Source organism: Endozoicomonas sp. Z74, assembly GCF_057680865.1.
On the sequence record NZ_JBLYZI010000045.1, the window covers coordinates 1 to 41,616 of the forward strand.

Genomic DNA, 41,616 nt, shown 5'->3' on the forward strand with positions numbered 1-41,616 from the left:
TGGGATAATGCGGCTATGGAATCGTTTTTTAGTCGACTCAAAGTTGAGTTGGTTTATGCGGAGCGGTTTCAAACACTTGATCAGGCCCGATCCAGTATCTTCGAGTACATCGAAATGTTCTATAACAGAACTCGACGTCACTCAGCACTGGGTTATCTTAGCCCTGCTAAGTTTGAAGAAGTAAATCCACAATAGGTGTCCACTTTTAGTGGGTAACACCACTTTAACCCCTTGGCGGATAGAGTCAAATTGCCAAGCTATCCAAACTACATGGCCATTTTTGGCATGCTGCCCCTTTCCGTGGTTGCTGTAGCAACGGCAGTCTACAGATGGATAAAAAATGAACCGACAGGTAAACCCCTGGATAGCAAAACTGGAAAGCTATTGTGTTATGGCTTTATCGTCCTTCCTATTTTATTTGCCGCAATAGGGTTTTCAGCAAGGGTCTATCTCGGGGTTCAGGTGGATCAGGCCGGGTATGTGAAGTGCGTAAAAGAATCTAGAACATCATCCAAAAGCAGCTGGAGGGTCGATGCGAAATCGCTGGATCTGTGCAAGGACTCATCCGGTATAGCCGGAGGCTAGGAGAAAAAGGGGAACCCCATTTTTCCAGGACGAAGGCCTATCTCCTGTCTCCTGAATTTCTGCCTCAAGCCAGCTTTTGATGGCGGCCAGCTCTGCTCCTTCATCGTTATAGCTCTCGCGGACCACCTTGGTGGTGTACTGGGAAAGGTTGGCAATTTCGTTGCGTTTGCTCTGCAACTGGTTCTTCGTCAGGTGAATCAGGGGGCATAGCATGCTGTTGGTTATTGGTGTTTCCATGATAATCACCTCTTCTTTGAATGTAATTTGACCAGAAATAATGGCAGAGCGGGTCACAAAAATTGTTTTTGATCGGGACACCAGGAGCGGGTGAACAGCATTTTTTGAGCAAGCACGACATCGTTCAAAATTACAGAAATTCAAAGGGAGGTGGGGTAGCAGGACTGAAAGCCCGGTAATCAGGACACGGGAAGCCCTGGTTTAGCGGATGAAACAGCGGGAGGTGGTAGAAAATTGATAAGCCAGGCATCTGGAACTGAGCAGGGGTGCTACCTAAGCGAGTTTGGCAGGGGGGTAATTCAGGCCACAGACCTTTGGAAGCACAGGAGGTAGTGACACTGGTCAGTGTAAAGTAATGTTGGACGATGGTATTATTCTCTGCTGCGCAAACTATATGACTTTAGTCGTATACATCGCAAAGCCTGATGGTTCCTGAAATGGCCGGGATGGGCGGTAGCGTACCTGCAAACAGGGAATGTGAACCCGATAGCCCTAACCTTATGACGTACTATTTGCGCTGACTGCTGATGCAACCAAAACCGTCAGTATTTCTGGTCAAATATAAAATTTTGCGAATAACTCAAGTAAGAAATATTGGCAGCACCGCCTGGCATTAATAGATTTTATTATGAATTACAGCCAGCTATATGCCCTCTGTAAAAAGGGTGATATATCTCAAGTGAGTTCATAAGAAAGGAAATCCGGTAATATCTGGCAAGTGAGGTCAATATCCAATATTACTCGGTTGAATTCTAATAGCTGTTAAGTGGCTTCAGCGGCATTTGTGCGACACATTGATTTTATTATACCATTTTAGTATCATGAACTTCGGCTTATGGGCAGATTTTTAGCTCGCGCTTCGCGAGCAGTGAAAAAATTATCCGACTGGATTGCCCTTATGTTATATATCATTATGTTATGTAAGTTATATAAGTGCGTAAGAGTGCCCATAGGCCTTTTTAAAAATTTGAACTCTAGATGTCCAAACTAAAATATTTAAGAACAATATCGACAAAACCTCAGTTTGCTCGATTATTAGGTGTAGATGCCGCTTTCTTAACTCGTTGCTTATATATAAATAAACCGGAAAATCAGTATCATCAGTTCACCATCGAAAAGAAGTCAGGGGGGGAAAGAACTATTGATGCTCCTTCTGAAGAATTGAAAAGCTTACAAAAGAAACTATCAGACCTACTACTTGATTGTATAGATGAGATTAATTTTGAAAAATTTCCAAAATCTCAGAAAGCACAGCCACAAAAAAGCCTAACCGGTACAAACGACTATGCAGCCGAAGTTTTAAAAATAAAAATACAGACATCCCTGACCAAGCAACCTTCTTTATCCCATGGCTTTACGAGGGATAGATCAATTATTACAAATGCTATGATGCACCTTAGCAAAAAAAATGTACTAAATATTGATTTAGAAAACTTCTTTGGCAGCTTCAATTTTGGTCGAGTCCGTGGTTTTTTTATCAAGAACAATAATTTCAAAATTGATCCGCACATTGCCACTGTTATAGCGAAAATTGCTTGCTATGATAACCGGCTACCTCAAGGAAGCCCGAGTTCACCAGTTATTACAAACTTGATATCTCATAGTTTGGATATCAGATTATCCGGTCTAGCAAAGAAGTATAAATGCACTTATACACGGTATGCAGATGATATAACTTTCTCCACAAGATTGTCTAAATTTCCTGAAGAGATAATGGGTTATGAGTCTGGAAATTATATTCCTAGTGAAAGACTTAACCGAGAGATAGATAGAGCTGGATTCTCAATCAACAAAAAGAAAACTAGAATACAGTACAGAGACTCAAGACAGGACGTAACTGGACTTATAGTAAATAAAAAACCAAATACAAAAAAAGAATATTGGCGCTTAGCAAGAGCTAAATGCAACGCTTTATTTAATACTGGTGAGTTTACAACCATTAAAGATGGTGAAAAAGTAAAAGGTAATCTTAACGAATTAGAAGGTCAGTTGAATTTCATTGATCAAGTTGATCATTATAATCGGTTAAGACAAAAAAAGCCTTTGCAACCAGAATATGCTACAAAGCAAATTGGTCAGGCTACAAAAATACTACTAACTGGAAGAGAGAAGACATTCAGTCAATTTATGTTCTATCGCCTATTTTGTGGAAATGAGAAGCCAACAATTTTATGTGAAGGAAAAACTGACAATATATACTTAAAGTCAGCAATTAGTGAGTTGCAAGCTGACTACGAGCAATTGGCTTCCATTGAAGATGGAAATTATAAGTTAGGAGTTCGCTTTGTGGAATATTCAAAACGAACTAGATTCCTATTAGAGTTATACGGTGGTACAGACTACTTACGGGGCTTTATAGAAACCTACGAGAAAAATATGAGAAGGTACAAAGGTATCACGCCCAAAAATCCAGTAATCATTGTTCTGGATAACGACAAAGATACCAAGGTTCACAACATATTAAAGGACAAAAAACATCTAAGTAAAATCACATTAGAACCTTCTCATTTAAAAAAACCGGATGACATTAGGAAATCCGAGTTCATACATATAACTCGTAATTTATATGTGGTTTATATCCCACTAGGCCCGAGTGGTGAAGAAACAGATATAGAGTATTTCTTTGATGATAAAACTAGGTTACTGAAGCATTTCAATGGCAAATGTTTTAATACTGTTAAGGATAGAGATACAAAAAATGACCTCAGCAAAGAGGCTTTTGCTAGTCACATAATAAAAGAACGAAAGAAATCCATTGATTTTAGTGCATTTAAACCAATTCTGAACTCAATGGTTAAAGTTATTCAGCACCACAAAACTGAATTAAAAAATAAAGGACACCCAAAAACTTGACTGACCGATCATAACGTCTATTTTCTGTTCTGAACCAGCGAAGCTTCCTTGCTTTAAACACTTTCGTCTTGTGAAAGAGCAGGCAACCATGACAACAGCCCGGAAAAACCTGATCGATCCTTCTTGCACGTCCTACTATCACTGCATGGCACGCTGTGTACGAAGAGCTTTTCTTTGTGGCAAGGATGCTTTTTCAGGTAAGAGTTATGAGCACCGGCGACAATGGGTCGCTGATCGCTTGAAAGAGCTGTCTGGTATTTTTTCTCTGGAAATCTGTGCTTATGCTGTTATGTCCAACCACTACCATGTGGTATTGCATATCAACCGGGAGCAAGCTGAAGGGTGGAGCACAGAGGAAGTCCTGAATCGTTGGGCAATGCTATTTAACGGGGCTCCACTGGTGCAACGATTTCTGGCAGGAGGCTCTCTGGATAAGTCAGAGCTACATCGAGTAGATGAGTATGCCGAAGAGTACCGCAAACGTTTGATGGATATCAGCTAGTTTATGCGCTGCGTAAATGAACACCTGGCCAGAGAGGCCAATAAGGAAGACGGATGTAAAGGCCGATTTTATAAAAACCATCCCTGGTTTTTACCCTTCGGGCCAGCTAAAGCTGTTCAAATTTTTTCCTGAAAAATTTGTGGGAAGGCCGCTACAAAAGTCAGGCACTGCTGGATGAAGCTGCGTTATTGACCTGTATGGCCTATGTGGATTTAAACCCGATTCGAGCAAAAATGGCAAAAACGCCGGAAGCTTCGAAACACACCTCTATAAAAGACAGAGCCCAGTCTTATACGCGCGGAACGAGCCAAAAACAGCCTGGCCACCTGAAGCCGTTGAAAGCTCCTGGGCAAAATCCGAATAAGGCGCTCCCCTACACCCTTGGTAGTTATTTTGAACTGGTGGATTGGGCAGGTCGGATTATTCGCAAGGAAAAACGTGGCCGTATTGACGGAGATATTCCGGCCATCCTGGATCGTTTGGGAATTGCCCCAGATGAATGGGTGAAAACCATGTGTTGGAACAATCGTTTTCGCCGCGCGGTTGGCAAACTGGCAGCCCTTAAAGCTTATGCAGAAAGTTCTGGTAAACGATGGGTTCATGGTATTTCTGTAAGTGTTTGCCTTTATCCTTGTAGATAATAATCGGGGCTAGATCAAAAAAATACGACTGCACTCCGATAACTTCATAGTATTGAAACTCTCTTGATAGATGTTTTAAGTCGATGAAATAATTTAAATCAACCACCCTTGCTCTCTCTTTTTTGATTTAAATAAAAATTCTGCTTATACCATTAACTGTTTTATATAAAATGGGTGTCCTTTTTATTTTATTCTTCTTCTTTTTTCTTTTTATTTTATATCCAATATTACTCAGTTGAGATCTAATAGCTGTTAGGCGCATGCATAATAATTAAACTAGCAATAAAAATTATCATAAAGGAAGTTAGTATGAGTGAAAAAGAAGTAATAGAGATTCAACCTCATGAGTTGCTAAAGGGACTATCTGAAGTTATTCGTCAAACACAAAATCAGGTTGGTTATTATCAAGTTTCTTCAATTTCTGAAACTCATATCGATAAATTAGTTAAGGAGACAGTAAGACGAGAAAAGAAAAGATTATCTGAACGTGAAATTCAGAGACTTGCAAATAAAATATATACTGAAATAATGACTAAAAGTGCAAAACAGGGGCTGGCTCTTTTATCAAAGTATCAGTCAGGTGCTTTACACATGAGAAAACATGATTTTCTATGTGAGCCACATAAAAGCTCTAGACTTGGAAGACACCTAAAGTATACGGGGATAAAACGTCCCCCTAATACAGCTGCACACGCGATTGTAAGTGGTATTCATGCAGAAGCAAGAGCAGCTAGAAGAATTTTAGCAAAGTGGAAAGTTCGTATTGATGATCCAGATAATGGCGTATTTTTACCGAGAGATTCAAGGTACATTCCTCACCCTGAGATGAAAAATGCAGTTAACCACGCAGAGCTGCACACCGATGAATATTATGTCAATATAACTGCAATGTTAAGGCAAGCTACTACCGAGCAAGAGTGTAGAGCGACGCTAAGACTTATAGCCCAAAGCTTACAGGATGGTACTCTGGAGTATTAACATGAAAATTTATAAAGTAGTTCCTGATACAGATTTTCGGCTTATGTTTCCTGAAGATGAAGTTTATGACTCTGATAGTTGGGAATTTAATGGTGAAGAGTTACTAGGAAAGTTGCCTAATACTTTTAATGCGTATTTTTCTAAAGATAGTGATAAAGAAACTCCTAATATTGCTTATATTGGTATGTCAACCTTTGCATTTAAGAAAGAGGTGGCTACACAACTTTCAGAACTTTTAGAAAGTTGCGGTGAACTGCTTCCATTTTATGTTGGTGATGATCTTTGGTATTGTTTAAATGTCACAAATAAATTAGACGCTATTGATGATGAACACTCTGAATATAAAATAAATAATGGTGTTATCAAAATGCACCTTACAAAATATTCATTTAAGGAAGAAGCTATTGCTAGTTCAAACTTATTTAAAATACCAAATGATAATTATACACATATCTTTTGTGCTGATATCAGAGATAGTGATGCTGATGTTTTGAATAATTTTTTCTGTGCAATTGCAGCACACGAATACACAGGTGTTAAGTTTGAAGAAGTATATGATTCTAATAAAAGGTGAACGCGCCTAGACACAATGACTCCCGCTGAGCGATAAAAACTGGCCTCCGAATAAAACGCGGGGTAGTTTTTACCAGAGCCGTATTGGGAAATGGTGCAAGGTCTTGAATCTTGCACCACATAATAAAGTGCTGCATTAAGCTAAGGCCTAACCTTCACTGAATAAAATAAATATTTTCGTAGTTTGTGAATCAGAAGAAGAGTGTTAAAAATAATGAAGGAGAAGTAGTGAGTAACAATTCCATCAGGGATTATGATAATGAAAAGCTTTCGATAAAAATCCTTCATGAGATGGACTGGAAGCGTTATGAAATTCTATGTCGAGATTATTTCCAGGCTAAAGGCTTTAAAGCCAGGTTGACGGATGTTGGTGCCGATGGTGGTGTTGATGTTCTCTTGTATCACACAAACAGCAAGGGAAAAACGATCAAGCTGTATGTGCAGTGCAAAGCCTGGTCACAAAAAAAGGTAGGTGTTCAAGCGGTCAGGGAGCTTTATGGAGTGATGGCCGCGGATTCTATCCCTGCTGGTTTTTTCATGACCACCAATGAATTTACTGAAGATGCAAAAGCTTTTGCCAAGGGGAAGAGGCTTCAGTTGATTTCAGGTAAGGAGTTACTTGACCGGATTGCTCAACTACCGGAGGAGCAGCAGAAGACGTTGGCAGAAGCGGCACTGGCCGGAGACTATAAAACACCTACCTGCCCAAACTGTGATATCAAAATGGTGATACGGACCACCACCAAAGGCAAAAATAGAAGTACAAAATTCTGGGGCTGCCAGAATTATCCGAGGTGTAAACATAAACTTTTCAAAAAGGAGCTTGGGCAGGAAAGTGCCAATACGTTCAGCTGGGACTCACTGGGTGGGCCCTCTGATAAAAGAAAAACCGAGTATGGGCAGGCCGATCAGCGCTCTACTCCCCACAAAGAGCGATCCAACAGAAAAAATGCAAAAAAAGAGCAGGCTGCCCAAAAAAAGCTGATGGTATTGGTTCTGCTTGTAATGGTGTTCTGGACAGGATATCAATTGGTCACCTCCGTCATTACCTCCATGGGCGAGTCTATGATATCCAATGCTCAGCAGGTGAGAGATCAACAACAGCAGCGATTGGAAGCCCAGAGACAACAAGCTCTCGAAAAACAGCGACAGGAAGAGTTAGCGGCTGAGTCTAAGGCTGCCAGACAAAGGGCTGAAGCGGCTCGAATTGCTGCAGAACACCGAAAGATCACGCAGGAGCGAGAACGCCAGCGACAGCTTGAGTATGAAAAGTCCGTTGCCTTTGACCGTTGGTACCGTACACCCTGGCAATGCGAAGGTCATCGAGCAAACAATAATATGGTTGAATGCGTCAACCTTCGAAAAGAAGCAAAACAAGAGTTCGAAAAACTCTGGTCTGAAGGAAAAATCCCAAAAACAGCCGTCCGATAACCCCCCTCCAAACTGGCATGGCGGCCACCGCCATGCCATCTCCTTTCCTCCCGGTTCCCTCCATTGTAACCCCCTCAAAATTGCCCGCTATCCGTCGTTTAAGTGGCCTCCAGGTGTCGAAAAAAGCCGCTTAGAGCCACCCATAACCACTAATGACTGTACGGATGTGCATTTATAACCCATTGATATTTATATAACCTGTTGAAAATAAAGACGCTGTCCTTGCCCCCTGGTCATTATGCAATATGCAGGTTAGTCCCCTTGGACGATGAAGCGGTTCAGGGGCAAACGCACAATTCATACCGATCCTATCGAACATCAGCAAATGCCTGTGGCGTAAAGAAAACCGGCTTTCGCTAATGCCGGGTTAAAAATAAAAAAGTTCCAGGAGCGGACCATGAATAATACCCAGAAGCTGAAGGAACAGATGCTGCAATCCATGCGCCGGCTGGCCAGCTCTGTCACCGTTATATCATCGAGCAGTTCTGACGGAAAGAGCGAACAGCGTCATGCCATGGCAGCCACCGCGGTCACTTCTCTCAGTGTTGAGCCTCCCTCCCTGCTGGTCTGTGTGAACCAGTCTACCGCCATGCATGCCCTGTTGGAGGAGGGGGGAGATTTCTGTGTGAATATCCTCAGTCGGGACCAGGAGGAAGTATCTGTGATGTGTGGGGGCAAGGCCCATGGGGAGGAGCGCTTCAAAACAGGTAACTGGCAGGCTACACCGGAGGGGCTTCCCTATCTGGCCGACGCTCAGTCGGTGCTCGTGTGTCAGCAGGATGGCAAATACAGCTACGGCACTCACACGATTTTTATCGGACGGATCCGGGAGATTCAGAACAGTGAAGAGGTCAATCCGTTGATTTATGTGGATGGCAAATACACGACGTCGGCTGATGCTGTAGAGGTGTGATTCTTTCTGTTAACCTCCCCGGTAACATGCCCCGATAAGTTGGCAACTCAAGAATAATAATCAGAGATTAACTATGAAGCATCCGTCCAATGATAGTCATTTTGTCCGTGATTCATTGAAGGTGTCCGGTGCCGATGAGGTTAACTGGAGTGATGAGCGGGATGTTGTGGTGGTTGGTTTTGGTGGGGCAGGCGTTGTTGCCGCTCTGGAAGCCCGTTATCAGCAGGCATCGGTGCTGGCGGTTGACCGCTTCTTCGGCGGTGGGGCTACGGCCAGAAGTGGAGGGGTCGTGTATACCGGTGGCGGGACGGAGTTCCAGAAGGAGGAGGGGTTTGAAGATACGCCGGAGGAGATGTTCCGCTATCTCAGTCAGGAAACCGGCGATGCCGTGAAAGAAGAAACACTCCGGCGATTCTGTGACCAGAGTGTGGCTAACCTGCGCTGGCTGCAAAGCCACGGTGTTGAGTTTTCCGGTAAGGTGCCGCCGGTGAAAACCTCTTACCCCACGGATCAATACTATCTCTATTATTCCGGCAATGAGGCCGTTGGCCGCTATGCAGAAAAAGCAAAACCGGCACCAAGAGGTCATCGGGTCAAGGGTCCGGGGCTGTCCGGTGCGGCTCTGTTTGCGCCCCTGAAATCCTCAGCCCTTGAGAAAGGGGTTGAGTTGCAGGTGCAAACTGAAGTGCGCCGACTGGTGTGTGATGAGTCGGGAGCGGTTCTGGGCGTGGAAGTGCGTCGGCTGGTGCCGGGCTCAGCTGCGGCCCGCAAACACAAAAGACTGGCATGGCTGGCGGCTGCCATTCATAACTATTCACCGGATACGGCTTTCAAAGTGCGTGACCGGATTCGGGCCCTTGAAGAAAAAGAGGGTAAAACCCAGTGGGTGCGTGCCCGTAAAGGGGTTGTGCTGACCGGTGGCGGGTTTATTTTCAATCGGGAAATGGTCGGGCATTACGGCCCCAAGTACCGTAAAGGCTTTTCCCTTGGCACCAGTGGCTGCGATGGCAGCGGGATTCAACTGGGCAGAGGCGTTGGGGGTGCCATAGACCGTATGGACAGGCTCAGTGCCTGGCGGTTTATTAACCCGCCCCTGGCCTGGGCAAAAGGCATTGTGGTGAACCCTCAGGGGGAGCGTTACTGCAATGAAGAGGTGTATGGGGCCAAACTGGGTTACGAAATGGTGGAACATCAGCAGGGCAAGGCCATGCTGATTCTTGATAAAGCGCTGTATAAAGAAGCCCTTGGCCAGATACTGCCCGGTAAAATCTGGTTTTTCCAGTCAGGCCCTGCCTGGATAGGCATGCTGTTCAACTGTAAAAAGGCAAAGACCATCGCGGCGCTGGCAGAAAAAATAGGTGCCCCCGTCGCTGCCCTGGAAAAAACCGTGAAGGAATACACCGAAGCCGCCAGAGGGCTGGCTGAGGATCGTCTGGGCAAGTCGAAAGACTTTCTTGCCCCCCTTGACCAGGGGCCCTGGTACGCCATTGATGTTTCCTTCGATAACCCACAGTTCCCCTGTGCAATGATCACCCTGGGGGGGCTTCGGGTGAATGAGGAAACCGGGCAGGTGCTGAATACCCAGGGGAAACCTGTACCTGGACTGTTTTCTGCCGGAAGAAATGCGGTGGGTGTCGCCTCTCATTTATACGTCAGTGGACTCTCTCTGGCGGACTGTGTTTTTTCCGGCCGACGTGCGGGCTCTTTTGTTGCTAGGGATATATCTGAACAGAGTCCGGCTGAACGGGAAGAACCCATAGCCGGGGTTGCGTCAGAGGACAAAGCAGAGCGGGAAACTGCAGTGGGAGTAGAGTGATGATGAGTAGTACTGAAATCAAAGAGGCCGCCCAAGAGGCCACTCAGGATGAGAGTGCGCCAAAGCAGCGCTATCACCCTCTGGAAGTGGCGGATGTTATTGAGGAAACCCACGACAGTAAGTCGGTAGTCTTCCACATTCCGGAAGCGGTGCAGGAGCAATTTGAATACCTGCCCGGTCAGTTTCTCACCCTGAAAGTCCCCTATGAGGGCAAACAGCTGACCCGCTGTTACTCTCTGGCCAGTTCTCCCCATGTGGACCTGGAGCATAAAGTCACCATCAAAAGAGTGGACGGTGGCCGTATTTCAAACTGGATCAATGACGATGTGAAGGCCGGGGACCGGATTGAAGTGATGCCACCCGCCGGACTGTTTCACCTGACCGGAAACACTCCTCCCGGAGATATCGTACTGTTTGGCGGTGGCTCAGGGATTACTCCGGTGTTTTCCATTCTCAAGTCGGCCCTGAAAACCACGGACCGGAAGATCAAGCTGATTTATGCCAACCGGGATGATCGCTCCGTGATTTTCCGGGATGAGCTCCGGGAGATTGCCAGGGAGTCTATTGACCGTCTGGAAGTGGTGCACATTCTTGACTCCGTTCACGGTTATCTGACCCAGCCCATGGTCCGGCAGCTGGTGGCGGGTTATGAACAGGGTGAATATTTTATCTGCGGACCGGGACCCTTCATGGATACGGTGGAATCGGCTCTGCTCTCTCTGGGAGAGCCCGGGGAGCGGATTCATACCGAACGTTTTGTTTCGCCTCCGGACTCTGACCAGGCAGAAGCCGCCGCCGAAGAAGCCAGGGCGGCGACAGAAGGGTCTGTTGCCACAGCGTTTCTGGTGGAGCTGGATGGGGAAACCCATGAAGTAGCCAGTGAGAAAGGGGATACTCTGCTGCAGTCCATGCAGAAATCAGGCCTGGACGCCCCGGCTTCCTGCGAAGAGGGAATGTGTGGTGCCTGTATGTGCTCTGTAGAGTCCGGTGAAACCCATCTGGGGCTCAACGAAGTGCTGTCTGAAGCAGAACTGGAGGAGGGCTGGACCCTGGCCTGTCAGTGTCGTCCATTGAGCAATGATGTCCGTATCAAGTTTCCGGATTGATTACCAAAAGAAGAGGCTGGAAAAAGAGGTCCGCCATGATTGATCTGCAAGCCCTGAATACTATTCCTGACCTGATGGATGCCGCGGCGGAAGCTTTTGGCGAGCGGGTGGCCGTGGAAGAGGGTGAATCCCTACTGAGCTATAAAGCCCTGAACCGGCAGCGCCTGCAAGCGGCGGCGTCCCTGGTCAGCCTGGGGGTGGAGCCCGGTGACCGTGTGGCCATCTGGGCGCCGAACATCAGCGAATGGATCGTGGCGGCCATAGCCCTGCAGACGGTTGGAGCGGCCCTGGTACCGCTGAATACCCGAATGAAAGGGGCGGAAGCCGCTTATATTCTGAAGGCCAGCGGTGCCCGTGTGCTGTTTTGCATTTCGCAGTTTCTGGATTGTGATTACCCGGCCATGCTGGAGGGGGAAGACCTTCCGGAGCTGGAAACCATTGTGACCTTTCGGGGCGAGGGAACCGCCGACAGTCTTTGTTGGGATGACTTTCTTGATCGATCCTCCGGTATATCTCAGGAAGAAGTGCGCAGGCGTCAGGCCGGGGTGGGGGCGGATACCATGTCCGACCTTCTGTTTACCTCTGGAACCACCGGTAAACCCAAGGGCGTTGTCACCTGCCATGGCCAGAATCTGAGGGTGTTTGAAGGCTGGAGCGGAGTCGCTGGTCTTCGGGAGGGGGATCGCTATCTGATCATCAATCCATTCTTTCACTCTTTCGGGTACAAGGCCGGATGGCTGGCGGCATTAATGCGGGGCTGCACGATTCTGCCACTTCAGGTGTTTGACGTACCGACCATCCTGCAGAAGGTGTCTGAGAAACAAATATCGGTTCTGCCCGGACCTCCAACCCTTTATCAGTCCATTCTGGCGCACCCGGATCTTGAGCGGTTTGACATTCGTTCTCTCCGGGTGGCGGTGACAGGAGCTGCGGCCATACCGGTTTCCATGATCCACCAGATGCGGGACCGGCTTGGCTTTGACACCATTCTTACGGCTTATGGCCTCACGGAAGTCTGTGGTGTTGCCACTATCTGCCGTGAGGGCGATGATCCTGAGTTGATTGCCAACACCTCAGGTCGTGCCATGCCGGGCATTGAGGTTCGCTGTGTGGATGAGCAGGGGCGTGAGGTGCCTGCCGGTTCTCCAGGCGAGGTGGTGATCCGGGGTTATAACTTGATGCAGGGTTACTTTAATAATCCCCGGGCGACGGAAGAGACCATTGATTCCGAAGGCTGGCTCCACACCGGTGACGTTGGTGTGATGGACGGGCAGGGCTATCTGAAAATCACCGACCGGATGAAAGATATGTTCATTACCGGTGGCTTTAATGTTTATCCGGCCGAGATTGAAAACCGGATGAGTCATCATGAGGCCATTGCCCAGGTGTCGGTGGTGGGGGTGCCGGATTCGCGGATGGGCGAAGTGGCCATGGCGTATATTATTCCCGCGTCTGGGCATTCACCCACCGAGTCGGAAATCATCGGCTGGTGTCGTCAGGAAATGGCCAATTACAAGGTACCCCGTCGTGTGGCCTTTGTTGACAGCCTGCCGGTGAATGCGTCCGGAAAAGTGCTTAAATATGAGTTGCGGAAGCAGGCGGGTGTGTTGTGTTGAACTGAGTGGGGTTTTTCTATATTTGCCGGATTTATGCCGTCGAGTGCAGAAGTCAATAACGATTTTACTGTTTTGGAGGGGGGGGAGCCGGATAGAGCATGTTAAACTCTAAACGCTCAAATGCTTGTCTTTTGTCAATTTCTGCTTGGTAGACCGAATATGCGTAAGGTGACGTCTCACAAGAAGGGGGGTATAAATAAAAAAGAAATCCTGGGTATGGGCTAAACAACTCATCTAATATAGTCCGTATGGATGCCCGTGCGCTTTTCCTGAGACTGATTCCAACGGCTTGATATTCTGTATTAAATAAAATGGCTCCAAGTGCGTTTTCCTTTTTACTAATAAAATGCTCTTTTTCCAACATTATAATAGAGTCTTTCCTGTTTTTACTGATAGCTATAAGGCTCAGGGTACTATACAAGAATGTAAAATCTGGCTTTAGCCATTCTTTGGTATGACAAATTTGAACTTTGGGTGCTTTATGAATTACGTTACATTCAATTTGAAATCTGCCATCAGGGTATCCATATAAAAACACAGCGTAGTGTTCTTCATAAGGAGCATCTTTCGGAAGTGCTATTGTGGCGAGTGGTTTATCATCAATGGGCTCCATCAGTTCTATTACAACGGCCTTTCCTTCAGGAGTGGCCTGTTTCACATAAGACCTGGCTTCGATCCCGGATTTCTGGTCGTTAAAGTCCTGCAGATTTCGATAGACCTCAATTCTCTGATAGGACTCATAGGCACATTCAGCCGCGGTCAATACTTTGTTTTCTGCGGTCAGAATGCCCGGACAATAAGGGTATTTTCTTTTCGATTGTTGATCGCCCTCCTGAAAGTGAACGATCACCAGCTGATTTTCCAATCTGGCAATGACGTCTTGATTATTATGGTTTTGAGCGTGGACTTTCCCGAACAACAGAAGTACCGGGATAGACAGCGCCATGAGGGAGCGCTTTTTCAAATTCAAGGGTTTGCCCTCTTTGGGTTTGGAAAGCGTTTCAGTTTAGCGGCTTTTCATTGGGTATGAGGTCAGCCATATCGTCCATTCGAACGATTACCCCGGGGGTATTTCAGGGGAGAGTATGCAGCCATGAGAATAATAAGAGGCGCTGGCTATGGAGTTCGCTTTTACCGATGAGCAGGAGATGATTCGGGAGTCCGCCGACAGCTTTCTACAGGACGTTTCGACATCGGAGGCGGTTCGCGCGGCGATGGCCACTGAGCAGGGTTTTGATGCCGGGCTGTGGGAGTCCATATGCCAGGAGATGTACTGGCAGGCTTTGAGTATCCCTGAGGAGTATGGCGGCCTGGGGCTGGGCTATGTGGAACTGGCCATTCTGTTTGAGGAAATGGGGCGGCGACTGCTCTGTTCTCCGTTTTTTTCCACCGTTGCCCTGGGGGTCAATGCCCTGCTGGTGGCTGGTAATGATGAACAGAAACAGAAGTGGCTCACCAGGGTCGCTGAAGGCCAGCTCACCGCCACCCTGGGGGTTCTTTCCAGCCCCCGTCATGGAGACAACCGACAATGGAACGCTGACAGTGTCCAGGCAACCGCCAGGGTGGAAGGCGAAGGGTATGTACTTTCCGGCACCTGGAAATATGTGCCCGATGGCCATACCGCCGGTTTGCTGATTCTGGCCGCACGGGAAGAAGGAAGCCTGGGGCAAGAGGGGATTCGACTGTTTGCCCTGCCCGCCCAGACTGAGGGTGTCTCTCGCCAGTGGACAGCCACTATGGATCAGACCCGCAAACAGGCAGAGATTCAGCTGGAGAATGTGTTTGTGCCAGCAGATGCCCGTCTTGGGTCGGGCCGTGGCAGCGACTGGGCTGCCCTTGAAAAGATTCTGCAACTGGCCAGCATTGCCGTGGCGGCAGAGCAGGCTGGAGGTGCCCGTCAGGTAATGGATCTGACCATTGATTACACCCGCGAGCGGGTACAGTTTGGCCGGAGCATTGCCAGCTTCCAGGCCATCAAGCACCGGGCCGCCGATATGATGCTGCAGGTGGAGTGTGCGAAATCCGCCGTCTATTACGCCGCCTGTGTGGCCGATGAAGTGCTCAAATCACTGGTGAATGGTGCAGAGAATGGTGCTCTGAATGAAGAGCCGCCAGTGGATACCATTGCCGACCAGCTGCCGGAAGCTTCATCACTGGCCAAAGCCTATTGTTCCGATGCCTTTTTTCACTGTGCGGCAGAATCCATTCAACTCCATGGTGGGGTCGGGTTTACCTGGGAATATGACCCTCACCTTTATTTCAAGCGCGCCAAGTCTTTGGAAACCTTCCTGGGAGATGCCGGCCAGCACCGGGAGAAAATCGCCCGGCAACTGCTGGACGATGTTGAGGGAACGTCTATTCAAGGCCAGTCTGTTCAGGGAGAGCCGGTATGAAAATCAGTTTCAGTCCTGAAGATGAACAGTTCCGTCAGGAGATTGCTTCCTGGCTGGAAGAAAACCTGACCGGTGAATTTGAACAACTGCGTTACCGGGGAGGGCCCGGGGATGAACATATGTTCCCGGAAGAGCGCAAACAGTGGGAACAGCATATGGCCCGGGCGGGCTGGTTGTGCGTGGGCTGGCCGGAGGAGTACGGCGGCCGCGGGTTGTCCATTAACCAGCAGGTGATTTTTAACGAAGAGTATGCTCGTGCTGGCGGCCCTGGTCATATGGGGCACATTGGGGAAGGACTGGCGGGTCCTACCCTCATTGCTTTTGGTACAGAAGAGCAGAAAAAGCGGTTCCTGCCCGGAATCGTCAAGGGTACCGAATACTGGTGCCAGGGGTATTCAGAGCCCAGTGCCGGTTCGGACCTGGCCAATGTTAAAACCAAAGCCACCTTCAATAAGGCCACGAACCAGTGGGAGATCAGTGGCCAGAAAGTCTGGACCTCCCTGGCCCACGAATCGGACTGGTGTTTTGTCATCGCCCGTACCGAGCCTGGCAGCCAGGGTCATAAAGGGTTGTCGTTTTTGCTGGTGCCTATGGATCAGCCAGGTATTGAAGTACGTCCTATTGAACAGCTGACGGGGACGTCGGAATTCAACGAGGTCTTTTTTGACGGTACAGTGACGGACGCTGACAACATTGTCGGTAAGCCTGGTGATGGCTGGAAAATCGCCATGGCGTTGCTGGGCTTTGAGCGGGGTGTTTCTACCCTGGGGCAGCAGATGCTGTTCCAGAACGAGATGGATGAGATTATCCGCATTGCCCGGGCAAACGGAGCCGCTGAAGATCCAGCGATCCGACAGCGCATTGCTGATGCCTGGATGGGGCTGCGGATCATGCGATACAACGCCCTGCGAATGTTGTCCGGGCCCCAGGACGGTTCCCTTCAGAAAGAGGCCATGATCTACAAGCTGCACTGGGCCACCTGGCACGCCAATCTGGGCAAGCTGGCCATGGATGTGCTGGGACCGGAGTCGGAGCTGGTGGCTGAAGCCCCTTACGAACTGGGGCGACTGCAATCCATGTATCTGTTTACCCGCTCTGACACCATTTACGGTGGTAGCAATGAAATTCAGCGAAACATCATTGCCGAGCGGGCTCTGGAGATGCCAAAGGAGCCCAGAGTCACCCGCCAGTAACAGGCCAGAACAGCCTCTTTTTAAACACAATAAAAATGAACGGGAGAAGAGCGATGTTGAACCCGGAATATGTGCAGGGGCATAACCTGCTGTCAGGCAAGTCGGTGCTGATTACCGCAGCAGCCGGTGCCGGGATTGGTTATTCGGCAGCACTTCGGGCCGCGGAAGAGGGCTGCCGTGCCCTGATGATCAGCGATATTCATCAGGGCCGACTGACGGAAGCAGCTGAGAAAATCAAAGCGGAAAGTGGTCTGGAAGCCATTTATACCCAAGTTTGCAATGTCACGGATGAAGGTCAGGTGCAGGCGCTGGTGGCCGCTGCCGAGGAGCAGCTGGGTGGAGTTGATGTGCTGATCAATAATGCCGGGCTGGGCGGGTCGAAGCTGCTGGTGGAAATGGAAGACGCTGAATGGCAGCGGGTGCTTGATGTGACCCTGACGGGGACCATGCGAGTGACGCGGGCCATTCTGCCCAAAATGATGGCCCGGAAATCCGGGGCCATTGTCAACAATGCCTCAGTGCTGGGCTGGCGCGCCCAGAAAGAGCAGGCTCACTATGCTGCGGCAAAAGCCGGAGTCATGGCCTTGACCCGGTGCTCCGCTCTTGAAGCGGCAGATCATGGCATCCGGATCAATGCCGTAAGCCCCAGCATTGCTCTCCATGACTTCCTGAGAAAATCAGCGCCGGAGGAGCTGCTTCAGCAGCTGGCCTCCAAAGAGGCGTTCGGCCGTGCAGCGGAGGTTTGGGAGATTGCCAACATCATGATGTTCCTGGCCAGCGACTACAGCTCCTATATGACCGGGGAAGTGATTTCAGCCAGCAGCCAGAGGGCATAAGGATGACAGCAATATTCAGAACCCCCCATGAACTGAAAGAGAAAGTGGGCACCGTACTGGGGGAAAGCCAGTGGCTGACGGTGGATCAGGAACGGATCAATCTTTTTGCCGAGGCCACCGGTGACCATCAGTGGATTCATGTGGACCCGGTGCGGGCAAAAGAGGGACCTTTTGGTGCCTGTATTGCCCATGGCTATCTGACCCTGTCTCTGGTCAGCCTGTTTCTTCCGGAAATAATGGATGTTCAGGGCGTCAGCATGGGAGTCAATTACGGTACGGACAAGGTGCGCTTTCCCAACTCGGTAAAAGTGGGGGCACGAATCCGTGGTGTGGGTGAGTTGGTCAAGGTTGAAACCGTGAAAGGCGGTGTTCAGTCAACGGTGCGGGTGACCGTAGAAATTGAGGGCGAGGATCGCCCGGCCTGTGTCGTTGATACTATCTCCCGGTATTACCCGGTTTGACCGCTGCCAGAAAACAAGGAATCGAATAATGAAAGATGCAGTGATTGTATCCACCGCCCGAACCGCCATAGGCAAGGCTTTCCGGGGCGCTTTCAATGATACGGAAGCGCCCGCCATGGGCGGCCATGTGGTTCGCGAGGCGGTCAAACGGGCAGGCATAGAAGCCGGTGAAGTGGATGATGTTCTGATAGGGGCTGCAGCCCAGCAGGGTACTCAGTCCTACAACCTTGGTCGTCTATGTGGCATTGCCGGAGGTCTGCCGGAAACGGTTTCCGGAATGACCATGGAACGACAGTGTTCCTCCGGGTTGATGACCATTGCCACGGCGGCGAAAAGCATCATGTGCGATGAACTGGATATTGCTGTGGCCGGTGGCCTCGAATCCATCTCCCTGGTTCAGAACAAGCACAAGAATACCTACCGGAACCTGTCCAGGGCCGTGATGGAGCTGGACCCGGCTGCTTATATCCAGATGATTGAAACGGCGGAAATCGTCTCTTCCCGTTACGGGATCAGCCGTGAGGCCCAGGATGAATACAGTCTGCAGAGTCAGCTGAGAACCGCCAGAGCCCAGGAGCAAGGACGGTTTTCCGATGAAATTGTGCCCATGACCACCACCAAAAGCCTCTTCAATAAAGAGACCAAAGAGGTGAGCTATGAGCAGGTAACGCTGAGCCAGGATGAGTGCAATCGGCCTGGCACCACTCTGGAAAATCTCGCAGGCCTTCAGCCAGTCTGGAAAGAGGGGCAGTGGGTGTCTGAGGGGCAGTTTATCACCGCCGGTAATGCCTCCCAGTTGTCTGATGGTGCTTCTGCTTCGGTCTTGATGAGTGGAAAGCTGGCGGAGCAGAAGGGGCTGGAGCCCCTGGGTATCTATCGTGGGCTGGCAGTAGCCGGGTGCGCTTCTGACGAAATGGGCATTGGCCCGGTCTATGCCGTACCAAAATTGCTGAAGCGCAACGGACTGAAAATGGATGATATTGGTCTGTGGGAGCTGAATGAAGCCTTTGCCTGCCAGGTGATTTACTGCCGGGATCAGCTGGGTATTCCCAATGAGCAGTTGAACGTCAATGGGGGCGCCATTGCCATTGGGCATCCTTTTGGTATGTCCGGCGCGCGTATGGTGGGTCATGCCCTTCTTGAAGGCAAACGCCGGGGTGTCCGCTATGTGGTGGTGACCATGTGTATCGGTGGAGGCATGGGTGCCGCTGGTCTGTTTGAAGTGGTCTGAACTGGCCTCTCTCCTTTTTCTCCCATGGTCTGCCATGGGAGTGAACAACCTGGAAGATAACAATAATGGTCTCAACCAGTCTGATTCGGGAAAAGATGGAGCTGTATATCCAGTTGGTTAACCAGAAGGATATCGATGGGATTCTGGCACTCTATGCCGACGATGCTGTGGTGGAAGACCCCGTAGGTTCCGAGCGGCTGCAGGGCATTGAAGCGATTTCTGCCTTTTATCGCAATGGCCTGGGGAACAGTGAGGTGTCTGCAGAGCAGACTGGAGACGTTCGTACAACGGTCAGTGGTGAGGGGGCGGTGCCTTTTCAGGTGAAAGTCTCGTTTCAGGGAACACCCTGTGTGATTACGGTGATTGATGTCATGCAGTTTAATGAGCAGGGCAGGATTACTTCCATGAAAGCCTACTGGAGTGAAGATAACCTGGAGGTGCTGGCGTGAGCCTTGAACAACGCTTCGCCAGACTGGAGGCCCTGGAAGAGATCCGGGAGCTTAAGCATCGCTATCTTAACGCTTGTGATCTCAAGGAGGTGGAGACCATACGTCAATGCTTTGCCGAAGGCGAGATTCTGATTGACTACGGCCCTGTTGGCGTGTTCAGGAACAGAGATTCGTTTGTCTCACTTTATGAGAAAATGGCCTGCAGGGAGTCGGTGATAGATTTGCACCATGGTTCAAATCCAGAGATCCAGGTAACGGGAGATACCGCCACTGGCCGATGGGCTCTGTTTTATTTCAATATCAACGGAGAAAACGGTGCGACCCGCCAGCTGGGTGGGTTTTATAACGATGAGTATCGACGGGTAAATGGAGCATGGACAATTGTTAAAACCTGTTTTAAAGCCCACTCGATCAAAGAAAGTTAAACCATAGTACTTTTTATTGAGTGGGTGTTGTTTTTTATCTTGAGTTTATTGAACTTTGTTTTTTTTTAACCCTCGAATAGCTGGAATAATAATTTCTGAAGTTGATTGCTTCTGATAGAGGGTTTGGTGTGTACTCTTTTTTTATTTTGGGGTTGTCCCGCATATCTCATGAAGTCGCTATAAAACGGTTTTGTTTAGTATTGATTGTTTTGTTGTTCAGTTATTCCAAAGCTTATCCTGTTTGTGCTGCTGATATTGAGTTTGAACGGGTTCGTATTCAAACGATGCATGGAGAAAAGGTAGAGTTTCAAAAGAGTGGAGAGGTGCTGGCGGTTAGCAGTCTTTCCAGAAATAAGAAATTCCCTTTTGTCTGCCCTTTTGAATATTCGAGATGGGCTGGCTGGACCATTGATGTGGATAGAATTATTGTTAACCCTTACCTGGAGGAACTCAACTCTCAAGAACGTGAATCAGCAATGCAATGGGATGAAACTTTTTTCAATTTGAAAAATGCCTACAATAACCTGTCTGATCAATTTGTTTTGTATATAAAAACCACGTTTGCTATTGATGGTGACTACAGCTGGTTTTTTGGAGAGGGTGTTGACTCCACCAAGCTAGCGAATGCTCTAGCCAGTCTGACCACACTTCTTGCCAGAGGCGATCAGAAATACTGGGGGTTCAGTGACTATTGCATAGGCCGTGAAGCAATTTTTCTGACTTCTATGCGTGGAGTATTAAAATGTATGGATCTCAGTGATGTAGGGTTTGTTTGTGAGGACGTCTTTACCTCCTCTGAACCCGGTGAGCGCATAGAGGTGACGAAATCAAAACCGTCGATTCTGGTCATGACTAATGGAAGCAAGGGAAGGCTGATTGAACTGAGCACCAATGAGGATGAGCCGGAACATCGTGTTATCAGGAATATTAAACATATGAGTAATATTCTTGGAGTGCAGCTCTCACAGAATGGAAGATTTGCATTTTCCTATGATCAGAATCAGATTCTCGTTTACGACGTTAATATAAGGGGTAATAAGGGTAAGCGGGCTATCATCTCCCAAAATGAAAATTACAAAATAGAAAAGGCTATCTTTGACGGTGAAAATAATATTATCACTGTCTCCAGATTATTATCTGAACAGGGCTCATCGGATACCTATGCCATCACTTTTTACCCGTTGACTGATGATGATGGAGCCTGGGACGAGGAGGGGGAACCTATTCCCTCAGATATGTGGCCGCTAATATCTGATACAACGTCTGCCATTGCAGTTGGATCACAGCGATCTGATCCGGTGTCATCCATTGCGGTTGGGCCTCAGGGGTTGCTGGCTGTAGCAACGGTTTATGGCGAGATCAAAATGTGGCGATTTGACGATGGCAGCAAACAATATGACCCTTTGACCGTGAGTTTTGATCAACCGGTCACACTGAAGAAACGGGGCAAAGTATCAATGGCATTCAGTGTCAATGGCGAGCTGGCGGTGAGTTATGGCAGTGCCGAACCCGTAAGAATCTGGAAGATAAAAGGGTTCGAGCCATCTAATGAGTAGCCATTAACGAACCAGCCCATTCAGGGCTGGCATCAATAGTCACGACCCCGTTTCAGAAGGTCAGGGTGGTTGACCCACCCTGGCTCCTGGCAAGTTTTGTTGCCTGGGCTACGGCCTCATCCATGGACTGGGAGAAGAAAACCGGGTTGTCCTGGTGATTCAGCCCGACACGGTGCAGCTTTTCCATCATCCGGGGTTTCAGGCAATTGATAATCAGGGTGACGCCGGTGCATTTCAGCTCCCTGAGCAATGTTTCCATCTGGACAATAGCGCTCATATCCAGCTGTGAAACCTCTGCCATATCCAGCAGCAGCACCCTGGTGTCGGTTCTGGTCAGTGCTTTCAATGCCCTCCCGGTGGAGCCAAAAAACAGCGGACCATTCAGACGGAAGGCAACCACATCTTTGGACAAACCCTCCCCTTCAATGGCACAAGTCGATAAAGGGTGGCTTTGTGCAAGGGCTGCACTTTTGCGGATGAACAGCAGGCCTGCCAGGGCCATTCCCACCGCCACGGCAATGGTCATATCAAAAATGACCGTCAGGCTGAAACAGCAGAGCAGAGTGATGACATCGTCCCTGGGAGCCACTTTCACCGTTCTGATAAAGTGTTTCACTTCACTCATGTTCCAGGCCACCATCAGCAGCAGTGCGGCCATGGAAGCCATGGGGATATAGGCCAGCAGGGGAGCCAGACAGACAATGGCCAGAAGAATAAAGAGGCTGTGAACCAGGGATGCAACCGGGGTTTTCCCTCCAGCTCTTATATTGGCGGCGGTTCTGGCAATGGCAGCAGTAGCGGGAATACCACCAAACAGGGGAGCAATGATATTGCCAAGTCCCTGGCCCATCAGCTCATCGTTGGGGTGGTGGCGGTTTCCGGACATGCCATCGGAGACCACTGCACAGAGCAATGACTCCAGAGCCCCAAGCACGGCAATGGTGAAGGCCGCCGGGAGCAGGGCGGTTATCATATCAAAACTGAGTCCAAGGGGAGCACCACTGCTTCCCGGAAGGTTCCATGGCCATTGAAAAGTGGGCAACACCGGGGGAATGCCAGACCCGATAATACCATCAAGGTTAAATTGAAAGCGGCTGCCAATAGTGGCGACGGAAAAGTCTGGGCTCACCGCTGATGCCAGCCAGGCCAGGACGGAACCCAGCAACAGGGCAACTAGGTGCCCGGGAATCTTTCGGTTGAACTTGGGCCAGTAAATCAGGGTGGCCAGGGTAACCAGTCCGATCAAGGCTTCCTGAATCTGAATCTGGGGGAGTGCCTGCAGGATTTGCCAGAGTTTTTCATGAAAGTGCCCATTAAGGTGCTCAATGCCCAGCCCCAGAAAATCATTGATCTGCAGTGTGGCAATCACTACGCCAATCCCGGCGGTAAAACCCACAACCACTGGATAGGGAACCACTTCAATCAGTCGTCCCAGTTTTGCCAGACTCATCAGAACCAGAATCACTCCGGCCAGCATGCCGCTGAGTAGAAGTCCCCCCAGGCCAAACTGCTGGACGATGGGAATGAGCACCACCACAAAGGCAGCGGTGGGTCCTGAAATATTGACCTTTGAGCCCCCCGATAGGGCGATGACGGCTCCTGCGACAATTGCCGTATATAAGCCGTGCTGGGGAGGAACGCCTACCGCAATGGCCAGGGCCATGGAGAGTGGAAGGGCAATAACGCCGACGGTGAGGCCTGCAAGAATGTCAGCGGGAAGAAATGCCTTGAGAGACCCGCTCTTAAGGGATTGGGATACAGCCGAGAACATGTCACTAACCTGTTCGAAAAAAACCTGAAAGGTTTAGATAAACCAACCGATAACAAAATACTTTCTGGATATTTAGTCTGTCTTTGATTATTAAAGTGAAAAAATTATTGTAGATGCAGGGTATAAACAGAAAATGAAACTATACCAGAAAATGGCGTTGTTGGCTGTTTCGTAACCTGGCGTTCAACCCCCTTTTTTTTTCGCAATGTGATGACCTGGTAGCAATAAATCACTAAACGACAGTTTTAAAGTGCTCATCCATGATGAGAAGCGATTGCTTGTGAGGAGCTGGGAGCGATTCAAATACTCAGGCTCTGACACCGATCTCATTCGCTGATTTTTTGTTGGCGCAATTATGGCCGTCGACAATAGGGTGTTTTGTAAATAGCTGCTGTATCCCCCACCTCAGGATTCCGTATATGGTCAGGAAGGGCGGTAGCGTGCTGAAACCGGCTGTTGTAAGGGATCAGATATCAGGGGCTGCCCCTTGAGTGTTTATAAAAATAATTGTGCCATTTGAATGAGTGGCCAGAAATACGGGAGGAACCCATACGCAATGGATCAGGACAAGCAGAGCTTATCCGTGAAGGATATCAACCTGCCAAAAGGGGGCGGTGCCCTCAAGGCCATTGGCGAGACATTGACCGCGGACGCTTTTTCCGGTGCTGGCAGGTTGAGTATTCCGGTACCGCTGACCAGGGCGCGAGGTCTTGAGCCCGAGCTGGCCCTTGAGTACAGCTCTGGCTCGGGCAACGGTATTTTTGGACTGGGTTTTTCCCTGAATCTTTCCAGCATCAGTATTCGCACCGAAAAGGGGCTGCCTCGCTATGATGATACGGATGTTTATCTCTTGGATGGTCAGGAGCTGGTGCCGAAAGCCTCGGCCAGTCGTGAAGAGGAAGGTTTTCTGGTCACCGGGTATTTACCCAGAGTGGAAGGCGCCTTCTCCCGCATTGAGCACTATTTGAAAAAAGATAAAAGCGCTTCGTACTGGAAGGTCACCAACACAGAAAACATTACGTCTGTTTACGGTGCCCGGGAGGATGCAAGGATCGCAGACAGCAGCAATCCTTCCCACTTGTTTCAGTGGTTAATTGAAAGTTCGGAAGATGCCAGAGGGAATAAAATTCTTTACAGCTATGTGAAGGAAGATAATGCCGGAATTGACCAGAAAGACTATGAGGCGGGCAGGGCTTTAACAAAGCGATATATCCAGACGATCCGGTATGGAAACTATTTCGATGACAATGGGGCTGAGCGCTATGCCTATGAGGTGGTGTTTGATTATGGTCAGTATGAGCTGACCGGATTGGCAGAGGGAGGGAATGATCCCTATCAGGCATCCAGATTATGGCAATATCGGCCTGACGCTTTTTCAACCTACAGCAGTACCTTTGAGATTCGCACCCGTCGATTGTGTAACAACATTCTGTTGTTCCATCATTTTGACCAGGAACTGGGTGACCCCTGTCTGGTTAAACGGCTGGCGTTGCAGTACAGCACTGCGGAGCAAAGCCGCCTGTCTCTGATGCGAAGGATACTGCTGACCGGTTATAAACGGGCTGGTCGTGATGCCGTCTGCCCCTATGAAGTGAAGTCGATGCCAGCCATTGACCTGAACTTTTCTGAATTTAATCCTGCCTCATGTACCGGGTATAACAAAATGGTGGCTGGAGGCCGGGGTATTCCGGGGTATTTGAACTCGTCGGGCTTTCAACCGGTTGATCTGAAGGGGGAGGGGATTGCCGGGCTGTTATGCTGCCAGGGTGACAGTCTGCTCTACCTTGAGCCCGAAGGAAATGGGACATATGGGATTCCAGTAACCGAAAACCCGTTCCCCACAGATCGTCAATTTCAGGATGGTCGCACGACACTGGTTGACCTGGACGGCAATGGCCAGCTGGAACTTCTGGTCAGGAACAGCAGCCGTACCGGGTTTTACCAGAGGGATGATCAATTTGCCGGTGAACCGGCACAGCCTGACCCCGGCTGGAAAGCCTATCAACCTTTTGAACAGTATCCCGTTGATTTTGCCAACCGGGATATGGAAATGGCGGGGCTGGACAATAATGGCAAGACGGACCTGCTGTTGGTTGACGAGAACGCCATCAGGGTATACCCCTCTCTGGGGAAGAAAGGCTATGACGCCTCCTGTGCATTACCAAAAGTCCCAGGCTTTCCCTCTATCAAAAAGGGATACCGAAAAGAATATGTAGGGTTTACCAGCCTTCTGGGGGATGGGCATTCCCATCGGATTAAAATTACCCGGGACTCGGTTGAGTGTTGGCCGTCCCTGGGCTTTGGTCACTTTGGAGAAAAGATCACCCTGGCATCAGCACCGGATTTTGGGCCTGACTTTGATGCATCCCGACTGTTTCTGGCGGATACGGATGGTTCCGGTGCCACGGACTTGATCTACCTGCATACCGATAAAGTCAGCCTTTATGTTAATCAGAGTGGCAATGCCTTTTCAAAAGCCATAGACATTCCCCTCCCGGAACATTGTCAGTTCAGCGCCATTGACCAGATCCATTTTGCCGATGTGTTGGGCAATGGCACCCGCTGCATGGTGTACACGGATATGGGACCGGAACCTGACCATTATTATTTGAATTTTGTGGGGGAAGCTCTGGTCAATGGGAAGGCCAGAACCTGTATCAAGCCCTATCTACTCAATGAAGTGGATAACAACATGGGCGGGGTCTCACAGATAGAGTATTGCAGCTCAACGGACTTTTATCTGCGGGATAAAAAAGCCGGTACCCCCTGGCATACCCGTCTCCCCTTTCCGGTACAGCTGGTGGAGAAAACCGTCTCCATTGACGCCATAACCGGCCGCAGAATGGCAAAGCGGTTTGCTTACCATGACGGCTATTATGACCATGAAGAAAAAGAGTTCCGGGGATTTGGTTACGTTGAAAGCTGGGACAGTGAAACCTGGGATGAGCTTCAGAGTTACAATACCCGGGAAGGTGCCGCACTCATCCCGGAGCAACACTATACGGCACCGGTATACACTCGAACCTGGTATTGTACCGGAGCAGAGCAGTCCCTTGAGACTTACCGGCAACCGGGTATTGGTGAGTTTTTTCGTGGAGATGGCCGGGCTTATGAATTTCCCGGCCCGCAGATCAATGTTGACCGTGAAGACGCGGCCACTCTCAGGCAAGCCTTTACGGCCCTGAAAGGCACGGTTATCCGGCAGGAGGTGTATGCCGCTGAGGATGGTGACAGGCCAGGCGTCAATCAAGCTCCCTACTCGGTTGAGGAAAACGGGCCAGAAGTCCGCCTTATCCAGGAGCGGGGCGAGCAGGAATATGCGGTTTATCTGGTGACGCCACGGGAAAGTATTTTCTACCACTACGAGCAGAATGCTGAAGACCCCAGGGTTGAGCAGCACTTCACCCTGAAAACCGATGACTTTGGCAACCCCCTGGTTCACTGTGACCTGAGTTTGCCCCGGAGGCTGGAGCTTCCTTCTGATGATTTGTTCGCTACGGAGCAACGGACGCTTAAAGCCATGCTTTCCCTGCAGAAGTTTGTACAACCGGTTGAGGGAAACCTTTTCTGCCATCTTTCCTGTGAGCAACAGCAGCTGGAACTACTGAACCTGAGCCTGGCGGGGGAGTACGGTGATTTTGACGAACTTCAGAAGACAATAGACCACCTGAACGAAAATCGAGAGGGTTCTATTCTCCCTTACGGTGAGCCGGAAGATAAACAACGTTGTCAGGCAAGGCAACTGACCTGGGAGCGAACCTGTTTCTGGAATAACCGTCTTGATGCTCCTCTCGATCTGGGTGAAATCAGCGCTCTTGGGCTGGAGCATCATCATGAACAGGCGGTATTTACCCCAGAATGGATTGATGAGGCGTTTGCGGGCAGGTTAACGGACGATACCTTAACGACACTGGGTGGTTATATATGGGAAGGTGATTCCGGTTACTGGTGGAACAAAGGGCTGGTGCAGTTTTATGACCCGGAACGGTTTTATCTGCCATGGAAAACGGAGAATGCCCTGGTAGGGCAGGACACCAGTGTCTATTCAAAGGTCACTCAGCGCTATGACAGCTATGGATTATTTGTGACGGGCACTGAGCACTTTATTGATAGCAGTCGCAGCCTGATATCCCGTGCATCTTACGATTACGCCATGGCCCAGGTGTGCTCCGTAACGGATCCCAACAACAATACCTCCCAGGTCATTCTTGATCCCCTTGGCCAGGTGGTGGCTTCCTCTCTGGTTGGCACTGAAAATGGAGAAAACAGCGGTGGTATGACGCTTTATGCCACGGAGGAAACCGGTGCTGAATACGAGGAAAAACCCGCGCCAACCTTTGAACAGGTTATTGATGCCCCCGAAGAGTATCTGCAAGGGGCCTGCAGCTATTTTTATTATGACCTGGAGGCATGGGCCGATCGGGGACAACCGGCCACAACCGTGACCCTGGTGCGTAACCAGTTCTGTCATGCACCTGTTCAGGATTCATCTCCCTATTGCCAGACCGAAGTTGTCTACAGTGATGGCTTTGGCCATGAGCTGGAGAGAAAGAAGCGGGTCGACCCTGATCCGGCACTGGCCAGGGAAGCTGACCAGCAGTTAAAAGAGCCTGACGGTCAGCAAGAATGCACTGAAAGCCGATGGCAGACAACGGGGCGAAAGGTCTACAACAATAAAGGCAAAGTGGTTGAGGAGTACCTGCCTTATTTCATGGATTCACCCGTGTATGAAAGCCCAGCGGACATCCCCTCTATCGCACCTACCCGGACCTGCTACGACCCCCTGGGCCGGGTGGTCAAAACCCTGTCACCCAAGGGCTTTTTTTCCAGGGTTGACTTCACGCCCTGGCTGGAAAAGCACTTTGATAAAAACGATACCCTTCTGGATTCGGACTACTATCAGGCCTTTATGGCCAGCTACCCGGCTTCCCCCAGTGATGAGCAGAAGGATGAAAAGGATGCTCTGGAAAAAGCTGCGGCGTTTTATGACACGCCGCAGGTCAAAGTGCTGGATAACCTGGGGTTTGTGGTTCGAGATATCCAGTATAAGGCGTCGGGAGAGGCCCTGGTTGCTTTTGAGGAAAATGACATTCTAGGGCGGACAATCCGGTCCATTGACCCACGTCTCTACCAGTCTAACAACCGGGATGGGAGTGATTATTACAACTTCAAATACCGCTATGCCATGGGGCAGAAAAGCCCTCTCTATATTGACAGCGCCGATGCCGGAACCGAGCAACACCTGGACAATATATACGGGAATCAGCTGTTTTCCTGGTCAGCCCGTAACTATTGCCAGTTGATCAGCTACGACGCCCTCCAGAGAAAAACGGCACTGAAAGTGAAGAAGGTAGAGGACGACAAACCGGTATCCTCATTTGACGATTTCAATTGGGTGGAGCGGTTTCTTTATGGGGATGGACTGTTGGAAACCGGTATGGATCTCACCGTGTTGCAGGCTGATAACTTACTGGGGGTGGTGTATCAGCTGGATGACTTGTCCGGGCGTGTTATTAATAGCCAGTACAGTCTGCAGGGGGATGTCCAGGTCACCCGACGACAGATGGTCAGGGACTACCAGCAGGCTGCTGACTGGCGTCAGGAGGTCGCCCTTGAAGAAGAGCAGGAGGCTTACACCACCCGGTTTACCGTCAATGCATTAAAACAGCCCGTTTCCGAAACCACACCGGATGGCTCCGTTATTGTTAATCGGTACAACCGGGCAGGGCAGTTAACCGGCCTCTCGGTCAGGGTTCACGGAAGCCAACCTGAAACCCTGATTGAACACATTGAGTATGATGCCAATGGCCAGCGAACCCGTGTGCTCCATGGAAATGGTCTTGAGACTGAGTATGAATACGAAGACACCACTCTGCGACTGCTGTCCATCCAGAACCGTCACCAGGATCTGAAATACACGTATGACCCGGTGGGTAATATTACCCGCCTGAGGGATAACAGTGTTGAGACTCTGTTCCATGATAACCAGAAAGTGGACCCGTTATCGGACTACCGGTATGACGCCCTCTACCGACTGATTTCTGCCAGTGGACGCCAGCATCCGGGGATGAATGCCAGCGGTTTGCAGCAGGCCGGTTTTATGAAACTGCCCGCAGCCAGTGATATGGACGCTCTGGAACAGTATCACGAAGCCTATCGCTATGATGACTCCTGCAACTTGATCGAAAAAAAGCACAGCGGTGCCGCTACCCGGAAAACCCCAGTGGAGCCCGACTCCAACCGTTTGCAGGGGATGGATTATGACGCTTCCGGTAACCTCCGCCAGGTCATGGCGGGCAGCACAATTAAATTGTCGTTTAACTGCTGTGAAAACCTGGTCAGGGCCTGTGTCATTGAACGGGAAGAGGAAAAGCACGACTGTGAATATTATCTCTATGACAGTGAAGAGCAGCGGACCCGCAAAGTGGCTGAGTCGGTGGTGAATGGCACAGGGCTGACCCATATAGAAGACAAGGTTTATCTGGGCAGCTATGAAGTCAAACGTCATTCCACCAGAACCGGTGAGGGGGAGACCCGGCTTTGCCTGAAAAGGCATGCCCTGAAAGTGATGGATGGAGATACCTGCATTGCCATTATCCACCGCTGGGAGCAGGACGATAATGGCAAGGAGACCCGGGATCTCAAGAATCATAAAACCCGTTACCAGCTGGATAACCATCTGGGCTCTGTGACTCTGGAGCTGGATCAACAAGCGCAATTGATCTCCTATGAAGAGTACTTCCCCTATGGAGGAACGGCGCTACGGGGAGGACGTGACCGGATTGAAGTGGCCCTGAAGGAGTACCGGTACTCCGGCAAGGAGCGGGATAGCCTGACCGGCTTTTATTACTATGGCCGACGGTATTATGCCCCGGACAGTGGACGGTGGATCAACCCCGATCCCGCCCATCGCGTGGATGGGATGAATTTATATGCTTTTGTGGGGGGGAATCCTGTTGTGTACTTTGATGCTTCAGGTCTGAATAAAGAACAAAAAGAGATGAGTGACAAATTGTATTCTGGTTTAAAGAGGCGGAAAAAAACACTTGTTCACTCATATGAGTTTGATGAAGAGGATATAATAAAAAAAACCAAAGTTTCCGGTAATTACTATGTTCAAAAAGGGTTTAATAAGGACGTAAAGGTTGTAAAAGAGGGGGGTAAACCATCGCCCTATTTTAATACGAAAAAGAGTAAAGGCTTGGTTTCCCATATGAAGGAAAGTGGGGTTTCAATTGATCAGGTCAAAGATGATTTTGTAAGTGCAACGTCGAAAAATAAGAAGGTTAAGTTTAAAGGGTTTACAAATACATACGTTGAGGAACTGTATTCTATTACTTTGATTGAAGGTCAGCGATCACAAAGTGCATTGAAGGATTTCTCTAAGTGTCTTTCAACAGCAAAGGATATGGATGATTTTGAGGAGAGCTTTAAAGAATTGGATTACACCGGAAAAGGAGGTACGAAAAAACAGCGAGAAAAAAGGATAGAGTATGAAGATAACTATAGTAATACTGATGAGAGTGAGGTTGAGATTATTGATACAGTGCATTCTGCCAAGAAAAAACAGTACGATGAGGCAAGAAATAAGAAAAAAATGTAAAAAAAGTAAAAGGTAAAACGTCGTTTTTGTAAAGCTGTACTTTATCATATATGAGTAAAATTAATTTATATGATTTCTGTGTTTATAAACAACTCATTGTTGTTTAAATGTTTATATTTGGAGGCTTTGTGGATAAAAAAAATGACCTTTCTGAGAATGGTGCTGAGCAAGGTTTGACTGAATATTTGAAAAGGGAAACTTTACCATTGGATAACCAAATCAGTCACTACTCAAGAAAAAAATTCATCAATAAATATGCACCACTATTCACAGAGCTGAACCGGAAAGACGCCCGAAAACTTGCCGGTGAGATCCATCAGCGAGCTCAGTCGTCTATGGGGGCACTGGTGAATCAACATGTGGATCATCAGCAACGACTGAGTCCTTACTACCGTAATCTGCGCTTTGCCAATCTGGCTCTGCCTGCTCAGTCCAGTGTTGGGGGAGATGGGCCGGACCCCAGTTATGAAGGTCAGTTTGGCGAACTGGACGTGACCGGAGTGGATCCTGACCGCTCGGTATTGTCCCCTGCGGCGTATCTGGCGGATCTGGTATGGATGGCGGATCAGCATATTCATAAAAAAGAGGGAGACCATGCCGCCACAGTTATGCTGGATCAACGGCGCCCTGATATTAAAGCCATTCCTCTGGACCGGGCCAATACCCATGCATCGGTTTCCAAACTGGATATTGTTAATGATGTGCTGATGCGGCAACTGGGGGACGGATTCAAAAGTGTAGACCTGGCCAGCCTCTGCTATCCCTTCAATCTACCCTACCATCAGCCCCTGGATGAAATTCGTTTGTCTCTGAAGCAAAGCCATAGCAGTTTGCCCCAGCTATGGCTCGGGCTGATTGAAGAGCCGACAGAGGTTGAACGCCAGAGCATTGCCAGGGAAACCCTGGGACTGTCCCCTGAGCAATGGTCAATGGTATCTACCCCGGATACCACAGAAGAGGATCTGAAACAGTGTTATGGCCTGACGGAGAGTGATGGGCTATCTGACCTGAAAGATGCCGGGATGTTCAAGAGGCAGGCCGGGTTGACTGATGGGGAGCTGGAGGCACTTCTCTATCAGGACTTAACCGAGAAAGAACTGGAGAGCCAGTTAAATCAGTCATTTTTTATTAATCAGGGACAGGAGGCTCCCATTGAGCTTGATGATGGACAGCTGACGTTTGCCAATGATCTCACTGCTCTGGACTTCAAAGCCCTGGATCGTCTGCACCGGTTTATTCGTCTGGCAAAATGGCTGGACTGGTCATTCTCCGACCTGGATTGGGCTCTGCGATCCTCCTATTGTGCCACTGGCAATGGATCTCTTGAGGGCTATGAGATCAGCGCGAAGCTGCTACCGTTGCTGGCCTGGATCAAAACCGTTGAGCAGGCGGGGATATTGACACTTAATCAGGCCTGCGCCTGGCTATACCGAATAAAGGACTACGGACGACAGGCGCTGTGTGAACTGGCAGAGATGCTGGTTCGCCTTGACCAGGGGACAGGAAGGCTTGCCACAGATAAGGAATCCCGCCTGAATAGAGACATGTTCATGGAGCACCTTAAGTCGCTGGACCCACAGCAGTCATTGCCGGGGTTGCTGCAACTGTCTCCCCGGGAATTACAGAAGATTGCTGACGTTGTGGGCCCGTTGGATACGGCCCTGGATCTTGAGCGTTTATCCATTCTTTACCGGTTCAGCCTGCTGCCGGTGATGACCGGGCTGTCCCTGACGGACTGCATGATTGTTTATGGGTTACTCAGGGCTGACAACCCTGAAGTGGATTATAATGAGCAGCTTCTTTTACAGGCGCTTTTTGAGGAACGGGACGACGGCTGTGGACTGCTCAATCTTATTAATCGTCTGAGTGCCGGTGTCCTGTGGTTCAGCCATCAACCGATGGCCATTCACCGGGTGCAGTACTGGCTGACCGGAAACAGCGGGGATATCAACCTTCAGAATCGGGTTGGGGGGATTGCCAGCCTGGCCAATAACTCTCAGGCCATTTGCTCAGGGTTGTTGAAAAGCAAGCTGACCCGAAACCAATTTGAGGCAAATATCCCAGCCCTTCAGCAGTTTTACTTGTCCAGCAGCGATTCCGGGCTGAAGGCGTTGAAGGACTTTATTGATAACCACCAGGCGGAGGTTGAAAGTCAGTTAACCAAAATGGGGGTGACCATTGAGTTCGTCAAGGCGATGGTGGATGAGCTTGAAGAGGCCGACTCTGAAGGTCTCACCGTTGGGGATGTCAATCCGGTCTGGCTGTTTGTGTCAGGCATTTACCTGAATAAGCAGGGCATTTTTGAGGCGGTACCGGAAGAGCAAGCGTTTAAACAGGGGCTTCAGCAGTTTTTACAGTTCCTCAAAGCGGACCTTTCACAAGAAGTGGTGGATCAGTGCTGGGCCGTTACCAGTCGTTACTGCCAGGCTCAGTGTCACCTTCTCAGCCAGCAGTTAAGCGCTTTAATCAATACACCGCCCCATCAGCTGGAAGCGCTGTGCCTGTGGTTGAAGGTAGTTCCTTCCGATTTTATCTTCGACCCTACGGTCATAAACGACCAGGGACTTAAAAGCTGGCCGCCGGTGTTCGGCCTTCTTGATAAATTGTTGCGATACGGTGATCTGGTGAATGCTTTCAGTTTATCGCCGGAGGAAATCGTCGCCCTGTGCCAGCACCCTGAATACTTTGTGTCATCACCTGCCCCGTTTAATTTTAAGTGGGTGCAAACCATCGCCCGTTTCAAGGCATTGCTGGTTGAGATTCAGGATAGCCAGAACCACCTACTGGATTACCTGGCGGTCGTGAATTCTGGTCTCAACGATGGCTGTGTTCTGCTTGAGAAACTCACTGGTTGGGATGTAAGTGCCCTGTCTCAGGGCTCTGAACCGGTTCTGCCGACCAATATTCCCGAGCTGGACCGCTGGCTGCGGGTAGTCAGTGCACTGGATACACTGAATATTAATGGGGAAACGCTGAAATGGTTGCTGGCCGCTTCAGGTCAGTCCGTCAGTATGGAGGATTATCGCAGCATCGCTTCAGCCTTATGGTCAGGGTTGCAGGGACGGGGCCAGGATAGCCAGCAGGAAAGTGCCCTGGATAATCAGAAAAACACACTGCGAAACCGGCTCCGTGATGCCCTGGTGCCAAGGGTTATTGATCATTTGAACCTTACCCTGGGCACAGCCATTGAAGATGCCAGCGATCTGTATCAATACCTTTTGATTGATGTCAGTGTTGATGGTGTGGTTGAAACCACCCGTATTTCTGAAGCCATTAATGCGGTCCAGTTATTTATCCATCGTTGCATGAATCATCTGGAAGCGGGCTTATCGGTGGATCCATCATTGCATCAGTGCTGGTCCTGGATGCAGAACTACCGGGTCTGGCAGGATAACCGTGAAGTGTTTCTGTTCCCGGAAAACTACCTCCAACCAGAGCTTCGAAAGAATAAAACCCGTCTGTTTCAACAACTGGAGAATGATTGTCAGCAGGGAAATCTCAGCGACGCCGGGACTGTAGAGCAGGCTATATATCACTATATGGCAAATCTGGCACCCCTGGCTGGCCTGGTCATTGAGAGTGCCGCCTGTTTTGAATATGGTCACGCAGGGAGTGTTAAGACACCGGGCAAAAGGTTGTTCTTGTTGGGTAAGCCCAACGCTGATGCCAGCGAATACTATTTTTCTGACACGGTTTTCATTCCCGGCGAGCAGCAGGGGTATGCGCCACTGGGCTGGGGCGAGTGGCAGAAAATAACGCTGGATATCCAGGCACAGGGTACCGTTCAGTCCATCTATGCCATGGGAAAATGGTTTTTATTCTGGGTGGAGCGACAGCAGACAGGGGCCGACAGTGATTCCAGCGAGAAAGTCTATGATTACCTTGTTAAATACACCTGTAAGGACAGCAGTGATCACTGGTTGCCAGCCCAGGAGTTAACCTCCTGGCCTGAGAAAGAACCCGCTGAAGAGGGTTCATCAAACGAACCAGACACACCAGAAACCTCCGTTACGTTGTCCTACTTCCACACCACTGAAACGATTTATATTTCCTGGAATGAAAAACAATATTCCCTGAGTGGTGATGCTATCAGGCAGCAGACGACCGGTGTTGCCCGGTTTGCTTTGCCGACACCGGGTTTATCAGACAATGGAATTTCTGAGCTTCCGGTACCGACAAAAGAAGGCTGTTCTGCTCTGTCAGTGTGGTTTAAACCGGGTGATGGGGATGAATTCAATATAACCGATGAGCATTCTGGTTCATCGATTGTCTTCAAGATGGATATTTCCGGGCACTCCCTGATTCGGGGAAAATCCATTCATCAGAACCTTAATCGGGAGCAGTGGAGCCATGTGTTGCTGAATCCCTGTCTTTACCAAGAGGTAAAGGGTGGAGAAAAGGCAACTTATCTTTCTAATGTGGTGGTCCTGAATGGGCAGCAGTGGGTAGCCTGGGCATCTGCGGATAAGGATGTTTACTTCTCACAAATTATTGAAAACATCGGTGGTATTGCCATTGGAAAACCCAGAAAACTGAAAGACAGGGGCGCTCTTGTGGATTTTCAGAGTGAACGTTTCAGCCTTGGGGTATTCAATGAACAGCTGTATCTGGCATGGTCGGGCAAGAATGCGAAGGATGAGTACTGGTTGCATTTGGCCAGGCTGGACATGAGTCATGACCATATAAAGCTTGTGGAGCAGAAACAGTGTGGCAACGAAGGGAAATTCAGAGTCTCTTCCGGTGATAACAGTGCTCCTTCAATGGCGGTCTGGGACGGGCAGCTGTTTATTGCATGGATGGCTATTTCAAGTACCAAGACTGCCTGTAAATCCAAGTTGCATTGGGGGGTGGCCTGCTCCAGAGAGGGGGGGTTTTTAGAGACGATCAGTGATAGCCATTCCGATGACAGGGTCTATTCAGGCAGTCCAGCCATGGCGGTTGTCCTGGATCAAAATGGCATTGAGCATCTGTATTGTGCGGTGGGCAGCCATGAAGAAAAACGAATTGATCTTTTTGACCTGTCAGAGAACCTCTCGAAACCATGCTCAACCCCTGTTCAGTGGGAGTCCTCTGAGCCGGTGCTTACCTCGAAGAGAATTGGACTTACCTTTGACGCAAACAGCCAGGATCTGGTGTTGTCCTGGGCTTCTTCTGGCTCTCTTTTCTACCAATATATCCGTGAACTGGAAGACGAGAATAGCCCTTATAGCCTGTCCCAGCCTGGTGAAACGGCCCTGGTGTTTGGTGCCGGAGTGGATGGTCTGGCGTCTCTGGTGGTGGACGAAGGCTCTACGGGTGGTCTGTCCAGTTGGCATCCCGGTATTTATCTGAATGGAATACCGGTGCTGGCTCCCCCATTTGCTATGACTGGCAAGTTGGTTGCTGCTGGAACTATAGAAGGCTCCCCGGCCTTTTCCGGAGCCCTTCAGGAAGTCGTAGCCTTTACGCAGGGCCTGCCACCCTCAAAATGTCTGGAGATTTATCGTAATAGTGCAGGTCATGTGGTCGATGACTTTGCTTTAGGTATGGCCATCGGTCCCAACGATATGTTCGGATCGGAGCCGGAACAGGCGGTGGTTAACGGGCAGCCGAACTGGTCTGTATATCAAAACACGGCCTCCAGGGATCATAACGACCGGGTATCCTCTTTTTTGTGTCTCCCCTTTTCGGATGAGGGAAAAGCCGTTTTCAATCCCGTTCGCCTGAATGCCCCCCGGGCAGTTGCCCGTTTGGAATCGACACTGCTTCTCGATGGTATAGACGGCTTGTTTACCCTTGCCAGTCAGAGAATGAATGACAGTGATTTCAGTGATCTGCAACCGGATATCCAGTATTTTCCGGTTTTTCCATCCAGTACACTGGATTTCAGTCAGGGGCCCATGGCGGTCTATCTGACCGAGCTTTTCTTTCACACCCCCTTTCTGGTGGCCCATCAACTGCAGTCTGCCCGGTTATTTACCCAGGCCAGACGCTGGTATGAATATATCTTTAATCCTGCGGTTGATCTTACCCATGAAGAGGAGCTGCTTTACGGCGACACACCGGATAAATACTGGCGTTTTATCCTCCTGCGCAGTGACCGTAATAAACGATTGAGGGTCGAACACGGTTTAAGCAGCAGGGATGAGGTCGTAATGGATGGCTCCAGTCCCGGCCAACGGGCGATTTATCTGTACGACCCTTTTGACCCCCATGCCCTTGCTGGGTTAAGGCCCATTGCCTACCAGAAAACCATCGTGATGCACTACATCGATAACTTGATGGATGCTGCGGACAGTCTGTTCCGTGAATACACGTCAGAAAGCATCAGCGAAGCAACTCTGCTGTATACCATGGTTCTGGACCTGCTGGGCAAACCACCGGAAGTCGATCGAAACCCTCCAGAAAAACAGGTGAAAACCCTGCAGGAACTGGTGGAGAGCAGCGTTGTCGATGACCTCGAAGCGGTTACTAAGCCGTCTGTAGTTACTTATCCATCGACAGATGCTCTGCTGACGATCCATTCAGTGGTCAGTGATTACTTTGCCATTCCTGATAATCAGCAGTTGATCGGCTTGTGGGATACCGTCGCCGACCGGTTATTTAATATTCGTCATGAGCTGAATATTGACGGCGTATTTGAATCCGTTGCGCCCTTTGCACCGGCTATTGACCCTATGCAGCTGGTAGCCGGTGTAGCCTCTGGAGAAAGTGTGTTACAGGCTGTGGCTGGAACCAGTACAGTGCCACCTTATTACCGGTTTCAGGTGATGCTGGCAAAAGCCAAAGAGCTGGCGCAGCTGACCATACAGTTCAGCCAGTCATTGCAGGCAGCTCTGGAGAAAAAAGACGCCGAAGCCCTGTCTCTCCTTTATAACCAGAACCAACAGAACATTCTGGCCCTGACCCGAACCATTAACGATAACCAGCTGAATGCGGCGCAGGCCACCTGCGACTCCCTGGAGATAAGCCAGACCAGTGCCCAGATGCGCTTTGACTACTATGACCGTCTGTTAACAGAGGAGCTGTCCGCAGCGGAGAAAGCCCAGTTGGCACTGGCCCGTCAGGCGACCGGTTTGCAGGCAGCAGCGATCCCGGTGATGACCGGCGGGGAGGCTGCGGCCTGCCTGTTACCCACGGTGTTTGGTCTGGCGGACGGTGGCCAGGCCATAGCCCAGGGGGCAGGGATTCCGGCACGGGTCATGGAGTCTTCAGCCCAGATATACAGTATGCAATCCGGTGATATTGGAACCTGGGCCAGCTATGAAAGGCGCTGGGAGGAATGGGCGTTGCAAAGAGAGGTGGCTCAAAAGGAGGTTGGCCAGATCAGTGAACAACAACTGGCGGCCCGTTATCAGGTGGCGGTTGCCCAACAGCAAATTGCCGTGCTTGAGAAGAACATTGAACAGGAGCAGAAAGTAGCACAGTTTCTTACCAATAAGTTCTCCAGCGAGGCGTTGTATCAGTGGTACGGCTCAACATTGACGACGCTCTGTTTTCAGGCCTATCAGCTGGCCATGAGTGCCGCCCGTCAGGCTGAAGTGGCCTGGCAGTTTGAACAGGCGGTTGGGCTACCCCACTCTTTTCTGAAGTCCTGTTACTGGGATAGCTCGCACCATGGTCTGGGGGCAGGGGACGCCCTGTTACTGGACTTGCACCGGATGGAGCAGGCCCATATGGACAGCAATGACCGGGCGCTTGAAATCCGTAAGGTGATCTCTTTGAAGGCGCTTGACCATAAGCAGTTCGATCAGCTCAAGAGTACGGGGCGGTGCAGCTTCACCTTTGCCGAGCAGGACTTTGACAGGGATTATCCAGGTCATTACCGAAGGCAGATACATACGTTGAATATCACCTTGCCCGCCGTGATCGCTCCCTATCAGAATCTTTGTGCCACGTTAACGCAAACCGGCAGTAAAGTGCTACTGAAGGAGGATGCCGATGGAGTGAGCTATTTATTAAACCCTGATAAAGGGGATGGCCGTCACGTAAGGGAAAACTGGGTTGCCAATCAGCGGATTGCAGTCTCCCAGGGTGTAAGTGATGGGGGAATGATCAGTGTGAACTTTGGTGATGAACGTTATCTGCCGTTTGAAGGCACCGGTGCTGTGTCAGGATGGACTCTTGAAATACCCCAAGACAGTAATCCGGGTATTCTGGAAAGTTTGAGTGATGTGATTATAGAGCTGCATTATACGGCTTATGCAGGCAGTCAGGCCTTTCAGGCATCGGTTAAAAACTCATTGATTGAAATAAAACAGAAAAGGAAACTGAAATGAGAGGTATAGAAAATAAAAAAGGAAGTGATACTTTGATTGATAATCCGGTCAAGATTACTGTGGACAGTGAAAAACCGGGATTGACGGTTGACAACACCGGGCCTGCAGTGAGCTTCAGCACAAGTGGTGAGATGTCATCAGTCAGCATAGAAAATACTGGAAAAGGGCTGGCCCTTGAGACAGAGGGGGCGATCAAGGTTGGTGGCATTCAGGGCAGTAAATCGATAGTGACGGATAACATGGATGTAAAAAACAGTTTGAATGCGGTTTCTGTTACGTCTGAAAAATTGCAGCTGGGCAGTATCACCATCGGCGAAAGTGAATTGCAGGTGCTAAAGTCTTTGAGTCAGGGAGGGCTTGTCGTAAATATGACAACAACGTCTGGATTTAAATTATTTGATAGCAATGAAAAAAGAAGTGGTAATACTAAAAATGGTTATTATGCATTAACGACGAATCAGAGTTTTAGTGATGTTAAAACCTATAGCAATGCCAGCTGGAAGATTAGCATTGAATCAAAAAAAGTGTCATCCCCAAAAATTTCTGAAGTTTCTGCCAAAAAAGTCTCCCATACAGAGGACGTTGATTCGGTTGAACTGACTGGTAAGCTGAATTCGATCGAAGAACAGAATAAATTGCTTGCTCAGAGAATAGCTGAGTTGGAAAAAAAGATTAAATAAAACGTGCTGTAATATTTTGGTTCTTCGGAGGCAGTATTGATAAATGGCTTCTGTTTTTTTCGTTAATAATAAGGAGAGAGTAAATACCATGAGTAATGAATCCGGCAAAAAAAAGACCTCTGACACCGAAGAGGGTGTCTATCCAATTTCCGAGAGTGTTGTTATTGATACTGACAGTGATGTAAGGCCTGGGCTTTCGGTTTCCAATACCGGGCCTGGCGCTGAATTCAAAACCTCCGGCAGTGATCCGGCATTGAGGATTTCCAATCAGGGTGAGGGGGTCGGGATACTCGCATCCAGTCCCGTTTCGCTTGAGTCAGTACTGTATGATGACACCAATGCAACGGCGCTGCTTCATGTGAATAATAACCGTGATGGGGGTGACAATAAAAAAAGGCGACAGTATTGCGTGGGCGGCTCATATTGAAAGTTATTCAAATTCTCACTCTTCTTTGTGTGTGCATAATTATGGGCAAAGCAGGGGCGCTACGATTGTTAATGCATCCGATAGTCACTCTACGCTGGTAGTAGAGAATGATGGGCTTGAAAATGATGGTGGTGAAACCAGCAGTCATCGGGCGGCCTCTCTGATCAACTGTTCAGCGGATCAGGCCACCTTATACCTGGAGAACAAGAGCTCAGGGGCAGCTCTTAAGATTGATCAGGGTGGCGCTCAGGTGTTTGGTCAGAGTCAAACATTAAGGGCTGGAAGTTATATGGCTCATACGGATGGCTTTGTGGTGGGAACGGTTAAATACCCAGACAAATGTAATATTACCTCTGTATTGTGGCTGACAGCTTCGTCGGGGGATGTTTCAGTACAGGCAACGGGTGGGAATGTTTGGGGTATTAACTGCCTGATGTCTAATACAAACAGTTTACTTCTTCCCGTCCCGGGGGGTAATACTTTTCATATAAGTGCTAAACTGGGAAGCCTTAATCAGGTAGACCCTGAATATACCTGCTATTTCATACCTCTGGGTGTCTGTGATACCCCATTTTCGAAAGTGCAGACATCCGTGGATACTCAGCATCAGTCTGATGGCTGGATGATGGAATCTGTAGTGCTGCTGAAGATAAGGTTAATCGCTTTATTGGAACGCTTGAAAAATGCTTTGGTACAACTCTGGAAGAGCCCCGGAAAAAAGAGCTTCAGGCATCGCTCCTGGATTTGTTGACTGGCTGAAATGAACCCGCACTGTAGCAATTGCTTGATCCGGTGAACGGGTTGAGCGATTGTATTGAGTCCATCATTGCCCTGTCGGGAAATCGTAAACATCTGGCTGAACATCACAATCAGGACTATTTTACCAGTCATGACTTTTTGGCACCGCTAATGGACAGAGAAATCAAAGTCAGCATGGATGACAAAGGGCGTGCACTATAGTGGACCCCAAAAACTGGACCACTGGCTAAGTTAAGTTTTTCGACTGTATGATGCCCTTTCAAGGAGGGGAAAATGACAGTCAGAAAAAGGAAGCGTCATGCACCTGAATTCAAAGCTCAGGT

At 49.3% G+C, this 41,616-nt stretch carries 29 protein-coding genes; 26 read left to right on the forward strand and 3 right to left on the reverse strand.

What is annotated here, in order from left to right:
- Together ACNRUY_RS13945 and ACNRUY_RS13950 are read left to right on the forward strand one after the other, a co-directional pair.
- Window positions 1–195 (forward strand): IS3 family transposase (locus ACNRUY_RS13945; protein WP_488112253.1); only part of this gene is annotated, 195 nt, incomplete at its 5' end.
- A gap of 75 nt (window positions 196–270) precedes the next feature.
- The gene (locus ACNRUY_RS13950; RefSeq protein ID WP_488112254.1) at window positions 271–585 is read left to right on the forward strand and encodes a DUF1240 domain-containing protein; all 315 of its coding nucleotides are present in this window, start codon (window positions 271–273) and stop codon (window positions 583–585) included.
- On the opposite strand, the gene ACNRUY_RS13955 is transcribed toward ACNRUY_RS13950, so the two are convergent.
- The gene (locus tag ACNRUY_RS13955) at window positions 562–822 is read right to left on the reverse strand and encodes a hypothetical protein (RefSeq protein ID WP_488112255.1); all 261 of its coding nucleotides are present in this window, start codon (window positions 820–822) and stop codon (window positions 562–564) included. The two genes, ACNRUY_RS13950 and ACNRUY_RS13955, sit on opposite strands and share 24 nt — an antisense overlap.
- Before the next feature lie 978 nt (window positions 823–1,800).
- On the opposite strand from ACNRUY_RS13955, the gene ACNRUY_RS13960 reads away from it, so the two are divergent.
- The 10 genes from ACNRUY_RS13960 to ACNRUY_RS14005 all read left to right on the forward strand — a co-directional run bounded on the left by ACNRUY_RS13960 (window position 1,801) and on the right by ACNRUY_RS14005 (window position 13,251).
- Window positions 1,801–3,675, forward strand: a complete 1,875-nt coding sequence (locus ACNRUY_RS13960; protein WP_488112256.1) for a retron Ec67 family RNA-directed DNA polymerase/endonuclease — start codon at window positions 1,801–1,803, stop codon at window positions 3,673–3,675.
- 88 nt (window positions 3,676–3,763) lie between these two features.
- Complete coding sequence (locus ACNRUY_RS13965; RefSeq protein ID WP_488112257.1) at window positions 3,764–4,177, forward strand: transposase; 414 nt, start codon at window positions 3,764–3,766, stop codon at window positions 4,175–4,177.
- 137 nt (window positions 4,178–4,314) lie between these two features.
- A complete protein-coding gene (locus ACNRUY_RS13970; protein WP_488112258.1) occupies window positions 4,315–4,818 on the forward strand; it encodes a hypothetical protein in 504 nt (167 codons plus the stop codon).
- 309 nt (window positions 4,819–5,127) lie between these two features.
- Window positions 5,128–5,796 (forward strand): AHH domain-containing protein, encoded by a 669-nt coding sequence (locus ACNRUY_RS13975; RefSeq protein ID WP_488112259.1) that lies wholly within the window; start codon window positions 5,128–5,130, stop codon window positions 5,794–5,796.
- Between the two features lies 1 nt (window position 5,797).
- Window positions 5,798–6,370, forward strand: coding sequence for an imm11 family protein (locus ACNRUY_RS13980; RefSeq protein ID WP_488112260.1), 573 nt, complete (start codon window positions 5,798–5,800; stop codon window positions 6,368–6,370).
- A 227-nt stretch (window positions 6,371–6,597) separates the two neighbouring features.
- Window positions 6,598–7,800, forward strand: a complete 1,203-nt coding sequence (locus ACNRUY_RS13985; protein WP_488112261.1) for a restriction endonuclease — start codon at window positions 6,598–6,600, stop codon at window positions 7,798–7,800.
- Between the two features lie 397 nt (window positions 7,801–8,197).
- Window positions 8,198–8,713 (forward strand): flavin reductase family protein, encoded by a 516-nt coding sequence (locus ACNRUY_RS13990; protein WP_488112262.1) that lies wholly within the window; start codon window positions 8,198–8,200, stop codon window positions 8,711–8,713.
- A gap of 73 nt (window positions 8,714–8,786) precedes the next feature.
- Entirely contained in the window at window positions 8,787–10,529 is a 1,743-nt protein-coding gene (locus tag ACNRUY_RS13995; RefSeq protein ID WP_488112263.1) for an FAD-binding protein, read from the forward strand.
- Entirely contained in the window at window positions 10,529–11,635 is a 1,107-nt protein-coding gene (locus tag ACNRUY_RS14000) for a 2Fe-2S iron-sulfur cluster-binding protein (protein WP_488112264.1), read from the forward strand. The genes ACNRUY_RS13995 and ACNRUY_RS14000 overlap by 1 nt, the downstream gene beginning before the upstream one ends.
- Window positions 11,636–11,670: 35 nt before the next feature.
- Entirely contained in the window at window positions 11,671–13,251 is a 1,581-nt protein-coding gene (locus ACNRUY_RS14005) for a FadD3 family acyl-CoA ligase (RefSeq protein ID WP_488112265.1), read from the forward strand.
- 64 nt (window positions 13,252–13,315) lie between these two features.
- Here ACNRUY_RS14005 and ACNRUY_RS14010 read toward each other — a convergent pair whose 3' ends face one another.
- Entirely contained in the window at window positions 13,316–14,221 is a 906-nt protein-coding gene (locus ACNRUY_RS14010; protein ID WP_488112266.1) for a trypsin-like serine protease, read from the reverse strand.
- Window positions 14,222–14,369: 148 nt separating this feature from the next.
- On the opposite strand from ACNRUY_RS14010, the gene ACNRUY_RS14015 reads away from it, so the two are divergent.
- The 8 genes from ACNRUY_RS14015 (at window position 14,370) to ACNRUY_RS14050 (ending at window position 21,795) form a co-directional block, all read left to right on the forward strand.
- A complete protein-coding gene (locus ACNRUY_RS14015; RefSeq protein WP_488112267.1) occupies window positions 14,370–15,644 on the forward strand; it encodes an acyl-CoA dehydrogenase family protein in 1,275 nt (424 codons plus the stop codon).
- The gene (locus tag ACNRUY_RS14020; RefSeq protein WP_488112268.1) at window positions 15,641–16,837 is read left to right on the forward strand and encodes an acyl-CoA dehydrogenase family protein; all 1,197 of its coding nucleotides are present in this window, start codon (window positions 15,641–15,643) and stop codon (window positions 16,835–16,837) included. Before ACNRUY_RS14015 ends, ACNRUY_RS14020 begins: the two co-directional genes overlap by 4 nt.
- A 53-nt stretch (window positions 16,838–16,890) precedes the next feature.
- Entirely contained in the window at window positions 16,891–17,673 is a 783-nt protein-coding gene (locus tag ACNRUY_RS14025; protein WP_488112269.1) for an SDR family oxidoreductase, read from the forward strand.
- 2 nt (window positions 17,674–17,675) lie between these two features.
- On the forward strand, window positions 17,676–18,134 hold the full coding sequence (locus ACNRUY_RS14030; protein WP_488112270.1) for a MaoC family dehydratase: 459 nt from the start codon (window positions 17,676–17,678) through the stop codon (window positions 18,132–18,134).
- 28 nt (window positions 18,135–18,162) lie between these two features.
- Window positions 18,163–19,365: an acetyl-CoA C-acyltransferase gene (locus ACNRUY_RS14035; RefSeq protein ID WP_488112271.1), complete on the forward strand. Its 1,203-nt coding sequence runs from the start codon at window positions 18,163–18,165 to the stop codon at window positions 19,363–19,365.
- A gap of 65 nt (window positions 19,366–19,430) precedes the next feature.
- The gene (locus ACNRUY_RS14040) at window positions 19,431–19,814 is read left to right on the forward strand and encodes a nuclear transport factor 2 family protein (RefSeq protein ID WP_488112272.1); all 384 of its coding nucleotides are present in this window, start codon (window positions 19,431–19,433) and stop codon (window positions 19,812–19,814) included.
- Window positions 19,811–20,239, forward strand: coding sequence for a nuclear transport factor 2 family protein (locus tag ACNRUY_RS14045; RefSeq protein ID WP_488112273.1), 429 nt, complete (start codon window positions 19,811–19,813; stop codon window positions 20,237–20,239). Before ACNRUY_RS14040 ends, ACNRUY_RS14045 begins: the two co-directional genes overlap by 4 nt.
- Before the next feature lie 101 nt (window positions 20,240–20,340).
- Window positions 20,341–21,795, forward strand: coding sequence for a WD40 repeat domain-containing protein (locus ACNRUY_RS14050; protein ID WP_488112274.1), 1,455 nt, complete (start codon window positions 20,341–20,343; stop codon window positions 21,793–21,795).
- A gap of 52 nt (window positions 21,796–21,847) precedes the next feature.
- On the opposite strand, the gene dauA is transcribed toward ACNRUY_RS14050, so the two are convergent.
- On the reverse strand, window positions 21,848–23,566 hold the full coding sequence (dauA, locus tag ACNRUY_RS14055; protein WP_488112275.1) for a C4-dicarboxylic acid transporter DauA: 1,719 nt from the start codon (window positions 23,564–23,566) through the stop codon (window positions 21,848–21,850).
- A gap of 556 nt (window positions 23,567–24,122) precedes the next feature.
- Here dauA and ACNRUY_RS14060 point away from each other — a divergent pair.
- The 6 genes from ACNRUY_RS14060 to ACNRUY_RS14085 all read left to right on the forward strand — a co-directional run bounded on the left by ACNRUY_RS14060 (window position 24,123) and on the right by ACNRUY_RS14085 (window position 41,494).
- Window positions 24,123–31,169: a SpvB/TcaC N-terminal domain-containing protein gene (locus tag ACNRUY_RS14060; protein WP_488112276.1), complete on the forward strand. Its 7,047-nt coding sequence runs from the start codon at window positions 24,123–24,125 to the stop codon at window positions 31,167–31,169.
- 206 nt (window positions 31,170–31,375) lie between these two features.
- A complete protein-coding gene (locus tag ACNRUY_RS14065) occupies window positions 31,376–39,427 on the forward strand; it encodes a Tc toxin subunit A-related protein (protein WP_488112277.1) in 8,052 nt (2,683 codons plus the stop codon).
- The gene (locus ACNRUY_RS14070; RefSeq protein WP_488112278.1) at window positions 39,424–40,107 is read left to right on the forward strand and encodes a hypothetical protein; all 684 of its coding nucleotides are present in this window, start codon (window positions 39,424–39,426) and stop codon (window positions 40,105–40,107) included. Before ACNRUY_RS14065 ends, ACNRUY_RS14070 begins: the two co-directional genes overlap by 4 nt.
- Window positions 40,108–40,195: 88 nt before the next feature.
- Window positions 40,196–40,534, forward strand: a complete 339-nt coding sequence (locus tag ACNRUY_RS14075) for a hypothetical protein (protein ID WP_488112279.1) — start codon at window positions 40,196–40,198, stop codon at window positions 40,532–40,534.
- Window positions 40,479–41,285 (forward strand): hypothetical protein, encoded by an 807-nt coding sequence (locus ACNRUY_RS14080; RefSeq protein ID WP_488112280.1) that lies wholly within the window; start codon window positions 40,479–40,481, stop codon window positions 41,283–41,285. The genes ACNRUY_RS14075 and ACNRUY_RS14080 overlap by 56 nt, the downstream gene beginning before the upstream one ends.
- A gap of 50 nt (window positions 41,286–41,335) precedes the next feature.
- A complete protein-coding gene (locus tag ACNRUY_RS14085) occupies window positions 41,336–41,494 on the forward strand; it encodes a hypothetical protein (protein WP_488112281.1) in 159 nt (52 codons plus the stop codon).
- Window positions 41,495–41,616: the final 122 nt, after the last annotated feature.

What these genes read in the sequence shown, in the direction of transcription:
- ACNRUY_RS13950 (WP_488112254.1), top strand. Translation starts at nt 271, where the DNA reads ATGGCCATTTTTGGCATGCTGCCCCTTTCCGTGGTTGCTGTAGCAACG.
- ACNRUY_RS13955 (WP_488112255.1), bottom strand. Translation starts at nt 822, where the DNA reads ATGGAAACACCAATAACCAACAGCATGCTATGCCCCCTGATTCACCTG.
- ACNRUY_RS13960 (WP_488112256.1), top strand. Translation starts at nt 1,801, where the DNA reads ATGTCCAAACTAAAATATTTAAGAACAATATCGACAAAACCTCAGTTT.
- ACNRUY_RS13965 (WP_488112257.1), top strand. Translation starts at nt 3,764, where the DNA reads ATGACAACAGCCCGGAAAAACCTGATCGATCCTTCTTGCACGTCCTAC.
- ACNRUY_RS13975 (WP_488112259.1), top strand. Translation starts at nt 5,128, where the DNA reads ATGAGTGAAAAAGAAGTAATAGAGATTCAACCTCATGAGTTGCTAAAG.
- ACNRUY_RS13980 (WP_488112260.1), top strand. Translation starts at nt 5,798, where the DNA reads ATGAAAATTTATAAAGTAGTTCCTGATACAGATTTTCGGCTTATGTTT.
- ACNRUY_RS13990 (WP_488112262.1), top strand. Translation starts at nt 8,198, where the DNA reads ATGAATAATACCCAGAAGCTGAAGGAACAGATGCTGCAATCCATGCGC.
- ACNRUY_RS13995 (WP_488112263.1), top strand. Translation starts at nt 8,787, where the DNA reads ATGAAGCATCCGTCCAATGATAGTCATTTTGTCCGTGATTCATTGAAG.
- ACNRUY_RS14000 (WP_488112264.1), top strand. Translation starts at nt 10,529, where the DNA reads ATGATGAGTAGTACTGAAATCAAAGAGGCCGCCCAAGAGGCCACTCAG.
- ACNRUY_RS14005 (WP_488112265.1), top strand. Translation starts at nt 11,671, where the DNA reads ATGATTGATCTGCAAGCCCTGAATACTATTCCTGACCTGATGGATGCC.
- ACNRUY_RS14015 (WP_488112267.1), top strand. Translation starts at nt 14,370, where the DNA reads ATGGAGTTCGCTTTTACCGATGAGCAGGAGATGATTCGGGAGTCCGCC.
- ACNRUY_RS14020 (WP_488112268.1), top strand. Translation starts at nt 15,641, where the DNA reads ATGAAAATCAGTTTCAGTCCTGAAGATGAACAGTTCCGTCAGGAGATT.
- ACNRUY_RS14025 (WP_488112269.1), top strand. Translation starts at nt 16,891, where the DNA reads ATGTTGAACCCGGAATATGTGCAGGGGCATAACCTGCTGTCAGGCAAG.
- ACNRUY_RS14030 (WP_488112270.1), top strand. Translation starts at nt 17,676, where the DNA reads ATGACAGCAATATTCAGAACCCCCCATGAACTGAAAGAGAAAGTGGGC.
- ACNRUY_RS14035 (WP_488112271.1), top strand. Translation starts at nt 18,163, where the DNA reads ATGAAAGATGCAGTGATTGTATCCACCGCCCGAACCGCCATAGGCAAG.
- ACNRUY_RS14040 (WP_488112272.1), top strand. Translation starts at nt 19,431, where the DNA reads ATGGTCTCAACCAGTCTGATTCGGGAAAAGATGGAGCTGTATATCCAG.
- dauA (WP_488112275.1), bottom strand. Translation starts at nt 23,566, where the DNA reads ATGTTCTCGGCTGTATCCCAATCCCTTAAGAGCGGGTCTCTCAAGGCA.
- ACNRUY_RS14060 (WP_488112276.1), top strand. Translation starts at nt 24,123, where the DNA reads ATGGATCAGGACAAGCAGAGCTTATCCGTGAAGGATATCAACCTGCCA.
- ACNRUY_RS14070 (WP_488112278.1), top strand. Translation starts at nt 39,424, where the DNA reads ATGAGAGGTATAGAAAATAAAAAAGGAAGTGATACTTTGATTGATAAT.
- ACNRUY_RS14075 (WP_488112279.1), top strand. Translation starts at nt 40,196, where the DNA reads ATGAGTAATGAATCCGGCAAAAAAAAGACCTCTGACACCGAAGAGGGT.